Source organism: Hyunsoonleella rubra, from assembly GCF_042684665.1.
Lineage (GTDB): Bacteria > Bacteroidota > Bacteroidia > Flavobacteriales > Flavobacteriaceae > Jejuia > Jejuia rubra.
Genome location: NZ_JBHULY010000026.1, coordinates 57,672 through 115,342 on the forward strand (window position 1 = coordinate 57,672; position 57,671 = coordinate 115,342).

The 57,671-nt window shown below is 38.5% G+C and carries 42 protein-coding genes and 1 tRNA gene (2 of these 43 cut by a window edge); 16 read left to right on the forward strand and 27 right to left on the reverse strand.

Annotated elements, in window-relative coordinates; translation table 11 throughout:
* A protein-coding gene (locus tag ACFSR8_RS11770; RefSeq protein WP_380292259.1) for an endo-1,4-beta-xylanase crosses the window boundary here: on the reverse strand, positions 1-13 show its 5' portion. The gene continues 1,235 nt to the left of window position 1, outside the view; only the first 13 of its 1,248 coding nucleotides appear in the window; its start codon is at positions 11-13; its stop codon lies beyond the left edge, outside the window.
* A gap of 106 nt (positions 14-119) precedes the next feature.
* Positions 120-2,369, reverse strand: coding sequence for a beta-glucosidase BglX (gene bglX / locus ACFSR8_RS11775; RefSeq protein WP_380292261.1), 2,250 nt, complete (start codon positions 2,367-2,369; stop codon positions 120-122).
* A 537-nt stretch (positions 2,370-2,906) separates the two neighbouring features.
* On the opposite strand from bglX, the gene ACFSR8_RS11780 reads away from it, so the two are divergent.
* Positions 2,907-4,001: a glycoside hydrolase family 5 protein gene (locus ACFSR8_RS11780; protein WP_380292263.1), complete on the forward strand. Its 1,095-nt coding sequence runs from the start codon at positions 2,907-2,909 to the stop codon at positions 3,999-4,001.
* Between the two features lie 204 nt (positions 4,002-4,205).
* Here the strand turns inward: ACFSR8_RS11780 and ACFSR8_RS11785 are convergent, their stop codons facing one another.
* The 4 genes from ACFSR8_RS11785 to ACFSR8_RS11800 all read right to left on the reverse strand — a co-directional run bounded on the left by ACFSR8_RS11785 (position 4,206) and on the right by ACFSR8_RS11800 (position 16,611).
* Entirely contained in the window at positions 4,206-7,520 is a 3,315-nt protein-coding gene (locus ACFSR8_RS11785) for an FG-GAP-like repeat-containing protein (protein WP_380292265.1), read from the reverse strand.
* A 109-nt stretch (positions 7,521-7,629) separates the two neighbouring features.
* Complete coding sequence (locus tag ACFSR8_RS11790; protein WP_380292266.1) at positions 7,630-9,174, reverse strand: RagB/SusD family nutrient uptake outer membrane protein; 1,545 nt, start codon at positions 9,172-9,174, stop codon at positions 7,630-7,632.
* A gap of 18 nt (positions 9,175-9,192) precedes the next feature.
* Positions 9,193-12,255: a SusC/RagA family TonB-linked outer membrane protein gene (locus ACFSR8_RS11795; protein ID WP_380292268.1), complete on the reverse strand. Its 3,063-nt coding sequence runs from the start codon at positions 12,253-12,255 to the stop codon at positions 9,193-9,195.
* A 243-nt stretch (positions 12,256-12,498) separates the two neighbouring features.
* On the reverse strand, positions 12,499-16,611 hold the full coding sequence (locus ACFSR8_RS11800; RefSeq protein WP_380292270.1) for a hybrid sensor histidine kinase/response regulator transcription factor: 4,113 nt from the start codon (positions 16,609-16,611) through the stop codon (positions 12,499-12,501).
* A gap of 179 nt (positions 16,612-16,790) precedes the next feature.
* Here ACFSR8_RS11800 and ACFSR8_RS11805 point away from each other — a divergent pair, with 179 nt between their 5' ends.
* Together ACFSR8_RS11805 and ACFSR8_RS11810 are read left to right on the forward strand one after the other, a co-directional pair.
* Complete coding sequence (locus ACFSR8_RS11805) at positions 16,791-17,690, forward strand: hypothetical protein (protein WP_380292272.1); 900 nt, start codon at positions 16,791-16,793, stop codon at positions 17,688-17,690.
* Positions 17,691-17,721: 31 nt separating this feature from the next.
* Positions 17,722-20,379: a glycoside hydrolase family 3 C-terminal domain-containing protein gene (locus ACFSR8_RS11810; protein ID WP_380292274.1), complete on the forward strand. Its 2,658-nt coding sequence runs from the start codon at positions 17,722-17,724 to the stop codon at positions 20,377-20,379.
* A 281-nt stretch (positions 20,380-20,660) separates the two neighbouring features.
* On the opposite strand, the gene ACFSR8_RS11815 is transcribed toward ACFSR8_RS11810, so the two are convergent.
* The 15 genes from ACFSR8_RS11815 to mraZ all read right to left on the reverse strand — a co-directional run bounded on the left by ACFSR8_RS11815 (position 20,661) and on the right by mraZ (position 37,110).
* A tRNA-Arg gene (locus ACFSR8_RS11815) sits at positions 20,661-20,734 on the reverse strand.
* A gap of 33 nt (positions 20,735-20,767) precedes the next feature.
* On the reverse strand, positions 20,768-21,220 hold the full coding sequence (locus ACFSR8_RS11820) for a GatB/YqeY domain-containing protein (RefSeq protein ID WP_380292276.1): 453 nt from the start codon (positions 21,218-21,220) through the stop codon (positions 20,768-20,770).
* A 165-nt stretch (positions 21,221-21,385) separates the two neighbouring features.
* Positions 21,386-23,338, reverse strand: a complete 1,953-nt coding sequence (ftsZ, locus tag ACFSR8_RS11825) for a cell division protein FtsZ (protein ID WP_380292278.1) — start codon at positions 23,336-23,338, stop codon at positions 21,386-21,388.
* 57 nt (positions 23,339-23,395) lie between these two features.
* Positions 23,396-24,718, reverse strand: a complete 1,323-nt coding sequence (ftsA, locus tag ACFSR8_RS11830) for a cell division protein FtsA (protein WP_380292280.1) — start codon at positions 24,716-24,718, stop codon at positions 23,396-23,398.
* Between the two features lie 3 nt (positions 24,719-24,721).
* Positions 24,722-25,414, reverse strand: a complete 693-nt coding sequence (locus ACFSR8_RS11835; RefSeq protein WP_380292282.1) for a cell division protein FtsQ/DivIB — start codon at positions 25,412-25,414, stop codon at positions 24,722-24,724.
* Positions 25,415-25,430: 16 nt separating this feature from the next.
* Positions 25,431-26,783 (reverse strand): UDP-N-acetylmuramate--L-alanine ligase, encoded by a 1,353-nt coding sequence (gene murC / locus ACFSR8_RS11840; protein WP_380292284.1) that lies wholly within the window; start codon positions 26,781-26,783, stop codon positions 25,431-25,433.
* Entirely contained in the window at positions 26,780-27,883 is a 1,104-nt protein-coding gene (gene murG, locus ACFSR8_RS11845; protein WP_380292286.1) for an undecaprenyldiphospho-muramoylpentapeptide beta-N-acetylglucosaminyltransferase, read from the reverse strand. The genes murC and murG overlap by 4 nt, the downstream gene beginning before the upstream one ends.
* 98 nt (positions 27,884-27,981) lie before the next feature.
* On the reverse strand, positions 27,982-29,151 hold the full coding sequence (locus tag ACFSR8_RS11850) for an FtsW/RodA/SpoVE family cell cycle protein (protein ID WP_380292288.1): 1,170 nt from the start codon (positions 29,149-29,151) through the stop codon (positions 27,982-27,984).
* 77 nt (positions 29,152-29,228) lie between these two features.
* Positions 29,229-30,617: a UDP-N-acetylmuramoyl-L-alanine--D-glutamate ligase gene (gene murD, locus ACFSR8_RS11855; protein WP_380292290.1), complete on the reverse strand. Its 1,389-nt coding sequence runs from the start codon at positions 30,615-30,617 to the stop codon at positions 29,229-29,231.
* 28 nt (positions 30,618-30,645) lie between these two features.
* On the reverse strand, positions 30,646-31,887 hold the full coding sequence (gene mraY, locus ACFSR8_RS11860) for a phospho-N-acetylmuramoyl-pentapeptide-transferase (RefSeq protein WP_186558164.1): 1,242 nt from the start codon (positions 31,885-31,887) through the stop codon (positions 30,646-30,648).
* A 76-nt stretch (positions 31,888-31,963) separates the two neighbouring features.
* Positions 31,964-33,427, reverse strand: coding sequence for a UDP-N-acetylmuramoyl-L-alanyl-D-glutamate--2,6-diaminopimelate ligase (locus ACFSR8_RS11865; RefSeq protein ID WP_380292293.1), 1,464 nt, complete (start codon positions 33,425-33,427; stop codon positions 31,964-31,966).
* On the reverse strand, positions 33,424-35,379 hold the full coding sequence (locus tag ACFSR8_RS11870; protein WP_380292472.1) for a penicillin-binding protein: 1,956 nt from the start codon (positions 35,377-35,379) through the stop codon (positions 33,424-33,426). Before ACFSR8_RS11870 ends, ACFSR8_RS11865 begins: the two co-directional genes overlap by 4 nt.
* Positions 35,380-35,441: 62 nt before the next feature.
* Positions 35,442-35,759, reverse strand: a complete 318-nt coding sequence (locus tag ACFSR8_RS11875) for an FtsL-like putative cell division protein (protein ID WP_380292295.1) — start codon at positions 35,757-35,759, stop codon at positions 35,442-35,444.
* A gap of 3 nt (positions 35,760-35,762) precedes the next feature.
* Positions 35,763-36,656, reverse strand: coding sequence for a 16S rRNA (cytosine(1402)-N(4))-methyltransferase RsmH (rsmH, locus tag ACFSR8_RS11880; RefSeq protein ID WP_380292297.1), 894 nt, complete (start codon positions 36,654-36,656; stop codon positions 35,763-35,765).
* The gene (mraZ, locus tag ACFSR8_RS11885) at positions 36,646-37,110 is read right to left on the reverse strand and encodes a division/cell wall cluster transcriptional repressor MraZ (protein ID WP_380292299.1); all 465 of its coding nucleotides are present in this window, start codon (positions 37,108-37,110) and stop codon (positions 36,646-36,648) included. Before mraZ ends, rsmH begins: the two co-directional genes overlap by 11 nt.
* Before the next feature lie 301 nt (positions 37,111-37,411).
* Between mraZ and ACFSR8_RS11890 the strand changes: the two genes are divergently transcribed.
* The 6 genes from ACFSR8_RS11890 to dcm all read left to right on the forward strand — a co-directional run bounded on the left by ACFSR8_RS11890 (position 37,412) and on the right by dcm (position 42,711).
* The gene (locus ACFSR8_RS11890) at positions 37,412-38,176 is read left to right on the forward strand and encodes an alpha/beta fold hydrolase (RefSeq protein WP_380292301.1); all 765 of its coding nucleotides are present in this window, start codon (positions 37,412-37,414) and stop codon (positions 38,174-38,176) included.
* 89 nt (positions 38,177-38,265) lie between these two features.
* The gene (gene yihA / locus ACFSR8_RS11895) at positions 38,266-38,862 is read left to right on the forward strand and encodes a ribosome biogenesis GTP-binding protein YihA/YsxC (RefSeq protein ID WP_380292303.1); all 597 of its coding nucleotides are present in this window, start codon (positions 38,266-38,268) and stop codon (positions 38,860-38,862) included.
* A gap of 88 nt (positions 38,863-38,950) precedes the next feature.
* Entirely contained in the window at positions 38,951-39,283 is a 333-nt protein-coding gene (locus tag ACFSR8_RS11900) for a helix-turn-helix domain-containing protein (protein ID WP_380292305.1), read from the forward strand.
* Positions 39,276-40,316 (forward strand): DNA cytosine methyltransferase, encoded by a 1,041-nt coding sequence (locus ACFSR8_RS11905; RefSeq protein ID WP_380292307.1) that lies wholly within the window; start codon positions 39,276-39,278, stop codon positions 40,314-40,316. Before ACFSR8_RS11900 ends, ACFSR8_RS11905 begins: the two co-directional genes overlap by 8 nt.
* The gene (locus tag ACFSR8_RS11910; RefSeq protein WP_380292309.1) at positions 40,313-41,752 is read left to right on the forward strand and encodes a protein NO VEIN domain-containing protein; all 1,440 of its coding nucleotides are present in this window, start codon (positions 40,313-40,315) and stop codon (positions 41,750-41,752) included. Before ACFSR8_RS11905 ends, ACFSR8_RS11910 begins: the two co-directional genes overlap by 4 nt.
* Positions 41,722-42,711: a DNA cytosine methyltransferase gene (gene dcm, locus ACFSR8_RS11915; protein ID WP_380292311.1), complete on the forward strand. Its 990-nt coding sequence runs from the start codon at positions 41,722-41,724 to the stop codon at positions 42,709-42,711. The genes ACFSR8_RS11910 and dcm overlap by 31 nt, the downstream gene beginning before the upstream one ends.
* A 45-nt stretch (positions 42,712-42,756) precedes the next feature.
* On the opposite strand, the gene ACFSR8_RS11920 is transcribed toward dcm, so the two are convergent.
* Positions 42,757-43,851 (reverse strand): ABC transporter permease, encoded by a 1,095-nt coding sequence (locus ACFSR8_RS11920; RefSeq protein ID WP_380292313.1) that lies wholly within the window; start codon positions 43,849-43,851, stop codon positions 42,757-42,759.
* Between the two features lie 6 nt (positions 43,852-43,857).
* Complete coding sequence (locus ACFSR8_RS11925) at positions 43,858-45,993, reverse strand: carboxy terminal-processing peptidase (RefSeq protein ID WP_380292474.1); 2,136 nt, start codon at positions 45,991-45,993, stop codon at positions 43,858-43,860.
* Between the two features lie 334 nt (positions 45,994-46,327).
* On the opposite strand from ACFSR8_RS11925, the gene surE reads away from it, so the two are divergent.
* From surE to ACFSR8_RS11960, 7 genes are all read left to right on the forward strand, one after another.
* Positions 46,328-47,107: a 5'/3'-nucleotidase SurE gene (surE, locus tag ACFSR8_RS11930; RefSeq protein WP_380292314.1), complete on the forward strand. Its 780-nt coding sequence runs from the start codon at positions 46,328-46,330 to the stop codon at positions 47,105-47,107.
* A gap of 15 nt (positions 47,108-47,122) precedes the next feature.
* On the forward strand, positions 47,123-47,404 hold the full coding sequence (locus tag ACFSR8_RS11935) for a hypothetical protein (protein WP_380292316.1): 282 nt from the start codon (positions 47,123-47,125) through the stop codon (positions 47,402-47,404).
* An 81-nt stretch (positions 47,405-47,485) separates the two neighbouring features.
* Entirely contained in the window at positions 47,486-47,719 is a 234-nt protein-coding gene (locus ACFSR8_RS11940; protein WP_380292318.1) for a hypothetical protein, read from the forward strand.
* Complete coding sequence (locus ACFSR8_RS11945) at positions 47,688-48,002, forward strand: type II toxin-antitoxin system RelE/ParE family toxin (RefSeq protein ID WP_380292320.1); 315 nt, start codon at positions 47,688-47,690, stop codon at positions 48,000-48,002. Before ACFSR8_RS11940 ends, ACFSR8_RS11945 begins: the two co-directional genes overlap by 32 nt.
* Before the next feature lie 49 nt (positions 48,003-48,051).
* Positions 48,052-49,164, forward strand: coding sequence for a lipid-A-disaccharide synthase (gene lpxB / locus ACFSR8_RS11950; protein WP_380292322.1), 1,113 nt, complete (start codon positions 48,052-48,054; stop codon positions 49,162-49,164).
* Between the two features lie 7 nt (positions 49,165-49,171).
* Positions 49,172-49,720, forward strand: a complete 549-nt coding sequence (locus tag ACFSR8_RS11955) for a C40 family peptidase (RefSeq protein ID WP_380292324.1) — start codon at positions 49,172-49,174, stop codon at positions 49,718-49,720.
* 112 nt (positions 49,721-49,832) lie between these two features.
* Positions 49,833-51,872, forward strand: coding sequence for a ComEC/Rec2 family competence protein (locus ACFSR8_RS11960; protein ID WP_380292326.1), 2,040 nt, complete (start codon positions 49,833-49,835; stop codon positions 51,870-51,872).
* A 9-nt stretch (positions 51,873-51,881) separates the two neighbouring features.
* Here the strand turns inward: ACFSR8_RS11960 and ACFSR8_RS11965 are convergent, their stop codons facing one another.
* The 4 genes from ACFSR8_RS11965 to ACFSR8_RS11980 form a co-directional block, all read right to left on the reverse strand.
* Positions 51,882-52,430 (reverse strand): thioredoxin family protein, encoded by a 549-nt coding sequence (locus ACFSR8_RS11965; protein ID WP_380292328.1) that lies wholly within the window; start codon positions 52,428-52,430, stop codon positions 51,882-51,884.
* A gap of 87 nt (positions 52,431-52,517) precedes the next feature.
* A complete protein-coding gene (locus tag ACFSR8_RS11970; RefSeq protein WP_380292330.1) occupies positions 52,518-54,284 on the reverse strand; it encodes a peptide MFS transporter in 1,767 nt (588 codons plus the stop codon).
* A 10-nt stretch (positions 54,285-54,294) separates the two neighbouring features.
* Positions 54,295-55,683, reverse strand: a complete 1,389-nt coding sequence (locus ACFSR8_RS11975; protein ID WP_380292332.1) for a peptide MFS transporter — start codon at positions 55,681-55,683, stop codon at positions 54,295-54,297.
* Positions 55,684-55,704: 21 nt separating this feature from the next.
* Positions 55,705-57,671: the 3' portion of a S9 family peptidase gene (locus ACFSR8_RS11980; protein WP_380292334.1), read on the reverse strand. The gene runs 268 nt beyond the window's last position; only the last 1,967 of its 2,235 coding nucleotides appear in the window; its start codon lies beyond the right edge, outside the window; it ends in the stop codon at positions 55,705-55,707.

The window sequence follows — 57,671 nt, forward strand, 5'->3', positions numbered from 1 at the left end:
TGTCTTGAGGCACACTATCGTCATCGGTGGAGCAAGCAAGAGTTGCAATTGTTATTGCAAAAAGCAAAACAACCTTATAAAAAGTTATTATATTTTTCATAGCATTGGATCTACAGCAATTATTTTAACTCAAATTTGTCTTCCAACCCTTTTTCTGAACTCCCACCTACCATAACATTAATGGTTCCAGGTTCAACTAAATAAGCGCCATTATTATCGTAGAAACCTAATTCTGCATTGTTTAAGGTAAATGTTACGGTTTTTGTTTGCCCTTTTTTTAACTCCACTAATTCAAAACCTTTTAATTCCTTAACAGGTCTTACAATACTCGCCACAGGGTCATTAATATACAATTGCACTACTTCCTTTCCATCCAACTCACCAACATTTGTGACGTCCACACTCAGCTCCACAGTTTCTCCTTTATTATACTCAGATTTACTTAGTTTTAAGTTCTTATAGTCAAAATTCGTATAACTCAACCCAAAACCAAAAGGAAAAAGAGGGCAATTTTCTACATCTATATAATGTGACCAGAATACGTTGTCCTGCGAGTTAATGGGCCTACCCGTGCTTAGGTGATTATAATAAATTGGACATTGCCCCACATTTCTTGGGAAAGACATCGGTAATTTACCGCTTGGATTATAATCGCCATATAATACTTGCGCCACTGCATTTCCTGCCTGTGTGCCTAGTTGCCAAGCTTCCACTATGGCAGGTATATGTTCTGCAGCCCATGGCAAAGCTAAAGGACGACCGTTATTCAATACTAAAACGATATTTTTATTCACCTCAAAAATAGCCTCTAACAATTGCTGTTGGTTTCCTGGTAAACCCAATTCTGTTCTACTTCTGCCTTCACCACTCTGAAAACCTACTTCCCCTAAAACCATCACCACAACGTCAGCATCTTTTGCAGCGTTTTTTGCAGCTTCAAATCCAGAGAAATCATCGGTATTTATCTTGACTTCTTGAACAAATAACTGTGCACCAATTGACACATCGGTTCCTTTTTCGTAAACAAGTTCGTTATTTTTATATTGCTGCATACCCTCTAAAACAGATACGGCAGTATTATCATCAGCAGCGATTCTCCAACTGCCTAAAGGACTATTTTTATCGGCGGCCAACGCTCCAATTAATGCTATTTTTTGTCCTGATTTTTTTAAAGGCAATAGGTTATCGTTGTTTTTTAATAACACAATAGATTTTTTGGCCATATCTAAAACGGCTTCGTTAATCGCTTGGTTACCAATTGTAGCTTTTTCTCTGGCTTCATCACAATATTTGTAAGGATCATCAAATAGACCCAGTTCAAATTTTACTCGAAGTATTCTTCTAACGGCATCATCAATAAGTGCTTCCTTTACGGTTCCATTCTCAACTAACCCCACTAATTCTTTCACATATAAGTGCGATTCCATATCCATATCGGATCCTGCAGTAACGGCCTTGGCAGAAGCATCTGCACCATCCAATGCGTAACCATGCGTTACCATTTCAGAAATTGAAGCCCAATCTGAAACTACATATCCATCAAAACCCCAGTCGCCTTTCAAAATATCTCTTTGTAAAAAAACATGCCCGGTGGCAGGGATACCGTTCAGTGTATTGAAAGAATTCATAAGTGTGCGAACTCCAGCATCTACGGCAGCTTTAAAAGGAGGCAAAACAGTATTATATAATTTTGACCTACTCATATCAACGGTATTATACTCCCTACCCGCTTCTGCGTAACCATAGGCGGCAAAATGTTTAGCACAAGAGGCAATGGTACTGGCATCATCTAAGTTTTCACCTTGAAATCCTGTAACTCTGGCCGTAGCAATTTTACTTCCTAAATAGGTATCTTCTCCCGCACCTTCCATCACACGCCCCCACCTGGCGTCATTGGCGACATCAACGTTAGGCCCAAAAGTCCAGTTTAAACCTGATGCCGAAGCTTCCTGAGCCGCAACACTAGCAGATTTTTTTATAGCTTCCAAATCCCAGCTGGCAGCCTCTGCTAGCGGAATTGGACTTAGTGTCTTATAACCATGAATCACATCAAAACCAAAAATAATTGGAATGCCCAAACGGCTTTCTTCTACAGCTATTTTTTGTACCGCCCTCACCTCTTTTACGCCTCTTACACTTAGCATGGAGCCCACCCAACCCTTTTTTAGGTGCTCGTACTTTTCTTCTTCCGACCCTGATTCTGGCAATGGCCCCGTAAAATCCCAGGATCCGTTATATTGATTCATTTGCCCTACTTTCTCGTCTAAGGTCATTTGGTTCATCAAAAGCGTTATACGCTCTTCAATAGGTTTACTTTGGTCCAAATGCGACTTTGATTGCGCATAGCTTCCAGTTATAACTACTATCATAAGAAATTTTAAAGTGTGCTTTAAAAATTGGTCCATTTCATTTTTTAAATTTAAATAATTCATTCTTTTTCATCGCATGTATAACTTTCAGTCATAACATCATATTGGTAAACGTCGAAATTAATTGTATTCTCAAAAAAATCACCACCTCATATAACGCAACTTATATAACAAATGATGCGTATCAACATTTCACATGCAAAATATAATCTAAAACAACTTAGACAGTAGTGTTGAGAAAAAAACAGTAACCAATTAAAACGCTTAAGCCGATCGGTACTAATTCTTCTAAAGCTAATGTTTATTGCTCACAAATGGTTCCTCTAACCAACAAAAATATTCCTATATGTAAGTTACGTGTCACCACTCAGCACTCTTATTTTAAAAATATGCGCCATTTCTAGCACTATTTACATCATTACAGATGATACCCACTCTTTTGTTTAACTAACTTTGTGATGCAAAAACAATGCTATGAAGTTCTATTTTATTGTCTTTTTTGTTTTTCCAATTATACTTTCTTGTGAAAAACCTAGGATGAATATAACCATTGTGCCTGAACAAGAGGAAACGACGCCTGAAACAAATGACGGTTTTGCGAGTGAATTTGATGATGGGGAGATGAGAAATATATCCTCTTTTGAAATCGTTTCGGAAATGAAAATAGGCTGGAATTTAGGAAACAGCCTTGATGCTGAAGGCCCCACCGAAACCCATTGGGGCAACCCAGTTACCACAAAGGCTATGATTGATGCAATTGCAAACAGGGGGTTTAAAACCATAAGAATACCTGTTACATGGCGCTTTCACCAAGGGCCTAGTCCAAATTATACCGTTAGCAAAGCGTGGTTAGATCGCGTAGAAGAGGTCGTTAATTATGCAAGAGCCAATAATATGTATGTTATCCTCAACACACATCATGAAGATACTTGGATCATTCCTACCTATACCAAAGCTAACGAAGTAAAAAATAGACTCTCAAAATTATGGACCCAAATTGCAACCAGATTCCGAAATTACAGTGATTATCTCATTTTTGAAACACTTAACGAACCGCGTTACGAAAACACCCCACAAGAATGGACGGGCGGCACTGCAGAAGGTAGGGATGTAGTAAACCAATACCACCAAGTATGTCTCGACGCCATAAGGACTACCGGGGGGAATAACATGTCAAGACACGTGATGATATCGACATACGCAGCCAGCACCTTCCCTGTCGCCATAAATGCCTTAAAAATACCTAATAACGATGATAAGGCTATCGTCTCTCTGCATTCTTATTTCCCTTTTCCTTTTACATTGGGCGGCACTGATACAACTTGGGGCACCAACAGTGATAAACAAGCCTTGGATGCAGAAATGGATAAAATAAAAGCTAAGTTTATCGATAATGGCATTCCTGTAGTACTTGGTGAATGGAGCTCAGGAAACTTAAACAATTTGTCTGACCGTATCACACATGCTGCATATTACGCCAATGCTGCGGCACAAAGAGGCATGCCCTGCGTTTGGTGGGACAATGGTAAAATTGGAGTCTCTAAGGACGATTTAGGCATCTTTAACAGGCGAAACCTAGCTTGGGTCTTCGATGATATAGCCGATGTTATTACAAAAGCCTACCAACAATAACAACCTTTTATGAATTTTTGGGCGTTACCCTGCGGGTCGGGCTATCCGCTACAAGTCCTCGCGTAGCCCTATCGGGACTTCGCTGTGGGCTTTCCACTACTATCCCTAACGTGGGCAAATCTGCCGGCATACTGATCTTTTTTGCATCACTAAGCCTTTTTGCTAGAAGCACTACTTGTCGTATGTATCAGGAAATGCAATACCTTAGAGTACAGCAACAAACTTCAAGAAATCATTATTTTTTGCTACTAAAATATATGGCTTGCCTTGAACCTGAATCATCGCAAGGTCTTTTACATCGCCGTCAATAAAAAGTCCCGTTTTTTCAGCACTTAAAGTTTTAAAGCCTATATCTTTTTCCCCTTTTAAAAACGTTCCATAACCGGCATCTGCCCTAGGCGTCTCAACTTCCGAAGCATATAAATTACCGCCAAGAACCATATCCTTAATGCCATCTGCATCAAAGTCATTAATCAATATTTGATTGGTAGGTGCAATTTGCGCCCATAAAGGTAAGTCGCGCCTAACAAACTTACCATTGTCGTTTTCAAAAACGGCGCTTTTGAATGAAGAAACCTGATAGTGTATCGCATTCTCAAGTTTTTTCTCATTGTAAACATCAACCAGCGTTGCTGTAGAGTACTCATTATAATTTTTAAATTTCTTTTTAATTGATGGCATTTGTTGCGAAGAGCATTCCCTACCTCTTACAGGATACTGTTTCCCTTCGTTATAATAACTTAACACGATATCATTAGTCCTGTTACCGTCAAAATCGTTTAAGTAGATATCAAAAGTAGCCTCATCCGAAGCTTTATACTTGTAATTATCCCCGAGATTTCCTCCAACTAAATCAATATCACCATCATTATCAATATCATCAGCCACTAGACTAAACCACCAACCTCTTGTTTCATCCAAGCCGAGTTTTTCAGTAGTTTCGGTAAAACGCTGTCCTTTATCATTTTTAAAAATCCTAACCTGCATCCATTCCCCCGTAACTGCGAGGTCCTCCCAACCGTCATTGTCGTAATCAAACCATTGCGCAGCAGTTACTAAACCAATTCTACTCAACTCAGGAGCAACTTTCTGAGTTATATTCCTAAATTTAGGTTGATCCACTTCACTTATATTTTCAAGAATATAACTAGAGGCTGGGTACGGATAATTTGAAGGCACAAGCCTGCCGCCCACAAATAAATCTTGATCGCCATCCTTATCAAAATCAAAAGCGTAAACTCTACTGCCACTCTCGCTAATCGGCGGTAATGCGTTGTAGCTTTTGATAAATTCACCGTTACCTTGATTTACATAAAGTCTATCCTGTAACATCGGCGATCCACTCTTAAATTCATTTCCACCGCTAACAATGTAAAGGTCATTATCGCCATCGTTATCCGCGTCAAAAATTAACGAACCAATATCTTCATGTTTTCTATCCTCAAGTAGTATCTTAAATTTTTGTTGTTCAAAAGTGCCGTCAGCTTTCTGAAAAAATAAGCCTCCTGGGTATTTTGATGCGGCGCCAACATAAAAATCATCCAAACCATCACCATTTAAATCGCCCACTGATAAACCGGGACCAAATTGGGACGTTTTATGTGGCAAAAGGATTTCCTTTTTAAAATCGTCATAGATATTTTCTTTGTGCTTATACAAAGCTAAAGTGTCCGTGTAGCTCTTAAATAAATGACTCGCAATGTTTCTATTATTTTTCTCAACGCTTCCCTCGGCCTGATTCTCATCCAGGAATATTGCAGTGTTGATTTTGACATCTGTTATTTTTTGGCTTTTTTGATTCGGCCATACCACAATCAAACTATCAATTGTATCATCTTTACCCAATCCAAAATGAAGTTTTGGCGCTACCGATGACTGAAATCCGCGACTTAGAGACACTTCCTGAACTTGATGCTTGTTGTTATGGTAAAGATGCACTTTAGCCCCTATACCATAGGTGTTTTTAGCACTACCTTTAAACGCTATTGTAACATGGTTGTTAATGCGTGCACTATGATTTTCAAATAGAGACGCATAATCATCTATATTATTTGTAACCAACTCTAAATCCCCATCATTATCCAAATCCACATAAACGGCACCATTAGAAAAGCCCTTGCCTTCAATACCCCAATCTGCACTACTTTTTGAAAATGTAAGATCTCCATTATTCTTAAAAATATAATTATCGATAGGTTCTGTTGGGATGTTAAGGCTTTTGATCAACAAACTATCCTTATGTTTTTTTTCACCTCGAAGGCTCTCAAAATAGTCTTTATTGTTTATCTCTCTACGTGTACCGTTAGAAACAAACAGGTCTTTATAGCCGTCATTATCAAAATCGGCCAACAGCGGTGCCCAACTCCAATCTGTAGAAGAAACGCCTGCTAAACGCGAAATATCCTTAAATTTTGGAATCCCTTGATGATTAAGCCCCGTATTAAGCTGAAGCGTATTTTGCATATATTGGTACTGAAACCCAACGCGCTCTATATTTGCAAAAAGCTCAGGATTCATACTTGCCATATTCGCTTTGGAGCGTCTGTTTGAGGCGGCATCCATATCCATTTGGATAATATCCACATGGCCATCGTTATTAAAATCCGCTATATCGACTCCCATACCATAAAAGGAGGTATGCGCGGTGGCACTCTTGATTTCGTTCTTGAAGGTGCCATCTTTTTGGTTGATGTATAAGCAATCTGGCGTTCCAAAATCGTTGGAAATATAAAGATCGATCCAGCCATCATTGTTTATATCAGAGGCGGTCACACTTAAGGAAAGGCTATATAACCTAACACCTGCACTGTTTGTAATTTTAGTGAATTTTCCACCATCATTTCTATACAAATTATCCGTTTCTAAATCTGTTACCCTATCCATGCGCATCTTGTAATGATAGCTGTTGTATTCGAATGGAGTAATGGGATAATTAGCGACGTAAACATCAAGATCGCCATCATTATCAAAATCAAAAAATGTGGCGTCAACACTATTTCCAGCGTCATCTAAACCAAAATTAGCCGCACTTTCTATAAATGTATTATCTCCTTGATTGATAAAAAGCTGGTTTTTTTTGTTTCCTGAAAGACCCGAGGCTAAACAATATATGTCCATTAAGCCATCACCATTAACATCTGCCATGGTTGTACCCGTGTACCATCGTCTGTCTCCGGAAAGGCCAGATTCTAGAGTAATATCTTTGAACTTGAGGCCTCCTTGATTGAGATAAAGTTTATTATCCACCATATTGCCCGTGAAAAACAAATCTGTAAGTCCATCATTATTAATATCCCCTGCAGAGACACCTCCACCCATGTATATATATGGATAAGTGAAGTAATTGATGGTGTCATTCTCAACTAATTGATTTTTAAAAGCTATTCCCGTATCCTTTGATAAAAGCTTAGTAAAAACCTTTTCCTTAACAGCATTATTTAAGTTTTGCTCATTAGTATCATTTTCTCTACAACCAAGTGCAGTTGACACAAAAAGCAGTATCAAAATTGCTCGCAACATAATCTTCACTTTAATAACTTTTCTTAAGGTGTTTAAATTAAAGACAAATGAGCGAAAAGAAAAACTTTCGCCCATTTTTGAACTAAATTAAACTAAACAAATAACTCTTTCAATATCCTGTATTCTGATCCTCTCCGCTTATTTCTGGGTTGGCGTCAATTTCATTCTGCGGTATTGGCATAACTCGGTGTACTGAAGGGTCATAATTTCTGGTGCCTCGCAGTGATGGATCTGGATTATCAAAGTTCTCATCCGGGAATACGGACAGTTCCTGATCGTCCAAATCCCATCTTACCAAATCATCAAAACGCACTTGCTCTCCACACAGTTCAACAAACCTTTCATGTACAATAGCATTAAAAATTTGTTCTTTTGTATTTACTGGAAAACCTCGCGCATCCATAGTTGCCGAGCCATATCTTGGCATGCCTGCTCTATCTCTTATCTGATTTAGGAAATCTACAGCTCCTGCATTATTATTTAGGTTCATTTCAACTTCTGCTTGCATTAGTACAACATCTGCATATCTCAATATTCTTACATTTACACCACTGTTTTCAGAAACATTTTGATTATCGTATAATTGTGAAAACTTATACCAAACTGGTCCCCCGACACATCCGGGACACGGGAATTGAAAGGCATCACCAGGACCATACGTATTTTCTTCATCCACAAGAATGGCAACATCCAATCTAGGGTCGTCCTCTTCAAATTCTTCAATAATTTTAGTAGAGGGCCTTGCATTAGCCCAACCTGTGTAATCTTGAGATCGGAACGTTACTTCTGATGTGCCTACACCTGTTTGCGCCCATCGCTCTGTTTCAGTACCTACCTCTCCATTATACCCCACTTCAAACATAGACTCATCATTATACTCTCCAGTTTCACTAAAGTTATCACGATACTGCTCTAAGGGAAGCAAACTATGATTTACTACATTACTAAAGGCTTCCTTAGCTTCTGGATACATCTCCCTATGCAAATACACTTTTCCCAGCATTGCAAAAGCAGCTTCTTTGGTCACTCGCCCTACGTCGGTTCTACCTTTTGGCAACGTTAAACTGGTGGACAATTGTAAATCTGTTATGATTAGGTTATACACCTGATCAGCTGTAGCTCTTGGTTGAGATGACAATGTATTTACAGCATCAGATTTTATTGGAACGCCACCAAAACGCTTTACCAGATAATAATAATATAGTGCCCTTAAAAAATAGGCCTGCCCTAAAGCATTATCAACATCTTCATCTGAAAAATCCGAAGTTGCTGCATTAGCCCTCATTCTGTCTTCATTGAGTATAACAAAATTAGACGCGCCAATACCATTAAAACAAGCCGTCCAATACAATGCTATATTATCAAGGGTTGCATTAAACTCAAATCTATTATAAGGTGCAAAGTTAGGGTCTCCACTAGAGACCACCTCATCAGACATTGCGTCTGGAAAAATATAACCCACCCGTTGATATAAGGTCTGGAATTGGTTATAACTTGCATTTACCGCCGCTTCAACTTGACTTCGAGACTCAAAGAAAATCTCAGGGTTTAATGCGTTAGTATTCTCTACAGCGACATAGTCTTCACATGCCACAAGTAAAACTAAAGAGAATAGCGTTGCGCACTTTAAACAATAATTACTAATTTTTTTCATCTTAACAATTCTATTGATTTAAAATTCTATTTGAATGCCGCTCAACACGGTAATTGGTCTTGGTTGCGCACTTCTATCAATTCCTAATCCATCTACAAGACCTTGGGCGTTATAAAAAGGTGCAATTTCCGGATCGAGACCTGTGTAATCAGTAAAAGTTAACAAATTCTGACCTTGTACATAAATCCTTAGCTTTTTAATTATACCATTGCCCGATTTATTTATCCAATTACCGGGAAGGTTATAACCAATGGTAACGTTTCTCAATCTTAGGTAGGAAGCATCTTCAACATAACGGGATGAAATTTCGTTATTAACGTTTGAACCAAACCTAAATCTAGGAATGTCCGTGACATCTCCTTCATTTTGCCATCTGCGCATTACACGCGTACCGTAATTCAATCCGTTATCTAGCCCTTCTAAATAGTAAATATTACTATTGAAGGCATCAACACCTTGTACGCCATTGAACAACACATTAAAATCCCAACCTTTATATTCTGCTCTAAGATTAATAGCATATGTAAAATCAGGATTGGGATCTCCAATCACTGCCCTGTCCTCTAAGTCAATTTTTCCATCTTCATTAATATCTACATATCTAACATCACCTGGTTGCACTGGTACGGCTGTATCGTTGTTATTAGGCAAATATGCATCTACCTCATCTTGTGTAGAATATACACCATCTGCTACCAAACCAAAAAAGTGAAAAGGTGCTTCATTAACCGCTAACCTATTAAGAGGTGCAGCAAACGGAGGATTAAGTCTTGCTCTTTCTACTGGTTCATTATTAACGCCGTCTAACCTTGTCACAGTGCTTTGGTTTGTTGTTACATTGGCCCAAAAATTCCATTTAAACTCTCCCTCATAATCATTGTAACCCAACGTAACTTCAAAACCATCAACTTCTACAATTCCAATATTACGCGTTACAGAAACACCTGTTAAATTATTACCAAGGACTCCAGAACTAGGCTCTGTGTCTACTGGAACTAAAAGATCTTCACTTTTGTTTTTATAATAATCAACACCTATTTGGATCTGGTCGTTTAATAGGCCAAGATTAAAACCATAATTTTGCTTAATTTGAGTTTCCCATAAGATATCGGGGTTTGGCAAATTATTGGGAGTAATCCCCGTAACTGTCTCATTTCCTATAACATAAGGTTGGTTTACCCCTAGCGTAGATGTGAATGGATTTAAGGTGTTTCCTGTTCTGTTATTTCCAGTTTCGCCGTAACTTGCTCTTAGCTTTAAACTATTGATCCAATCTACCTTAAAAAAGGACTCTTTGGTTACATCCCAACCTAAAGATCCAGAAAAAAACCATTGGGACGCATTTCCGGGTGCAAAACGGGAAAATGTATCTCTTCGTCCAGAAAAACTTATAGAATACCTATTATCAAACTCATAACCGCCAAGAAACAGTATAGAATTCAAATTATCTTCCAATAATAAGGATGTAGCCCTAGCGTTAGGAGAAAACACCTCGGTAAGGTTTGGCGATTCTATATTATTATCAGAAATAGATGCCGATTCTGTTTTAATTTGCATTCGCTCTGAAACAGCAGAAATATTGACAGAGTGTTTGTCAAAATCCCTATCATAAGCCAAAGTATTAGTAAGTACCGTCTGAACAACTGTTCGTCTGGTCTTGGAAATAAAATTTATGGGGTTTTCAAATCTACCTCCCGATTCTGCGAAACTTCTATTCTGTGCATCCACGAGCGTTAAATTAGCATTAAGCCCAAACTGAGTCCTGAAAGTAAGTCCTTTGGCTAATTTAATATTGGCGTATATACTACCAATAACAGAGGAAAACCTATTTAAGTTATCATTTGTATTCTGAATACGTACTTGATTTCTTGAATCGTTTAGATCTCCTGAAGTAGTTCCGCCAAAAAGACCATTTTCGTCAATAATAGGTACATAAGGTGCCTGCCCGATAATGTTCTGCAAAGGGTCTCTTCCTTCTGCTCTTTCTGGAAAGATGGTTTCGCTTTGCGCTAAAGCTAAGGTTTGCCCAATATCCATCCAGTCTGCAATGCTGGCATCTGTATTAATATTTACTGTTGTTCTTTCAAAACCGGTATCTATATACACACCGTCCTGACTTAACCTTGAAAAACCAACATTAAATTTAGCTTTTTCACTACCCCCATTTATATTAGCACTAACGTTATACATAGGTGCTTGTCTAAAATACGCATCCTGCCAATCGGTATCCACACCATTACCATTAAACAATGGGTCATCATTTACTCTTTCTATTGGATCATCCGGCCCTCCATTTTGTCCTGCTAGTGCATTTACTTCTCTCAAGAATTGAATATACTGCGCAGTATTCATAAGGTCGTACCTTCTGTTAAACTCCTGAATTCCAGTAGAGGCCTGTACTGTAAAGGATGCCTTACCTACCTTTCCTTTTTTGGTTGTTATTAAAACCACACCATTAGTTCCTCTTGAACCATAAACGGCTAGAGAGGCTGCATCCTTTAAAATATCAACCTTCTCTACACTTGACATATCCAAACTATTGATACTATTGGTAAAAACACCATCAATAACATACAGTGGTGTACCATCTCCAAATGTGTTAACCCCGCGTATCTGTACCAGGGTTTGTGATCCTGGAGAACCTCCATTTGTAATGGTTACACCAGCAGCTCGTCCTTGCAGTGCCTGACCCAAATCGGCAGTAGGAAATTCACTAAGGTCTTCAGATTTCACTACTGAAACAGGTGTGTTTCTTTGCGTCCCGTAGGTTACAATAACCACCTCATCCAGACCGACCAAGTCTTCATCCAGAAAAACGTTTATCTCTTTTTGGCCCGAATATGTTACTTCTTTAGAAATAAATCCAACGAAAGAATACAAAATAACATCGCCATTACTAAGATTATCGAGCGTGTACGCTCCGTCAAAATCCGTAACAACACCTTTAGATTGATTTTTTACTGTAACATTAGCTCCCGGTAATGGACCTCCATTTGAAGTAACTGATCCAGTAACCGTTTGGCCAAACATCTGACCTGCAATAGCCAAAAAGAAAACAGCACATAAGTTCTTTAATTTCATGTTAGTTAGTTTAGATTAGATAGCTTTAGTTTGTGATTTTTATCTTGACAAATATCAAGTTAATGACGTCTAAAACTTTTGTTGATTGCAAGTTATATTTAGTAATTGCAATAGGAGCATTTTATTTGATGCAATAAATATTTCAAATGTTGCATTTAAACATTTTCTATAAATAGTTACGTTTTATAGCGTTTTTTAAAAAAAGGACACAGGTTCAACATGAAGTGTAAACCAAAAAAGTTTTTAGTCAATTTTCTTGCCCTTGGGTAACTCTCCAAACTGCTTTTTGTAACATACTGTAAAATATGATGCAGACAGGAAACCTACCTTATGGGCCACTTCACTTACATTTATGTTTTTATCATTTTGAAAAATCACCTTAGACCTTTCTAACCTTACCCGTCTGATAAACTGTATAGGCGACAAACCCGTTAATAATTTTATCTTTCGATAAACCTGACTCCTACTTAAACAAAGGTGAGAAGACAGTTTTTCTACGTTTAAAGCAGGGTTTTCAATATTTTCAGATATAAATCCTAGAACTTTTTGAATAAAGTCATTATCCAAATCTGCCTCCTTCTTTTCTTCATTTAAAGAAGCTATATGAGCATTTTTCTCGGTTAGTTTTTCGCTTTTTGAAAGAAGCTCCTCAAGAACCACCATTAGCTCGTTATTATCAAAAGGCTTAACTACGTAGGCATCGGCACCTCCTTTTATTGCCTTTATCCTATCTTCACTAAGGTTTTTTGCTGTAAGCATTACTACTGGTATTCTACTTAGGTTAGGGTCATTCTTAACTTTTTTACAAAACTCTATACCATCCATAATTGGCATTATCAAGTCTGAAATGATTATATCTGGGACATGCTCCATAGTTTTTAGCCATCCTTCTTGACCGTCTGATGCTACAACCAAATCGTATTCTTCTTTTAAAATTGACACGAGGTAATCTTGAAGATCCACATTATCCTCTGCAATGAGCAACTTTTTTTTCAACTCTTTTTCTGAAAGAATATCTTCAATATTATATGTTTTAGGCTTTGAGTTTTCAGGTAATGGGGCGATTCTATCTATTTGCCTTAAAGAAAATTCATCAGCTTCAAAATACTCTTTTTCATAAGGCAAGAATACCTTAAAAATAGATCCTTTCCCCAATTCGCTCTCTACCTCTATCAAACCTTTATGAAGCTTAATAAAATCTTTAACCATATCTAAACCAACGCCAGTACTACCATAGTATGACTTATTTAGCTCTCCTACTTGATAAAATCTTTCAAAAATTCTGTTGTAATCTTTTTGATCAATACCTGGGCCATTATCCTTTACACTAATCTCCACAACTGGTATAGGCATATCCTTATTTATCAAAGGCAGTACCTTTTTATTTACGGAAACAATCTTTACTCTTATCTTTCCTTTGTTGGGGGTAACTTTAAAGGCGTTTGACAACAAGTTGAATAATACCTTGTCTAATATCCCTTTATCTGCCCAAATATTAAATTCTACATTTTCGTATTTTAAATCTAATTGAATTGACCTTCTCTTGGATTCTTCATTAAAAAAACTAAGAATATTCTTCGTACTTTTTACAATATTGAATTGACTTACCTTTAATTGAAGCTTGTTGGATTGTAGCTTTCTAAAATCCATTAGCTCATTAATTAGTCTGGAAAGGCGTTCAGCATTTTTATAAATGATATGATATTTTTGTTGGACAGGTTTTGATACCTCTGAATTTTGCCCTTCTATAAGCTCCTTTATGGGGTTTATTATTAAGGTAAGTGGTGTTCTAAACTCATGTGAAATATTTGTAAAGAATTGAAGCTTTTGTTGCTGCAGTTCCACTTTTTGTTTTCTTCGCTCTCTTTCAAGTCTAAACGTGTTTCTTTCATTTACACGTTTGCGGTAATAATACATCCCAATGAAAACTAAAAAACCTAAACAAAGAACGTACGCAATGTAGGCCCATATCGTTTTCCACCATGGAGATTGTACTTGTATTTTAAGAATGGCTGAAGCATCATTCCATACATTGTCATTGTTTGAAGCTTTTAACTTAAATGTATAATCTCCCGGCTCTAGGTTAGTGTAAGTGGCGTTCATTTTGGACCCAACGTAGTTCCAATCTTCTTCAAAACCTTCTAAAAGGTAGGCATACTGGTTCTTTTCTGGCCTAGTAAAACTTATGGCGCCATAATCTATGGTAACAACACGCTGATCATGCTTTAAGGATATTATATTAGTATCACTTTTAATTGCTAATGGGCTGTCCTTATCACTTTTGTTTACCCGTTTATTAAATAATTTTACACCTTTTAGATATGGCTTAGCTAAATAAGGGTTGTAAGCTATATTTTGCGGATTTATAATATTGACACCACTCTTTGTCCCTAAGTATAGATTGTTATCATTATCTAATATTGCCGCTCGATCTGTCAAAAAGTTTTCTAGCAATCCATCATTTGTAGTGAACTGGACAACATCCTTGGTTTCTCGATTAATTTTCAGAACTCCCTGTTTACTACTAACCCACAATTCGTTCTTTACAGGTTCAAAAATGGTATTTACAAATGAAAGATCGAACCCTTCGAGTTGAAAGGACTCAAAACGTTTCTTGTTTCTTTTAAACTCAAATAAACCCCCTCCATTTGTGCCGCACCATAGCGTTCCGTCTTGTGTTTCATAGATATCTAAAATCCTATTTGAACTTGGATGACCGGCAAATTTAGATGAAATGGAGTCGTTATGGGCTGTAACCAGGTATTCACTATTGTTTTGGCTTTCGATGTGATAAAGACCTGATGATGTTCCTACCCAAATATAACCAGAACTATCGTTGTGCATTACCTTAACATCCTTGTTTACAACTTCTGAACCAGCATAAAACTCCCCACTTGGCGAATGAATTTTTCCTGTACTATAATCAAAGTAAAAAACACCCTCCAAAAAAGAACCTATCCAAACCTTACCGGTACCATCTTCAGCAAAACACCTCACTTTATTGGTTTTTAGAACTCCAGAAGTATTTACTTTATTGAAGTTTGAAAAAGTTTTACCCCCCTTTTTTAGAAAAAAAAGCCCATCTCCCCAGGTTGCCACCCAAATATTACCTCTGCTATCGATAAAAACATCTTCAATATACAGCCCTTTTTTCAGGCCCGTATATTCTGAGCTTTCATTACCGTAAACATTGGTTATAGTACCAGTACTAGTATTTAAAATATCAATTCCATTTATTTGCGCTATCCATACATTCCCTTCCTCTGTTTTAGCAAAAGCCTTTATTTCATTGGTATGAATGCTATTTCCCTCCTCCTTCCTTACGATAGACTCAAACTTATTATAGTGTTCGTCAAAAAAGCCTAAGCCATTTTCGTAATACCCCAGCCATAGCCTATTCTCATTATCTAAAAACATAGACCAAACGGAATCTGAACCAACGCCATTTCTATTCTTAACGCTATACCAATAGTGCTTTACTAATTCTCCCGCTTGATCCAAAACGAACAGACCTTCATTTTCTACGGACACAAAAACCTGGTCTAAGCCACTTATAATGTCCATGGTGGCACTATTAGGAATATCTAACTTATCAAAGGCAATAAGCGATTTTTTCAAATCAGCTTTAAATGTCCCACTTTTTAATGTTCCGACCCACAGAACCTCGCGTTTATCAACGTGCAGGCTCGTTACATGTTCCTGTAACACATCATCAACCAGATTTACCTCCTCAAACTCCCCCAATTGATGATATCGCTCCACTTTTAACCCGAGATCTGTAGCTGCGTACAAATTCCCCTTAGCAGAAAATTGCAAATCCAAAACCCCATGTCCTTCTAATCCGTAATCCTTTAACAGACCGCTCTCCAAATCCAACACCATGATACCATCATAAGTACCTACAAGAAACCTGTTTTCGTATTCAGCGAAACTCAAGACACTAACATAAGCGTTTTCTGAACTGTTAAAGTACACAGAGTTAAACCGCTTAAATGAATTCTGCTTTTCGTTATATGCACACAATCCTGCATCCGTTCCAATCCATAATTGCCCAGCGCTATCCAAAAACATAGCCGTTATAGAATTACTGTTAATACTATTGAGGTCATCTATATGATGCCCAAAATAGGTATAAGAGAAACCATTATATTTATACAAACCAGCACCATCAGTACCTATCCACAAAAAACCATGCCTGTCATGAACTATAGAAGTGATTGGGCGTTGAAATATATTTTTTTCAACCATATTGAACTCCAAAGTAGTAAAGTCTATTTGGGAATAACTATCAATCATATTTAAAATGAATATGGCTAACAGTATATTTCTATAAAATTTCAGAAAATGACTTTTCATGATTATCATAAATTTTGTTGCATTTAGAGGTGAAATAAATGTAATTTAAAACTAATTACAATAAAATATGTAGCATTTTAAACCTCAAATGTTGCAAAAACATTATTCGCAAATGCTTAAACGCCTTTAAACACAAGTAAAAGGCTATCTTGTTCTATAAATTTAAATAAACCATAACTATGAGACCGTTTTTATTAATCGTTCTAACTTTATTATTATTCTCTTGTAATAGAGAAATTGAATTTGATGCCGTACTCGTGGAAGGGCCTGCCCCTCAAAGTGTTCAGGCAAATATAGCCTTCAATAATTCAGAACCTCCATTCGAGGTAACTGTAAGTCCTACTGCAATAGGAGCCACGGCCTTTGAAGTACTATCGGGACTTCCTGGTGACAACACGCCCATTCTCATTGGCATCGAAAAAGAAGTTATGTACCTATACCCAGAATCTGACGAAACTTTTTTTGTCACAATTAGGGCTATAGCTCCAAATGGTAAAGTAACTGAGCAACTTTTTGAAGTTATACCACCTGCAGATCCCTGTACTCAAATTTTCAGTATGCCAGCCACGTGGGATAATGGCAATATAGCGTTCTCTTTTGGATTTAACGGTGTAGATCTTGCAACGGTTCAAAACCCCGATCCATCAGGCGCAAACCCTGAGGTTTCAAATGTATTACAAATTACGCAAGACGGTGGAGGAAACTTTGATGGTTTTGGTGTACAAATGAATGGCCCAATAGATTTTAGCAGTGATGGTGAAAATGATGATAAAATCGTAAGACTCAAATTTTGGTCAGATACTGAAATACCAGTGAGGCTAACCGTTCAGCAGGATCCCAACAACAACACAGAACGCGAAGCGGAAGTTAATCTTATACATACAGGAACAGGATGGGAGGAATTAAGGTTTGATTTTGCAACAGCCACTGCAGGCTTTACAGGTTCAGAAGCTTTAGGCATCCCTGATTTTACGCCTTTTACTCCTACAGGGCAATATATAAGATTTCAAATGTTTATTAGTCCTGGTGATGATGTATCCGGTACATTCTATCTTGACGATGTAGGGGTTTGCCCTTAATTTAATTCATCTCTAACAAAAAAAAGAATTAATGAATTTTCACAATCGTATTGTGCTCCTTTTTGTTTTGAGCATTATAACAGCATGCTCTAACGACAAGTCTCAAACTAATACCCAGGAAAATAAAGAAGCCCCAAATTTTGAAAAAAAGGCCAAAGAGCTTGTAGCTCTAATGACCCTAGAAGAAAAGGTTGGGCAAATGAGCTATGAATCTCCTGCCATAGAAAGACTTGGGATACCAGAATACAATTGGTGGAATGAGTGTTTGCATGGTGTTGGCCGTGCAGGAAAAGCCACGGTTTTTCCTCAAGCCATAGGTTTGGCGGCCATGTTTGACAAAAATCAAATGAGTGAAATATCTGAAATCATATCAGATGAAGCCCGTGCAAAACACCATGAATTTGCATCACGAGGCAAAAGAGGCATATATCAAGGCCTTACATATTGGACACCGAACATTAATATCTTCAGAGATCCCAGATGGGGACGGGGCATGGAAACTTATGGAGAAGATCCATATCTAGCTGGAGAACTGGCTGTAAGATTTATAAAAGGGCTTCAAGGTGACGACCCTAATTATTTAAAACTTGTAGCTACCGCAAAACATTTTGCTGTGCATAGTGGCCCTGAAGTTGATCGCCATAGGTTCAATGCGGAACCTAGTGTTCAGGATTTTTTAAACACTTATAGTCCTCATTTTGAAAAAGTTGTAAAAGAAGCCGATGTTTATTCAATAATGTGCGCTTACAATAGCTATTTTGGAGAACCCTGCTGTGGGAGCAAAAAACTAAGTAGCTTGTTACGCGATGATTGGGGCTTTGAAGGTTATATTGTTTCCGATTGTTGGGCCATCAGGGATTTTTATGATGAAGGAGCGCACGAAATTAGCGCAGATGCGAAAGAAGCGTCAGCCCTAGCTGTAAAAGCAGGAACGGATTTAAACTGCGGCAATTCATACCCTGGTTTAGTGCAGGCCGTAAAAGATGGATTAATTACAGAAGCTGAACTTGATGTTTCTTTAGAAAGGTTGGTGGTAGCCCGCCTAAAACTTGGTTTATTTGCACCGGAAGGCGCTGTTAAATATGAGAATATCCCTTATGATGTTGTAGATTCTGAAAAGCATAGGCTTGCCGCACTTGAGACTGCCCGGAAATCTATAGTACTGTTAAAGAACGATAATAATACATTGCCTCTTGATAAAAACAAGATTAAAAAAATTGCCGTAATTGGATCAAATGCAGATGATTTGGAGGTGTTGCTGGGTAATTACAATGGCTATCCTGAAGAACCAATTACACCGTTAAAAGGGTTACAAAATAAACTACCTAATGCAGAAGTGGTTTATGCAACAGGATGCAAATTAGCCGAAGGCCTCCCGGTCTTTGAGGCTATTCCGAGTACGGAATTGTACACCGATGAAACTAAAAGTACCACAGGCTTAAAAGCTGAATATTATGACAATATTGCCTTTGAAGGCACACCAAAACATACGCGAGTTGACAAAACCGTAGATTTTACATGGAGAACCATCTCTCCATTTCCAGATATAGCCTATGACGCCTACTCCGTAAGGTGGTCAGGTATACTTTCTGTTAACAAAACTGGAAATTATGCCCTGGGTGGCGAAGCTTTTTCATCCATGCAACTATTTTTAGATGATAAGCTATTAATGCAAAGAAAAGATGTCCACCATCCAAAAAAGCTATATGAATATATAAAACTACAAGCTGGAAAGAATTATAAAATTCGTTTTGAATGTATTCAAGACAACACAGAGCATTCCATAATGCGATTGCTCTGGGAATCTCCTAAGGATAATTTAGAGCAAGAAGCACTGAACATTGCAAAGGACGCTGATGCTGTTGTTTTATGCATGGGTATTAGTCCATTATTAGAAGGTGAGGAAATGAAGGTGAAGGTTGATGGGTTTTCAGGAGGAGATCGTGTTAACACCAAATTACCGAAGACACAAACAGAGTTAATCAAAAAGATTAAAGCACTCGGCAAACCTACAATATTGGTATTACTGAATGGTAGTGCGCTTTCAATTAATTGGGAAAATCAAAATATTCCAGCTATTATAGAGGCATGGTATCCGGGGCAAGCCGGAGGTACTGCGATAGCTGACGTTATTTTTGGAGATTACAACCCGGCTGGAAGATTACCAGTCACCTTCTATAAAAGTATTAACGATATACCTGCATTTAGTGATTATGATATGAAAGGTAAAACATACCGTTATTTTAAAGGAGACCCATTATATGAATTCGGTTACGGCCTTAGCTTCACCAAGTTTAAATACGGCAACTTAATAACACCGAAAAACCTTGAAGCCGGTACTGATTTTACTGTTGAAGTTGAAGTTGAAAATGTTGGAACTTTAAAAGGCGAAGAAGTGATACAATTGTATATTGAGAATCCCAATGCAGATGAATATAATCCTCATAAAACATTAGTGGCTTTTGAACGTCTTTCTTTTGAGCCTAAAGAAAAGAAAACTTTAAAGTTTAACATCAAGAAGGAGCAGTTATCTATTGTAAATAATAAAGGTGAAAAAATTATTCAACCGGGAGAATATCAAATCTCTGTTGGCGGGGCTCAACCTTCTAAAGAAAGAATAAAAAATGGAGTTGTACTTTCTGAAAAACTGATACTTAAGGGAAAAGAATTTCTACTAAATGATAATTAATCCTTTACAATTACCCGAAATACCTTTTGGCGAGGAGTGTTTAGGTTAATATTTTCCTTTCAAACTTTGCACATATTAATATTGTAGATTAATAAAAGTTCAACCTTGAAAATAATTCAAAAAAAAATGCTCAAGTAAACTTGGCATTTTTTCTTATTGAACTATTTATTCGTGACCACGGAGGGATTGCATATCCCTCAAAGCTCCGCTTTGAAAATGAAAAATTCCAGCTTACAAATTCAAACAAGCTTGATTTGACGCAGGAATTTTTCATTTATTCGTGACCACGGAGGGATTCAAACCCCCGACCGCTGGAGCCGAAATCCAGTGCTCTATTCAGCTGAGCTACGTGGCCGTTCATTCCTGCGAAAGCAAGAATCTATAATATTTAACTCGATAATTTTGCTTTTACAATGGTTGAAATAGTCTTACCGTCGGCTTGGCCGGCAAGCTCTTTGCTTACCATACCCATAACCTTTCCCATATCCTTCATGCCGTCTGCTCCAATTTGATCAATTGTAGCCACAACAACCTTTTCGATTTCATCTTCACTCAAGGCTTCTGGTAAAAATTGGCTGATTATTTCTGCTTCTGCTAATTCGGGCGCCGCCAAATCTTCTCTGCCCTGTTCAATGTAAACAGTGGCGCTGTCCTTGCGCTGTTTTACTTGTTTCTGCAATAACTTAAGCTCTTGTTCCTCCGTCAATTCATCACCAGCACCACTTTCAGTTTTGGCTAAAAGAATGGCAGATTTTACAGCTCTCAACGCAGTTAAAGCAATTTGATCCTTTGCTTTCATTGCATTTTTTAAGGCGACCATTACCTCCTGTTGTAAACTCATATCCTCTAAATTAAAAGCGATGCGAAGATAAAAAAAAGTTGAATGCCTTACATCGGAAGTTTGAAGAAAATATGTCCTAAGACGACATCAAAAAAGAATCCCGAAAGGCTTGAGGGAAACTTTTCGGGATGATAACATAATAAGGTTAAACACAGAAGGTCTTTACTAATCTACATTGTCGTGCAGAAAAGAGTTATTGCTTCTTACTTGTATATCGTCATTATCGTCTACACTGATACTTGTTCTTGACATATCGGTTTCCGAAGAATGTTTGGTTTCATCCAAATCTATCCCCTTTCTTTTATAGGCCGGTATCTTTTCTATATCGTCAATTTTTGCACTGTTGAAGCGATAGTTGAAATCTTTCATCTTTAGCCGACGCTCTGCAGCACGCTCTTTTAAAACTTCAGAAATTGGCATATCCATTGGATCCAATTCTTCAGCTTCTTCTTCAACCTGTTCTTCCTGAACGGTTTTCTTTTCAAAAACAACATCTTCATCTATTTCCTCTAAAACCTCTTCGACCACTTGTTTTTTGTTCATTGAAGACTCTGCTTCAATATAATCGTCCAGGGCATAGCGCACATCGCCCTCCTCATTGGATTCAGTTACAGTTATTAATTCGACATAATCGTTGACTGGAATCTTTTTCACCTCTTCATCTTCTAAACTATAAGTTATGGCATCTTCAGATTTCTCCTCTACTGTTTCCTCGGATAACGGCAAATCAAAAGTCAAGGTAATTTGTTGCTCATCGTCATCAATAACCTCCTCTTTCTTTTCTTCTATTGTTGCAACTGGAGTGATGACAAATTCCTCCTCCATGGTATTCGGCTTCACCTCTTCATATACCACATCAATATTTTTAATCAATTCTGATGTGGGAATCAGGTTAATATCCCTTGGAGTGGCACTTATTTTTTGTTTATCGACAAATGAATTCTCTTTTGAGCTTAATTCTTCTTCATTATCCTCTAAGTCCAAAGTATGCCTAACAACAGGAGCAGGTTCCTTCTTTTCCAACTCCACTACGGGTTCAATGATTACAGGTTCTGCCTTTTCCTTGGCCTCAACCTCATCTTCCAAAGGGTGGATTACCTTTTTGGTTTCGGTATTTGAAATTTCGTCCTGCTGATCCACATGAAAACCAGTGGCGATGATGGTTACCGAAATGGATTCCTCTAAAGCTTCATCTTCACCAACACCCATAATGATGTTGGCGCCATGACCGGCCTCATCTTGAATATGGTCATTAATTTCACCTATTTCATCAATGGTGATTTCTTGCGAACCGGAAACGATGAGCAACAGTACATTTTTTGCTCCAGTAATTTTATTATCGTTCAGTAATGGAGAATCCAAAGCCTTTCGTATAGCCTCCTGTGCCCTATTTTGTCCTGAGGCCAATGACGAGCCCATAATAGCCGTTCCACTATTGCTTAATACGGTTTTAGCATCATGGAGGTCAATATTTTGGGTATAGTAGTTGGTGATTACTTCGGCTATGCCACGAGCAGCAGTGGACAACACTTCGTCAGCCTTTGAAAAACCAGCTTTGAAACCGAGGTTACCATATACCTCGCGCAGTTTATTATTGTTGATAACGATTAATGAGTCTACAACAGCCCTTAAACGCTCAATACCCTTTTGCGATTGCTGCAAACGCATTTTGCCCTCAAACTGAAACGGCATAGTAACGATACCTACAGTAAGTATATCCTTATCCTTGGCCATTTTGGCAATGATAGGCGCCGCACCGGTACCGGTACCACCCCCCATACCGGCAGTGATAAATACCATTTTAGTATTGGTATCCAACATTTGGGAGATTTCATCAAAACTCTCCACCGCAGATTGCTCACCAACTTCGGGGTTTGCTCCTGCACCTAAACCTTCTGTCAAATTAACACCTAACTGGATTTTATTGGGGACACCACTACTTTTTAAGGCCTGTGCGTCCGTGTTGCATACATAAAAGTCCACACCTTTTATTCCTTGCTGAAACATGTGGTTAATGGCGTTGCTACCGCCTCCACCGACACCAATAACCTTTATCACATTGGATTGATTTTTAGGCATATCAAAATCAATACTTTGGAATTCGTTTTTGCTGCTCATAAATTTTTTCTTTTTTGGGGTTTTATTTTTAATTCAATGGTTAAATCCTCTACTCAATCACTCCGCGTTATCTAAAAAATCCTTAACGCGTTCGGTTAACTTGTCTAAAAAGGAACGGCGCTCCTTAACAGGTTTTTCAACTGTTTCTTGAGCGTTTTCTTCATTTGTTTCAGTTTGCTCATTCGCAACAACCTGCTCCTGCTCCTCTGCTTTATTGCGCTCTTGGCGCTTTAGGCCATCCAATACTAATCCCACAGCGGTAGCGTACAACGGACTGGTAACATCACTGTCGCTATCTCCTGCCAAATGCTCATTCGGATAGCCAATACGGGTATCCATTCCTGTGATATATTCTACTAATTGCTTTAAATGCTTTAACTGGCTACCACCACCCGTTAACACAATACCGGCAATTAACTTTTTCTTGCGTTCTTCGTGGCCATAGTTCTTAATTTCAGCATATACTTGCTCCACAATTTCGACCACACGAGCATGAATAATTCTCGACAGGTTTTTTAAGGTGATTTCCTTTGGCTCTCTTCCTCTTAAACCTGGAATAGAAACGATTTCGTTGTCCTTATTTTCACCTGGCCATGCTGAACCGAACTTTATTTTTAAAAGCTCAGCTTGTTTCTCAATGATGGAGCAACCTTCTTTGATATCTTCGGTAATCACATTACCTCCAAACGGAATAACCGCCGTGTGACGAATAATACCATCCCTAAAAATGGCCAAATCAGTAGTTCCACCCCCTATGTCAATCAAAGCTACTCCGGCTTCTTTTTCTTCTTGGCTCAAAACAGCTTCCGCGGAAGCGAGAGGCTCAAGGGTAATACCTTCTAAACTCAATCCCGCACTTTGAACACATCTTCCGATATTTCTTATGGAAGAAACCTGACCGACAACTACGTGGAAATTGGCTTCCAATCTACCTCCGTACATACCTATGGGTTCTTTGATTTCTGCCTGACCATCCACTTTAAATTCTTGAGGCAACACATGGATAATCTCCTCTCCGGGCAACATCACCAACTTATGGACTTGATTAATCAACCTATCAATATCGCCTTCATCAATCACCTGATCGGAATTGGGTCGAGTGATATAATCGCTATGTTGTAAACTTCGGATATGCTGTCCGGCAATACCAACGGTAACATCTTCAATCTTAATTTCAGCTGCAGCTTCAGCTTCTTGTACAGCCTGTTGGATGGATTGGATCGTTTGTGTAATATTGTTTACCACACCGCGGTGCACCCCCAAGCTTTTAGATTTGCCGATACCCAAAATCTCGAGTTTGCCGTAATCGTTTTTACGACCGATCATCGCCACAATTTTTGTGGTTCCTATGTCTAATCCTACCGCTAAATTATGTTCCATAGTTTATGTTTTGGTACAAACCACCTGATTCTCAAATTGTAAATTCACTTTACTGTAAGTGTCCAATGTGTTCTCTTTTAAGCTCTTTTTATAGAAAGCTTTCAAATTGCTGATCTTCTTTTCTAAAAATTTCAAATCCCCAAGGTTCACCGTAAACTTGCATTTTCGCAACCTTAAGGCCATATTGCCATTTAGACTTTGATGGATTTCCACCACATGATGTTTCAAAAATTGGTCGTCCTCAATTTTTTTCGCCACCGTATAAATGTGCTCTAAATTATTTTTTTCAACATAACCCGTAACCAAGGGAACGCGCGCGGTATAATTAGGAGACAAAGGCATATATTGACCTTCATCATCTATATAATATGATGCGTTTGTACTTACTCTCGCAACGGGTCTTTTTTGCTTAATTTCAGCCTTAAGTGCTCCATTTACAGCTACATACACCTCGGCCGATTTAATCATGGGATTAGAATTCAGGGCATTTTCTAACGTATTCAAATCTAAAGTTTCTTTAGGCACATTTTTAACGCCCTCTTGATTTTGTATTAACAATTTACTAACAGTCTCTTGGGTGATAAATAGGTTGTCTTCCCCCAAAAATGAGACCTCAGGTTTGGAAATAATTCGCTCTTCATTTCTGATTGACGAGAACGCAAAAAGACCCACGACTAGCATCAGTAACAGCACCATTTTTATATGTTTCCACTTAACTCGCAATGCTCAATCCTTGTTTAATATGTTTAACTTCTTCCCCAATATCTCCTGCTCCGATGACCAGTATCACCGTGGCATCACTTGCCTTTATAGCACTCAAAATCCTCCCTTTTTGAATCAACCTCTTGTTCGGATTATTTATTTTACCTAGCAACCATTCCGAGGTAATGCCCTCAATAGGAAGCTCCCGTGCTGGGTAAATATCCAGCAATAAAATCTCATCAAATTGCGACAGACTTTCGGCAAAACCATCTGCAAAATCTTTGGTTCGGCTAAATAAATGAGGCTGAAATATGGCCAGCACTTTTTTGGCGGGATACATCTCCCGTACGGCACTATGGACCGCATTGATTTCTTCGGGATGATGCGCATAGTCATCAATGAACACCAACTCATCCGTTTTTATTTGATAAGTAAATCGACGCTTTACTCCTTTATAAGTTGCCAATGCCGAAACTAGTTTTTGAACATCACAACCATATTCCAAAGCCATAGCAAAAGCTACCAAAGCATTTGATAAATTATGTCTTCCCGGAAGATTGAATTCAATATTTTTGATGGCCGTTTGCGGAGTTTTTACCTCGAAGATGTAGGTTCCATTTTTAATTTTGATATTTCGAATTTCATAATCGGAATCATCTTCAATACCATAGGTAATGCCTTTTAACGACAACCCGTTCTTTACAAAAAGCTTTCCGCCTTTTTTTATTTTTTTCGAAAAGTCCTCAAAGGATTTTTTCAATGCCGAGGCATCCCCATAAATATCCAAATGGTCGGCATCCATGGAAGTGATACATGCAAAATCCGGAGATAGGGTCAAGAAGGAGCGGTCAAATTCATCTGCTTCCACCACTGAAACTTCATCGCCATTTAAAATTAAGTTTGAGTTGTAATTTTCACTGATACCTCCCAAAAAGGCGGTTAATTTTACGTCGCATTCATACAGCAAATGCCCCAAAATACTAGTCGTGGTGGTTTTTCCGTGGGTTCCGGCTACCGCTAGGCAAAAGGTGTTTTCGGTAATCATTCCCAAAATTCGGGAACGTTTCATCACCGTAAAACCGTTGGAAATAAAATAGTTTAATTGTGAATGTTGTTTCGGGATGGCCGGGGTATAAATAACAAGTGTGCTTTCTTTGTTTTTAAACGCATTATCAATATTGCTTAGGTTATCTTCAAAATGAATCGAAATCCCAAGATGTTGCAAAGCATTTGTGATTTCAGTGGCCGTTTTGTCATAACCCGAAACATCCTTGCCAATAGATTTGAAATAACGCGCCAAGGCACTCATACCAATGCCCCCGATACCTACAAAAAACACGTTATTTATATGATTCAAATTCATTTCTTTAACAATAGTTCCACCTCATCCACAATATCCTTTGTGGCATTGACCAAGGCTAGTTTTTTGATATTTGCCCCTAAGGCCTTTTGCTTTTCCTGAGAACCAATTAATTGCGAAAATTTGTTTTCAAAATCTACATCCAACTCGCTTTCCTTAATCATTATGGCGGCATCTTGATTCACTATTGACAGGGCATTTTTCGTTTGATGATCTTCCGCTACGTTTGGTGACGGAATAAAAATCACTGGTTTCCCAACGATACACAATTCTGAAACCGAACTAGCCCCAGCACGGGAGATTACAATATCCGCAGCCGCATAAGCCAAATCCATTTGATTCAAAAACTCATACACCTGAACGTTATTCGTATTGCCATACAACTTGTATTGTTGATAATACAACTTGCCACACTGCCATATCACTTGGACGTTCTGGGTGTCTAGAAAATCCAGCTCCTTTTCTATGAGTTGATTAATGCGTCTGGCCCCCAAACTTCCTCCCAATACCAAAAGCGTATATTTCCCATGTTTCAGCTCAAAATGGTTTTTGGCTTCGACTATTTTATCCTCTACACTGAGCAAATCCTGACGCACAGGGTTACCCGTTATTTTGATTTTCTCCTTTGGAAAAAAACGCTCCAAACCTTCATAAGCAACACAGATTTTTTGCGCTTTTTTTGACAATAGTTTGTTGGTAATTCCTGGATAGGAGTTCTGTTCCTGAATCAAACTTGGAATTTTATTTTGGGCAGCCACATATAATAACGGACCGCTCGCAAAACCTCCGGTTCCAATGGCCACATCAGGCCTAAACGATTTAATTATTCTGCGAGCTTTCCAAAGGCTACTCATCACTTTCAATGGAAACATCAGATTTTTGAGGGTCAATCTCCTTTGGATCCCCGAAATCCAAAGCCCATTGATATCATATCCCGCCTGTGGCACTTTTTCCATCTCCATTCTGTCCTTTGCGCCCACAAACAGAAATTTCGATTCGGGGTATCGCGACTTCAATTCATTCGCAATTGCAATAGCCGGATAGATATGGCCTCCAGTACCGCCTCCTGATAAAATAATTCGATATGTTTTCGCTTTAGCCAATTATTAAAATTCCAATTTTCAAATACTAAATTCCAAAACTTCTCCTGTCTCCTGTCTCCTGTCTCCTGTCTCCTGTCTCCTGTCTCCTGTCTCCTAAATCATATCGTTTCTGATAAAATCTCCAACGGATTATCTTCCCTAATTTCCTGTTCTTTTATTTCTTCGCGTTTTGCGCTCACACTTAAAATAACACCAATAGCCAAACAGGTCATCCAAATAGAAGAACCACCCCAACTGATTAATGGCAGCGTTTGCCCCGTTACGGGGAACAGCCCAACGGAGACTCCCATATTCACCAATGCCTGAAACACAATTGGAATGCCCACTGACAGCACCAATAATTTCCCGAAAATGGTATCGGCCTTTTGTGCTACAATCACCACCCGGAACAACAGCCACAAATACAGCAACATCACAATAAAGCCTCCAATAAAACCGTACTCCTCAACGATTATGGCAAAAATGAAATCGGACTCCGATTGGGACAAAAAGTTCTTTTGTATGCTCTTCCCTGGCCCAACACCATTTACCATGCCCGAAGCGATGGCTATTTTAGCTTTTTCAATTTGAGAGCCTGCCTCCTCTTCGCCTGAAAAATGACTCTTTATTCGATTTTCCCAAGTATTTACTTTAACGTGAAGTGCGCCATCTGTATTTTTGGCTACCGCTACAAAAAGACATAGGCCCAATAAGCCAATACCAAAAATGGCACCGAGATATTTCAATGGATACCCCCCAAAATACATCAGCACCAAAGCCATACTAAAAATGATGGCCGCAGTGGAAAAGTTAAACGGCAATATTAATCCAAGCACCAAAAACATGGGCAACCAAAGCGGTAACAATGAGCTCTTAAATGTAATTACCTCTTCTTTCATTTTCGACAGATACCTTGCCACGTATATTAACAAAACGACAGATGCCAATGCTGAAGGCTGAAAGGATTTATTCACGATGGGCACGGTTATCCATCGGCTTGCAGCAGCACCATCCCGTACTTCACCTTGAAAAATAGTGATCACAAGCAACACCAAAACCACAGGAATCATCACTAAGGACAAGCCCCGAAAATAACGATATGGGATCTTGTGAATGCCGTACATAATAGAAAAACCAAGTGCCAAATGCACAAAATGGGTCACAAACGAAGAGAAGGTATTTGCACCCTTTGCCGTGCTATAAATAGGCAAAAACGATAGTATTGCCAACAATGCTACTATCGCCCAGATGAGCCTATCTCCTTTTATATTTTTAAATACACTTCCCATATTAACCCTTCCGAATTTTGGCTTTTTAGAAAACCAAAATCCACCTTCCCTTAAAAAAGGGAAGGAGCTATTATATTTTATAAATTTCTTACCGCGTTTTTAAATTGACGCCCACGGTCTTCATAATTCTCAAACAAATCAAAACTCGCACAGGCAGGCGACAACAATACGCTATCCCCGGCATCTGCAACTTTATAAGCGATTTTCACCGCCTCGCTCATGTACTGGGTTTCTATGATAATATCTACCATATTGCCAAAAGTTTCCATTAACTTTTGGTTGTCCACCCCCAAACAAATGATGGCTTTTACCTTTTCGTTTACAAAAGGAAAAAGTTCACTATAATCGTTGCCTTTGTCCACGCCCCCAACAATCCAAACAGTAGGCGCATCCATGCTCTCCAAGGCATAGTAGGTAGCATTAACATTAGTGGCCTTTGAATCGTTGATATACTGCACTTTATTAATTTTCAGAACATGTTCAAGCCTGTGTTCCACACCCTGAAAGTTCTCTAAACTCTCGCGAATGGTCTGCTTTCTGATTTTCAACAAATGCGCAACCGTTGACGCGGCCATGGCATTTTTAATGTTGTGTTTTCCTTCTAAAGTTAAGTTTGTAGTTGGCATAATAATCTGATTATTATCAATAGTTATAATTAGTTTTTCGTTTTCGTAATAAGCCCCATTTTCAATTTTCCTTTCCAATGAAAATGGCAATAATGTGGATTGAACTGGGTGGCTTTTTAAATGATTCGTGATTACTTCATCATCCGCATCATAAATCAAATAATCGTCAGAGGTTTGATTCATCGCAATTCTGAATTTGGCCCGTATATAGTTTTCAAATTGATAGTCATATCTATCCAAATGGTCTGGCGTGATATTGGTGATAACTGCAATTTTTGGCTTAAAATCAATCACATCATCCAACTGAAAACTGCTGATTTCCAGCACATAGTTTTTATAATCTTCTTCCAAAACCTGCTTTGCAAAACTGTCGCCAATATTTCCCGCCAAACCAACGTTTAGCTCATCTTTTAAAAGGTGATGTGTCAGGGTTGCCGTGGTTGTTTTCCCATTGCTACCCGTAATACCTACAATAGTTGCTTTGGTGAATTCTGAAGCAAATTCAATCTCAGAAACCACCGGAATTCCTTTTTCCCTGATTTGTTTTACTAAGGGTACTTTATCTGGAATTCCCGGACTTTTCATCACCAAATCGGCATTTAGGATTTTAGCTTCAGTATGCTGTTGCTCCTCCCATTCAATCTCATTATGTATAAGAACTTTTTTGTAAGCTTCCTTTACCTTTCCCTTATCAGAAAGGAATACCTCATAGTCTTTTGCCTTTCCCAAAAGTGCAGTACCAACTCCACTTTCACCTCCACCCAAAACCACTAAGAGGCCTCCTCCAACTCCTCCAAAGGAGGAGGGTCGCTCACTCTTATGTAATTTTTCCTCCTTCATTTTTGAGATTCCTGTTTCCACAGGAATTTTATCTGATTTTCAGTGTTACTATTGAAATGATGGCCAATAGAATACCTATAATCCAAAAACGGGTAACAATCTTACTTTCGTGATAGCCCAATTTTTGGTAGTGATGGTGCAAGGGTGACATTTTAAAAATGCGGCGCCCCTCACCATATTTTTTCTTGGTGTATTTAAACCAGCTCACCTGCATCACTACCGATAAGTTTTCTGCAAGGAAAATGCCGCACATCAATGGAATTAACCACTCCTTTCGAACCGCGATGGCGATAACCGCAATAATCCCTCCAATAGTCAAACTCCCCGTATCCCCCATAAATACTTGAGCCGGAAAAGTGTTATACCACAAAAATCCAATCAAAGCCCCAACAAACGCAGCGATATAAATGGTAATTTCCTCCACTCTAGGGATATACATAATATTGAGATAATCGGAAAAAATGATATTACCGGACACCCAAGCAAAAATGCCCAAGGTCAGTACAATGATGGCAGAAGTTCCTGCAGCCAACCCATCAATGCCATCTGTAAGGTTGGCACCGTTGGACACCGCTGTGATGATAAAAATCGTTGCAATGATGAAAATAATCCAGGTATATTTTTTCAAATCTGGACTAATCCAAGTGATTAAATCGGCATAGTCAAATTCATTTGCTTTGAAAAATGGAATCGTAGTTTTAGTAGACTTCTCTTCGTCTTGAAATAATTTGGTTATTGGTAAATCCGGATTTTCGGCCAACAAAATTTCTTGCTGTGCCTCTGGCAGTTTTTCCTTCACGGTGACATCACTACTCACATAAAGAGTGATTCCGACGATAAGACCCAAACCTATTTGCCCTAAAACCTTAAAGCGTCCTTTTAGCCCCTCTTTATCGTTTTTAAATTTTTTGATATAGTCATCCAAAAAACCGATAACCCCCATCCAAAGCGTTGTTACAATGAGTAGAATGATATAAATGTTTTCCAATTTTGCCAACAACAAAACGGGAATAAGCGTTGCCAAAATGATGATGATACCACCCATCGTTGGTGTTCCTGCTTTTTCAGCCTGCCCTTCCAAGCCTAGGTCCCTAATGGTCTCGCCCATCTGTTTTTTCTGCAAAAATTTGATGATGCGCTTTCCGTAAATTGTAGAAATCAACAATGACAAAATCATAGCCAAGGCACCTCTAAAGGTTAAAAACCCAAAAAGAGTCGCCCCAGGAAACTGGAATTGCTTTTCTAAATATTCAAATAGGTAGTATAACATTAAACCTTAAGTTTTGTGACCCTTCGACTGCACTTCGACTGCGCTCAGTGTGACACGCTCAGGGTGACAGTTACATTTACTTTTGCAATTGTTTTAAAAATTCTTCTACGGTTTTATAATCATCAAAATCGAAACGTTGACCGTTGACTTCCTGATAGGTCTCATGGCCTTTGCCCGCAATCAAAATAATATCGTTTGCCTCCGCTAATTGGCAAGCTGTTTTAATAGCTTGTTTTCTATCCACTATGGACAAGGTCTTTTTAAAATTCTGAGGCTCAACGCCTTTTTCAATATCTTCAATAATTGTTTCGGGTTTCTCGCTTCGAGGATTGTCACTGGTAAAAATCACTTTAGTACTCAACTCTGAAGCGATATGTCCCATTTTGGGGCGTTTGGTTTTATCTCGATCACCCCCACAACCCACAACAGTAATCAAGGATTCATTTTTAGTGCGTATGCTATTAATGGTTTCCAACACATTCTTTAGGGCATCGGGCGTATGGGCGTAGTCCACAATAGCTGTAATTTTTTCATCTGAAATAAAATATTGAAACCGTCCGCTTACGCTTTGCAAATCACTTATTAACCTCAGTATTTCAACCTTTTCAAGCCCTAACAATTCCGCCGTGGCGTAAATTGCTAATACGTTGTAGGCATTGAAATTTCCTATAAGCCTTGTCCAAACCTCACTCCCATCAATGGACAACAATAGTCCGCTAAACTCATTTTCGAGAATCTGTGCTTTGTAATCTGCATATCCTTTAAGTGCGTAGGTGTACTTTTTGGCCACGGTATTTTGCAACATCACCAAACCGTTTTTATCATCACCATTTGATAAGGCAAATGCTTTTGGCGACAGGCCATCGAAAAAGGATTTCTTCACATCCCGATATTCTGCAAATGTTTTATGATAATCTAAGTGGTCGTGCGACAAATTCGTGAATACACCTCCCTCAAATCGTAAACCTTCCGCTCTACCTTGATGAATGCCATGGGAGCTCACTTCCATAAAGCAATACTCCACTCCAGCATCATTCATCAGCTTCAAATATTTGTTGATAGTAACGGAATCGGGCGTGGTATGCGTGGCCTTGTATTCGGTGTCACCCACCAAAATTTTTACAGTGGACAACAATCCTACTTTATAGCCCGCATTTTTGAATAGTTGATACAGCAAAGTTGTTATGGTAGTTTTTCCATTGGTACCCGTCACACCGACAAGCTTCAAATTATCAGATGGGGAATCGTAATAATTTGAAGCCATAATTGCCAGCGCTTTGTTTGAGTAGTCAACCTCTATATAAGTTACCCCATCAACTAAAGAAGTAGGTAAAGCCTCGCAAATAATCGCAATTGCGCCCTGTTTTATAGCGACATCTATATAATCGTGCCCATCGAAAACCGTGCCTCGTACAGCGACAAATGCATCATTTTCCTCCACCTTTCGGGAATCGAAATGAATGGCATTTATTGTAACGTTGGTGCCTCCGACAACGGCGTTTAAATTCACTTTATATAATATGTCCTTCAGAATGTTCACGAAATTTCTAAAACAACTTTTTGATTCTTTTTTACTTTTTGTCCTTTTGAAATGGACTGCTTTTTCACCATTCCCGCGCCTCTTAAATCCACTTTTAGCCCCATATTTTCCAGCAATGCAACCGCATCCATCGCAGGCAAGCCAACTACATTTGGCATTATGGTTTTATGCTTTTGCGCCAGTTGATAATAGTCCTCAAATTCTTCGATAACTGCACCGTGTTTAACTTCCATTGAATCCAGTTCGTCCACAATTGGAGTATCGATAAATATTTTTTGAGCAATGCTTTTGAATACGGGTCCCGAAACATCGGCACCATAATACCCGACCGTTTTATCCGGCTCATGAATGACGACGATACAGGAATATTTAGGGTCGTCCGCTGGAAAAAATCCCGCGAATGACGAGATGTAATTCAATTTCTCCTTATCGCGATAATCCTTTTGACAGGTGCCCGTCTTTCCAGCCATTGAAAAGTTTTTGGAGTACAGCCTATGGCCTGTACCATGCTTCTTTTCCACAACGTTCTTCAATAACTGCTTTACTTTTTTTACGGTTTCTTCTGAGCAGATTCTTTTATTGATGACTTCCTTTTTGAAAGGCACTATAGTTTTATCAAACTGCTTCACCTCTTTCAAAAATTGAGGTTTTACCATTTCGCCATTATTGGCAATCGCGTTATAAAAGGTCAAGTTTTGCAAAGGCGTAAAGGACACCCCGTAGCCGAAGGCCATCCAAGGCAAGGCAATACCGCTCCATCGTCCGTTTTTAATTCTTGGGTCTGGAATAATCGCTTTCCCTTCACCCTTGATGGGAAGTCCTAAACTATCGTGTAAATTCATAGCGTAAAGCCGATCCACAAACTTTGAAGGCTTGTCTTTGTAGGCGTCGTATATGGCACGAACAATTCCGGTGTTGGACGACAATTCAAAAGCTTCGGACACAGAAATTTTCCCATAACCCCTGCGATTTGAATCCCTAACGTGCTTACCATAAAATGTGATACGTCCATTTTCAGTATCCACCACATCGCTCGTATCGATCACCTTGTCTTCCAGACCTGCAGTAACGGCCATCAACTTAAAAGTAGAACCCGGTTCGTGCGACTCCCACACCGCGTAATTTCTTCGCTCGTAATACTTCCCTTCGGAATTTCTCCCCAAGTTAACTATTGCTTTCACCTCGCCAGTTTTGGTTTCCATTACTACTGCGCAACCGTGGTCGGCCTTGTAATATTCCAATTGTTTAAGCAAAGCATGGTGGGCAATATCCTGAATATTCACATCGATGGTGGTATAAACATCATAACCGTCTTCAGGCTCAATTTGATTATGCTCAATCAATTTCCATTCGCCTCCATAGATTTGTTGTTTGGTGCTTTTCCCGTCCGTTCCACGCAAATAAGGCACCCCGAAAGCCCCATCAATTCCGGGACGGGTTAGGTGACCCTGGCCGTCAATACGTTCATAACCGATAGTCCTTTGTGCAATACCCCCCATTGGATGTTCACGTTTGGCCTTTGGCTCCACAACTAATCCTCCGATGAATGGTTTTTCGCTGAGCAACGGAAAACTGGTTACCCTCAAATAATCCGAATAGCCCAAATTTTTGGCAATTAAAAATCCACGGTTTTTGTTAGCCCGTGCTTTTCGGAGTTTCTTTTGATAATAACCCGAAGAATGCTTACCGAAGAAATCGGAAAGCGAATCACACAAGGCCACCAAGTTGCCCTCAAACGTGCTCGCTTTTGGCGTCATTAAATCCAGGCGAATATTATATTTTGGAATCGTGGTTGCCAACAAATTTCCGTTAGCCGAATAAACATTCCCACGATTGGCTGGCACTACAAAGTCCTGAACAATGCGCTTGCTGGCTTTGGCACGGTATTTTTCGCCATGCACAAATTGGACGTTGGCCAACTTCACCATCACAGCTACACCCAAAATGAACATGCACCCCGCTACGAAGTACAATCTGTTTAGTATGTTTTTTTCGGTAACTGCCACTGCTAATCCTAGTCCTGACCTTTAATTATTATTTTTTTCGGTGGAATCACAGAGGACTCCAACCCTTTTTCTTTCATTTTTAATACTACCGCCGATTCCATTTTTAACCGCATCAGCTTTGAACGCCCCTCCACAAATTCGGAACGCATTTTTTTTACCTCATTTTCCAAATTTGCAATCTCATAAACCTTTTTATCTGCACTATGCGAACTGGCAATCATCACCACCGCCAACACCGAAATAAAAATGATGATTCGCCAGTTTTTAAACGAATCATCGCTGACTAAAAAGGTTCCTTTAAGTATGTTGAAAAACTTATCTTTCATCAATTACAACTTCTCGGCTATTCTTAATTTGGCACTTCGGGCCCGATTATTATTTTTGATTTCCTCTTGCGTTGGTAGAATTAAACCGCCCACTTTTTTCAACGGCACTTCAAAATTGCCGAATACATCGCGCTCCGGTTCCCCCTCAAACAATCCATTTCTAATAAAACGTTTTACCAACCTATCCTCCAATGAGTGGTACGAAATAAAACTCAACCTCCCACCTGACTTTAAAATCTCCGGTGTTTGCAACAAAAATTCTTTCAGTACTTCAATTTCCTGGTTCACTTCAATTCGAATCGCTTGATAAATCTGCGCCAATATTTTATTCTCGTGCCGAGGCGACAAAAACTTTTTCAAAACTGCTTTTAGCTGTGCGCTCGAAACTATTTCCTCATTTTGCCGATGCGCTACAATCAATCTGGCCATGGCCGGTGCTGCCCTCAATTCCCCATATTGCAAAAGCACTTGTTTCAACTGCTCCTCTTCGTATTCATTGATGACATGGTATGCCGATAGTTCATTTTGCTGGTTCATTCGCATGTCCAACTTCGCCTCAAATCGTGTTGAAAACCCCCGTTCAGCAACATCAAACTGGTGGGACGACACACCAAAATCAGCCAATACTCCATCCACTTCTTTTACACCGTGAAACCTCAAAAACCGTTTTACGTACCTGAAATTCTCATTAATCAACGTAAAACGCTCATCATCAATAGCATTACCCAATGCATCCTGATCCTGATCAAAAGCAAATAACCTTCCTTCATTTCCCAATCGGTTAAGAATTTCGCGGCTATGGCCTCCGCCTCCAAAGGTCACATCAACGTAAACTCCATCAGGCTTTATCGCCAAACCGTCCACAGTCTCTTTAAGAAGCACAGGATTATGATACATCGTCGTTATCTTGACCCATTACCTCTTCAGCTAAATCTGCAAAATCCATCGCCGCATCATCTATAGCCTTTTCGTACAAATCTTTATCCCAGATTTCAACAATATTTATCGATGGCGATAGCACGATATCTTTAGAAATATTGGCGATTCCCATTAAATCCCTAGGAATCAACAATCTTCCATTGCTGTCTACTTCCACAATTCTCGCACCCGCGCTAAACCGACGGATAAAATCGTTGTTCTTTTTCTTGAATCGGTTAAGCTTGTTCATCTTTTGCATTAGCAATTGCCACTCTGCCATAGGGTACAATTCTAGACATTGCTGAAACACGGACCGCCTCAATACAAAACCATCGTCAAGAATTGGCATCAACTGTTTTTTCATGCCAGCAGGTATCATCAAACGTCCTTTGACATCTACTTTACAACCGTATGTTCCTATTAATGAATGCAATGAGGCGACCCTAGATTTAGAACTTTAAGTTTCAAATATATCGAAAATTTACCACCATTTACCACATCCTACCACTTTTTGTTGATAAGTTTTCGACGAAGTGCGTCTTTTGCTTTAGATTTTATATAAATTGAATATGATGAATTCTGATTTTCAATAGGTTATAAAGTGGGATAAATGTTTGTTAACATGTGTTGACATGAATCGAAAATGCAAGTTTTGCCCATAACACATTAAACCCCTTGAAATTTGAATGATTTGCCTATATTTGTTTTATTAGGAAAAGGATGAACCGAAATACATGGGGGATAGCTTAAAGAAAGAAAAAAATTACAGTTATATCGAAGTTGGCGAAGGCACGCCAATTATTGTGTTGCATGGTTTAATGGGGGGCTTGAGTAATTTTGATTCCGTAAAGAACTATTTCAGTGCCAAGGGCTACAAGGTAGTTATTCCTGAACTGCCCATCTACACGATGACGTTGCTTAAAACCAACGTTAAAAACTTTGCGAAATACCTGCATGATTTTATTGAATTTAAAGGGTTTAAGGAAGTTATTCTGCTTGGGAATTCTCTAGGAGGCCATATTGGATTATACCACACCAAATTATATCCCAAAAAAGTTAAAGGCCTTATAATCACCGGAAGTTCAGGGCTTTATGAAAGTGCCATGGGCAGTGGCTATACTAAACGTAGCGATTACGAAGTAATTAAAAAGAAGGCCCAAGATGTATTTTACGACCCCAAAGTAGCTACCAAGGAAATTGTTGACGAAGTTTATAAATCTGTTAACGATCGCAACAAACTGGTAAAAACTTTGGCCATAGCCAAAAGCGCCATCCGACATAACATGGCAAAGGATTTACCAAAAATGCAAACCCCAACTTGCATTATTTGGGGCAAGAACGACAACGTTACCCCTCCAGAGGTTGCGGAGGAATTCCATGAGCTACTACCAGACTCCGAACTGTTTTGGATCGATAAATGTGGGCACGCGGCCATGATGGAACACCCCGACACCTTTAACGAATTAATGGATGCTTGGCTCACAAAGCGCGAGCTTTAAGCGTCAAATTCCAATCCCGTCCCGATAGTTATCGGGAGCTATCGGGACCGGTACTAAATAACAACTCCAAAGCTTAAAATTCCAAAATTATGGTGATAAAGTCTGCTGAATTTGTGGTAAGCAATTCCGATGTGGCAAAATGCCCAAAGAGCAGTCTGCCCGAATATGCCTTTATCGGGCGAAGTAATGTAGGAAAGTCGTCGCTTATCAATATGCTTACAGGACGCAAAAGCTTGGCCAAAACCTCTGGAAAACCCGGAAAAACGCAACTCATCAACCACTTTTTAATCAATAAAAATTGGCACTTGGTGGATTTGCCCGGTTACGGTTACGCCAAGGTATCCAAACGGGACAAAAAGACCTTTCAAAAGTTTATCACCCAATATTTTAGTCATCGGGAACAATTAGTGACAGCCTTTGTTTTAGTGGATATCCGCCACAAACCACAGCCCATTGATTTGGATTTTATGCAATGGTTGGGCGAAAATGGCATCCCGTTTTCTATCATCTTTACCAAAGCCGACAAGTTAAAACCCAAGGCCATTGAACGGCATGTTTCCGAATACCAAAACGTAATGCTTGAATTTTGGGAAGAAATGCCCAATTATTTTGTGACTTCTTCATCGAATGGGATGGGGAAGGATGATGTTTTGAGGTATGTTGAGGGGTTGAATGGAGAAATTTAAAAAAAAGAAACGACTTGACCTAAAAATCGCAAATTATTTTTAAATTTGCACAAAACAGATCAAATCATCTTTTGATCAAATCAATACTATGGCAAGTTTCGGACATTTCATAAAAACTGAAAGAGAAAAGCGAGAATGGACACAAACTGAATTCGGTGCGAAAATCGGAATTAATACAAGTGCCATTAGTCGAATTGAAAACGGAAGTCAAAAATTCAGTAAATCAAAGCTGAAAAAATTGGCTGAACTATTTAAAACCGACTTGCAGACCGTTACGGATTTATTCTTTGCTGACAAATTTGCAAGAGAAGCCTTTAAATATAAATGTTCAGACTCCATTTTTACAGTAGCAGAAGATACAGCCAATTATTTAAGAAATACTAATTCCAAACAAGGCACATTCAACTTTAAAAATGAGTAAAAAATATAACGTAATAGACCTATTCTGTGGTTGTGGAGGTCTTTCTCAAGGATTTATCGAAGCGAATTACAATGTAATTCTAGGAATAGACCATTGGAAAGATGCAATTGAAACTTTTAACTATAACCATAAAAATTCAAAAGGAATTGTTGCTGACTTGCTAAACCTAGACCCTCAAGAAATAAAGACAAAATATGATATTGAAAGTATCGATTTAATTATAGGCGGTCCACCCTGTCAAGGTTTTTCTATTGCTGGAAAAAGAATCATTGATGATGAGCGAAACCAACTTTACAAGTCCTTTCTTCGATTTGTAGATTATTTCAAACCCAAAGCATTTGTTATGGAAAATGTTCCTAACATACTTTCAATGGGCAATGGTGCTATCAAAAATCAAATTTTAAAAGACTTTGAAGATATCGGATATAAAATAACGTATAATAAACTATTAGCATCTGATTTTGCTGTACCGCAGAATAGAAGGAGAGCTTTTTTTGTTGGCTTAAAAGATAGCTTGGAGTTTGAATTTCCGAAACCAACAACAACTGATAATAAAATCACTTCTGAAGAAGCCATTTCCGACCTGCCAAAAAATAGTTTAGAAGATGGATGTCAATATCCCATTAATCCAAAAAGTGTTTTTCAAAGAGAAATGAGAAATGGGAATAAGGTAGTTTTCAATCATCAAATCACAAACCATAGTGAAAAAACGGTTGAAATTATTGCTATGGTTCCAGATGGAGGTAATTACAAAGACTTACCAAAAGAACTTCACGAAACAAGAAAAGTAAATATCGCTTGGACTAGACTTAATAGCAAAAAGCCGAGTTTTACCATAGATACTGGTCACAGACATCATTTTCATTATGAATTTAATCGTGTTCCTACAGTTAGGGAAAGTGCTAGAATTCAATCATTCCGAGACGAATTTATTTTTTGTGGTAGTAAAACAAGTCAATATAAGCAAGTAGGTAATGCAGTACCGCCATTATTAGCTAAAGAAATAGCTTTAAAAATCAAAAAATATTTATGAGTAAGCCTTTAAAATATAAAATCCCTGACGAATACCTCTTTAGGCTTCATCACGTTAGACCTCGCTTCAAAAATGATGTTGAAGAAGTCTTGCTTTATGTTGCGACTTCTATTTCGGAAATGCCAATATTGGACAAAGAAATATTTAGAGATGACTTAAATAAAGTTTTATTTAGCTTCAAGAAAAATGCCACATCTACTCAAAAAACTATTGATAATTGGAGAACTGAAATTTCAGCATTGTTTGGTTTTATTCAAGAATCTAATGGCAAACAATATCCTGGGTTATCTGCGAAGAGGTTAGCAAATAATCAATATTTGGATGAATTTTTTAATTACTTCTTGTTTAGCTTTCAATATCCAGGAGGACATATAAAATCTCAAAATGTAATTAAGCAAATTGAGGCTGGTGTACGATTCAAGCCTTGCCAATTCATCTTACAGCTTCTTATTGAAGGAGAAAAAATATTAGGCAAACCTTTTAGTTTCACCGCAGAAGAATTAACTCAATGTGCATATTTTGATTTAAGAGTTACCCGAGATGGCAAACACCCAAAAGAAGTTGCAGAACTAATACTGTCCAACAGAAATCAAAAGATAGAATACGAACACAAGTATGAGCAACTCAAAAACTCTAGAACTGGAACTTACCCATCCAGAGGTGATGTGTATCGCTATGCTGGAGATATTCTAGATTATATGGTGTTAGCAAACTTGTTACAGCATAAAGGTATTGGCTACTATTATTACCTGAATGATGAAAATAAAGAAGCTATCAATTTTCATTTGAGAAACTCGGTTTGGTTTAATGAGTATGACCAATTTTATGATAGAGACTCAATTACAAATCCTGAAATTGGTTCTCTCGAAGAATTATGGTTTGATTTTGTTAACAGCTTTGATGAAATAGAAGAATTTAAACCACAATTAGATTCTAATGAAGTTGAAAGCATTTCCGCTTTGATTCAAGAGTATTATTCTAGAATGAGTGGAGATACTAAAGTTCCAACCAAAATTTTTGGTGACTACGGAGAAACTTTAGTATTAGCTCACGAATACCTACGAACAAAAGAAGGTTCAAACAGACAACATTTGATAAATAAAATTCCAACGCCTTTAGGAGTTGGATATGATTTACAAAGCATTGAGATTGAGAAAAAGAAGAGATATATAGAGGTTAAAACTACAAAATCGAGAAAAGCCATCAATAGCAATCGATTTAAGCTGACCCCAAACGAATGGGATACAGCTGAAACACTAGGTGACAATTACTATGTATATTATTTGGTTATTAATGACTCTGGAAAAAACATATTTGTCATTAATAATCCTGTAAAGGAATATGAACGAGGCAACATAAAAGTTGATAAAAATTTAGTAGTAGAATTTTCAAAAGAATCTGGACAATGGCAAGAGTTAATGGAAATAAGAAATTAAAGGCTGTTTCATTTTTTTGTGGTTGTGGCGGAATGGATTTAGGTCTAGTTGGTAATTTCAGTTATCTTAATAAAAATTACCCTTCTCTGCCATTCGAGGTAGTATATGCTAACGACTTTGATAAATATGCTACAGAAATTTACAATGACAATTTTGAACATAAATGCATAACTAAAGACATCAAGGATGTTTCCATGTCTGAAATTCCCGAACACGATATTCTTTTGGGCGGTTTTCCCTGCCAGTCGTTTTCAATTAGTGCACAAAATCCACCAAGATTAGGTTATAAAGACGAAAGAGGAATGCTATTCTTTGAAATGGTCAAAATTCTTGAAAAAAAACAGCCTAGATTCTTTATTGCGGAAAATGTAAAAGGAATTATGTCGGCCAACAAAAAGAAAGCATTTCCAATGATAATCAAAGAGTTTGAAAAAGCTGGTTATCACGTAAAATATCAGCTTTTTAATGCGTCAGAATATGGTGTCCCACAAAAACGAGAACGAGTTTTCATAATTGGGTTCAAGAATTATGAGGACTTTGCCTATTTTAATTTTCCAAAACCTACGACTCTGAACGGTTCAAAAATTAAATTGAAAGAGGTAATAGATAAAAAAGCTAACGAGGATGAAAAATGGTTCTTCAGCCAACGAGCGGTAGATGGAATGATGCGAGTGAGAAAAAAAATGAATAAAGGAAGGGATCAAGATTTGGAGCAACCTTGCAATACGATTAGCTCACACTTAGCTAAAGTCAGCTTGAATAGCACCGATCCAGTTTTAAAAATTGATGGCAGATATCGAAGATTTACGCCACGAGAAGCTGCAAAAATTCAGTCTTTTCCTGATAATTTTAAAATTAATATTGTCTCGGATGCTAGACAATATCGTGCTATTGGAAATGCAGTCCCACCCGTTCTAATGTGGCACATAGCTAACTCCTTATGTTCTTTGGTGAAATGAAAAGGTAGTTTACTTTCAGAAATTTTATACTAAACCAAAATGGGTTTACCCCTTCACATCCAAAGCATCCCGCAATGCATTCCCTATCAACATAAAAGCCATCACCAAACTCATAATACACAACCCGGGTATCATTGCCAAATAAGGTTTTCCAAGAATAATATAATTGTAGTGGTCCTTGATCATCGCACCCCAACTGGCCATGGGTGGTTGGGCGCCGATACCCAAAAAGCTTAGACCGCTTTCAATTAAAATGGCTGCTGCGAAATTGGCGGCAGAAATCACAATGACTGGCGCCATAATGTTGGGTAGAATATGTTTGGTAATAATTCTAAAATCGTTGTACCCCAAAGCGCGTGCCGCGGTTACGTATTGCATTTCTTTAGTACTGATAATTTGGCCCCGTACTACCCGTGCCACCTCTACCCACATAGTCAAACCCACAGCGATAAACACTTGCCAAAACCCTTTGCCCAGTGCCAAGGTAATGGCAATCACCAATAGCAGGGTTGGGATAGACCAGGTGACGTTAATAATCCACATAATCACCGCGTCCACCTTGCCTCCAAAATATCCCGCCAAACTGCCCATCAAAATCCCAATGACCAGTGAAATAAATACGGCAACAAATCCAATAAAAAATGAAATTCTGGCTCCAACCAATACTCTACTCAACAAATCACGTCCATATTTGTCCGTTCCAAATACAAAGGTTTTTTCTTTTATAAAAGCAAGCGCGTCATTGTTCGGAAAACTGCTTAATGGAATGGTTTTTTCGACACCTTTTAATCCGTCGGAGGCGTATTCCGTATATGTTAAATGATTGGCCTCAATGTTGTAATCCGAAATAGGGACCTCCGAGTCTGTATTCTTTACACCAAAAAAGAGCTTGCTTAATCCATTTTGTTCGTTTTGGACTTGTGAAGGGATGGTTAGCATGGCTATCTTAAACCCGGGCGGTTTAGAATGAATGGACAAATGCATCTGATTGGCGTACTGCGAATTATCGGGCGCAAAAGCATAAGCAAAAATGGATATCAGCCCAACCAAAACAATAAAGCAAAAACTGAAAACGCCCCAAAAGTTTCGTTTAAACTTTTGGAGCGCCAGTTGTTTTAATGAGTTTGATGTTTTACCCATTCAAGGTTAATCTTTTACTTTCGCCACCTTTTTGATACTGTAAGCCATTTTAAGGTCCTCAAGCACATGGACTGCTTCTTCAACATATACATCCTTGCTCAAGTTTTCGTACCAACGCTCCCGCTTTTCCCGCAAGCTGGTGGTATCATTTTCAAATAGTTGCTTTTCAAACTTTGTGGGAACAAATGTCAAATTAGTTTTATAATCTGAAATAGCATCAAAGCGCTTGGCCTCCTCTTCATTCAATTCCAACTGATTTTTATAAGTTTTGTAGTTCAGAGAAAACACGGTTTCGTCAATTTTACTTTTCACCCATTTCGCGTTTTCTTCAATCAACTTCAACTGGTCGTTGCCACTCATGCGCTCTTTACTTTTGCTAATGGTATTGTCGTAATCAAAATAATTATCCCAAATTTCATAATCAGCCGGGTCTATTTCATCGTATGGCAATGGGTTTTCCTTTTCCTTTTCACCTACATCGATAAAACTATAACGCCCTGGCACCTGCACATCACTTTTCACACCTTCCAATTGCACTGAACCTCCATTAATTCTGTAATACTTCTGGGTGGTAAAAGCTAAAGCACCCAAGTCGCCACTGGTATTATTTCGAACCAAGTTGTTTAAATTATATACATTTTGAACTGTTCCCTTTCCATAAGTTTGTTTGCTACCTATGACTATGGCACGTTTGTAATCCTGCATGGCGGCGGCCATAATTTCAGAAGCCGACGCGGATAGTTCATTCACCAAAATCACCAATGGGCCGTCCCACACAATCGAACGGTCCCTGTCCTTCAACACCTCTTTTGGCTGTCCCGTAGAACGTACTTGAACCACAGGTCCATCCTTGATAAACAGTCCGGCCATGTCCACAACAGCAGGCAATGAACCTCCTCCGTTATTACGCAAATCCAAAATCAAACCTTCCATACCTTCATCCTTCAAACGCTCAATTTCCTTTTTAACGTCAATAGCGGCATTCAAATTTTTATAGTCCTGAAAATCCACATAAAAACGTGGTAAGTTGATGATACCAAACTTTTTATCTCCCTTTTCCACCAAGGATGCCTTGGCGTAGGTTTCACCCAATTCTACCACATCTCTAACTATGGTAACATCCTTTATTGTACCGTCAACCTTCTTAATAGTCAACGTTACTTTTGTGCCTTTTGGGCCTTTGATATACTTAATCGCATCATTGATACGCATACCCACGATGTCAATCGGATGCTCCTCATCTTCCTGCTTCACTTTTAAAATTACATCTTCAACCTCCAACAATTGACTTCGCCAAGCGGGGCCACCGGAAATTAATTCTACAATCTTGATGTAGTCCATTCGCTTTTGAAGTCGCGCCCCGATACCTTCCAATTTCCCGGACATTTGCTGGTCAAAATCCTCCTTGCTTCGAGGTGCCAAATAATAAGTATGCGGGTCAAATTCTTCCACTATCGTATTCACGTAGGTAGAAAACCAATCTTCACGGGTCAAATCATCCACGTTGTCATTGAAGTAAATATTCAAGGATTTCAGTGTTGCTTCCCTTGCCTGTTTTTCAATTTCGACCTCAGTTTTCATCACATAGGAGGGGTCATTTTCCTTAGCCCTTTTTTCCTCTTCGTGAATATCATCATAATTGGAAAGCGTAGAAAATTTCAATTGCTTTCTCCAACGCTCCTTCATTTGTTTTTTATTTGAAACAAAATCAATGTTCTCGTAATCCGTATCAAAAGTTTCATCGATATTGTAGTCAAAAGGCTTTGCAAGCACTTCCTTGTAAATACTTTTGGCCTCATCGATACGTTGCAACATACGCTCGTGTACTACATTGAAAAATGTAATATCGAAGGCCTTTAGCTGATCGTCAATTTCGGTTTTATACTTTTGGAATTCCTTATAATCCGATTGATAAAAATACCGCTTTACCGGGTCGATACGCTCTAAATAATCCTCAAACAATTCTTCAGAAAACTGGTCATTAATTTGAATCGGATCAAAATGACCTTGTTGTAAAACATAAGTAATCACCTGGACCAATAATTTGTCCTTATCGGGGTTATCAAAAGTTTTTGAGGTGAAACTGCAGGACGCAAATGCCAGCAGTAGTACAAGTAATAGGGCTTTAAAATTCTTTTTCATCATATCCTTCATGTCTTTACTAAAGCAATTTTTATGGGCTTTGAATTTACTAAATTACTGAAAAAACCGTGCCATTGAACGGACGGGCCGCTAATTTTTTGTTAAACCAAACAAATTTAGGCGTTGCAAAGAGGTTGATTAAAAATATGTCAATTATTTTATTATGCTTCTTTTTGCGCCCTTTGTCGTAAAATTTTATACCGTAGCTATGGCTATGCTAGAAAATTTGGCATAAAAGGTCATCAAAAATCACCAATAAAAATTCTAACCACATATTTCTAAACAGCCTCTAAGAATTTGTTTATTTTAGCCTAACGCAAATCTTAACCGAATTATGGCGAAAAAACCCCTGATTTTAGTAACCAATGACGACGGTATTACCGCACCGGGAATTCGCACTTTAATTGAAGTGATGGGCACTGTTGGCGAAGTGGTAGTAGTGGCTCCGGACAGTCCACAGAGTGGCAAGGGGCACGCCATTACCGTAGATTCGACCCTATATGTTGAACAAGTAGAATCGACCACGGGAAATCATTTAGAATATACTTGTTCTGGCACACCGGCTGACTGTGTGAAACTTGCTGTTAGGGAGATTTTGGACAGGCGACCAGATATTTGCGTATCCGGTATCAATCACGGCTCCAATTCATCTATCAATGTAATTTATTCGGGAACCATGAGCGCTGCCATCGAAGCTGGTATTGAGGGGATTCCAGCCATTGGGTTTTCACTTTTGAACTATAAATGGAGTGCCAAGTTTGACGACTGTAAGACTTTTGTAAAAACCATTACCAAAAATGTGTTGAAACACGGATTGCAAAAAGGGGTTGTACTAAACGTGAACATCCCCGACCTTCCAGAGGATGAAATTAAAGGCATCAAGATTTGCCGACAGGCGCGTGCGAATTGGGTGGAGGAATTTGACAAACGTAAAAACCCATCGGGACGCGACTATTATTGGCTGACAGGTAAATTTGTTAATTTAGACGGAGGCGAGGACACCGACGAATGGGCTTTGGAGCATAATTATGTCTCGGTTGTACCCGTGCAGTTTGATTTAACGGCGCATCATTGTATTCAAAATTTAAACGATTGGAATTTGAACGATAATTAATTATCAAAAGCAAATATGAATAAAGATTTAGGAATTGGAATTGCCGTAGGTTTGGTAGCCAATGCGATTGGTTTATTTTTGGCCGCCACATTTTTAGGCAATGGTGACGATGTTGCAACAGTTATTAAGGCTGCTTACAACGAAGGATTTTTGGGAAAAATGATTAGTCTCGGCGCCATTCTTAACTTGTTGGTTTTTTTCTTTTTCATTAGAAAAAGACAGGATTATCGAGCCAGGGGCGTGCTTTTGATTACGGTGCTGATTGCCGTATTTACTTTTGTGATTAAAATGCTATAATTTACAAAGGAGTAATTCACGCACCCTTTCTTCGTGATGGGTGTATTTGCCAACTCAATGGAAATAAGCTAAATTTGAAATATGGGAGTAAATATTCAAAATGCCAAAATTGAACTCATCCAATGGCTCACGACAGTGGAAGACAGTTCTTTAATCCAAAAAATCATGGAGTTGCGGAAAAATGAGACCAAAGATTGGTGGGATAAAATATCAGAAGCCGAACAAAAATCAATCGAATTAGGAATTTCGGATGCTGAAAGCGGTAATCTGAAGCCAAACTCCGATGCGCACGACATCTATGGGAAGTGGCTTTAAAATTTATTGGACAGACCACGCTTTAAACGAATTAGCTGACACATACGAATACCTTGAAAAGCATTTTACTAAGCGCGAAATGAAAAAACTTTCGGTGGAAATCGACAAAACCCTGAAATTAATTTCAAAAAAGCCCGACTTGTTCCCATTATCTGACTCGAAGAAAATTAGAAGGGTTGTAATCAAAAAATTCAACACTATGTATTACAGAGAAAATGAAGGCAGAATTGAAATTCTTTCTTTTTTCTCTAACAGACAGAATCCCAAAAAAATAAAACTTTAAAACAGCTTAATAGATATTGCCGAAGACCTTTTCGGTTATCAAATAAAAAATGAAATACTACATACTTGCTGGAGAAGCATCGGGCGATTTGCACGGCTCCAACCTAATGAAAGCGCTACAACAGGTAGATAACAATGCTGATTTTAGGTTTTGGGGTGGCGATTTGATGGAACAAGTTGGCGGGCATTTGGTAAAACACTATAAAGAACGTGCTTTTATGGGCTTTGCCGAAGTACTGGCAAACATCCGCAAAATCTATAAAATGATTGCGTTTTGCAAGAGCGATATTGAGGTTTACAATCCTGATGTCATTATTTTTATTGACAACTCTGGTTTCAATCTTCGCATTGCGAAATGGGCCAAAGCCAATAGTTTTAGAACCAATTATTATATCTCACCTCAAGTTTGGGCATCCCGTGCCAGCAGGGTTAAAGACATCAAAAGGGATATTGATGCCATGTACGTGATTTTACCTTTCGTGAAGCCTTTTTATAAGAAGTATGACTATGAGGTCAATTTTGTGGGGCACCCTTTAATCGATGCTATTGCTAATCGGGAGCAGGCAGATGAGTTTGAATTTAGGCGAAAACATAAATTGAGCGGTAAACCGATTATCGCCCTTTTACCGGGAAGCCGTAAACAGGAAATCACTAAAATGCTTTCTGTTATGCTGAGTTTGGTGGATGATTTTACCGATTATCAATTTGTAATTGCCGGCGCTCCAAGTCAGGATTATGAGTTTTATAAGTCATTTATAAAAAATAAAAACGTCAGTTTTATTGACAATAAAACCTATGATTTACTGAGTGTTTCCTATGCCGCATTGGTCACTTCGGGCACAGCCACTTTGGAAACCGCACTGTTTAAAGTGCCACAGGTGGTTTGTTATAAAGGGAGCTCTATCTCATACCATATCGCAAAGCGGATAGTAACCTTAAAGTTTATTTCGTTAGTGAATTTGGTAATGGACAAAGAGGTTGTAACCGAATTGATTCAAAACGATTTCAACAAAAAACGACTGAAATCCGAATTGGAACGTATTTTAGAATCTGATAACCGAACTAAAATGTACAGCGACTACTATGAACTTGAAAAGAAACTTGGTGGTAAAGGCGCCAGTGAAAAAACCGCAAAATTGATTTACGAGTCCCTAAAATCATAATCCCTACATGAAAAAAACCCTGCTTTTATTGCTTCTAATAGTTGGTTTTTCAAATTGCAAGTCCTCAAAACGGCCTAAGGTAGTCACCAAAAAATCTAAAGTTGAAAAGCAGGAGTCAGCTATTTCAACCAAAACCTTTGACGGCGATAAAAAAGAAGAAAAAACAGTTTCCAAATCCTCCCAAATTATTGATTATTCCAAACAGTTTTTGGGGGTTCGTTATAAATGGGGAGGCACGACAACCTCAGGAATGGACTGTTCAGGTTTGGTTCATGAATCCTTTAAGGCCCATCAAATTTATCTGCCGAGGATTTCTCGTGACATGGCCAAAAAGGGAAAATCAATCAGACTAAAAGAAACGCTCAAAGGCGATTTACTGTTTTTTAAAACGGGAAAGTCCAGACGCAATGCCATTAATCATGTTGGCTTGGTGGTGAACATTCGAGACAATGCCATTTATTTTATACACGCCACCACGAAAAAAGGGGTCATTATTTCTTCTTTAAATGAAGATTATTGGAAATCGGCTTTCACAGAAGTGAGACGGGTATTATAAAAGCAGACAAAAAAAAGAAAAAGGTTCCTCCCCTTTTTTCAAGGGGAGGTGCCGATAGGCGGAGGGGTTTTTTAGCCACTACAAATTACAATTTTTAGTAACTTACTCCCTAATGAAACTACTCAGTTTTACCATTATTAAACTAACCATTTGCCTTGTTGTTGGCATTCTAATTGGGTACTTTCTCGGTATTGAATTATACCTCTCAATTGGTATTGTCTCCGTTTTTCTCGCGCTTTTATTGGTACTATATTTCATTGCAAAGAAAAGGTTTACCAAAACCATATGGTTTGGATTGGCCACATATCTATCGATGATTTCCATTGGAATTCTGACCGTAAACCTTCATGACGAAACCAATTTTGACCACCATTATTCTCACCATGTTGACCTTTCAAAAGACAGTTTACACACGATTTCATTCAGAATACGTGAAGTTTTGAAACCTGGCTTTTATCACAATAAATATGTGGTTGATGTATTAAAACTAAACGACCAAGAAGTCACCGGAAAAACGCTTTTGAACATTGAAAAAGACAGCACAAATTCGACTTTAAAAGTGGATGATATTTTCCTCGTTAAAACTCAATTTAAAAGCATCAATCCTCCCTTAAACCCTGGGCAATTTGATTATAGAAACTACTTGAAAAAAAAATATATCTACCATCAAATTGTCGTCGATGAGGATTTCCTTTTGAAAGCGGATTCAAAACAAATAACAATTCTCGGCATTGCAAACAGCATCAGGGATTTCATCAATTTAAAGCTAAAACAATATAATTTTGAACCGGATGAACTTGCCATCATCAACGCACTATTTTTAGGACAGCGGCAGGACATTAGTGCAGAAGTCTATTCGAATTATATCGATGCTGGTGCAGTCCATATTTTGGCGGTTTCCGGACTGCACGTTGGGATTATCCTTTTGATTTTAAGTTGGTTGCTCAAGCCTTTGGAACGCTTAAAACGTGGCAAGCTTTTTAAGGCCTCTCTTTTGGTGTTTTTGCTGTGGTGTTTTGCAATTATTGCAGGTTTGTCCCCATCGGTTACTCGGGCAGTGACCATGTTTAGCGTGGTGGCCATTGGCATGAATTTGAATCGACCTGCAAATACCTATAACACGCTGGCCATTTCAATGTTTATCATCCTACTTTTTAAACCGCTATTTATTTTTGAAGTCGGTTTTCAACTAAGTTATCTGGCAGTATTTTCCATTGTAACCATCGACCCGATATTGTACCGACTTTGGCGACCCAAAAATTGGATTTTAGATTTATATTGGCATACCCTGACCGTAACGCTTGCCGCCCAATTGGGGATTATTCCTGTTAGCCTATATTATTTCCACCAATTTCCGGGGGTATTTTTTGTATCCAATTTGGTGATTATTCCGCTATTAGGCCTCATACTTGGATGTGGCATTTTGGTGATATTCTTAGCTACCATTAATGCCTTACCGAACCTTTTGGCTTCAACATTTGGGCAAATTATTGGATGGATGAATAATTTCATTGGATGGGTGGCACAACAGGATACTTTTTTGTTTCAGGACATTCCGTTTAGCCTTTTATATGTCATTATGGCCTATGCTATTTTTATAGCCTTCTTTAAATGGGTTTTTAGAAAGAACTATGCTAACCTTCGTTTATTTTTGGTAGTCGTGATTCTTGCCCAGTGCGCATTTATCTATTTGAACCTTTCAAAACCAGACAACGCATTCATTGTTTTTCATAAAAGCAGAAACAGCTTAATTGGAAAAGTTAACGAACATAAAATCAAAGTTGACCATGATATGGATAGCCTCACTTGGTCAAAAAACAACACTATTACCAACTATCGGGTTGCGAACCAAATTAAAACGGTTGAAACAGATGGGTTAAAGGATTTTTACAATTTGAACAATCAAAAACTACTGGTGGTGGACAGCTTAGGGATTTATAATTTAAAATCAATGCAACCGGATTATGTATTGTTACGCCAATCTCCGAGAATCAATTTAAATCGTTTGATTGATTCAATACAACCCAAGCAGATCATTGCCGATGGCAGCAATTATAAATCTTATGCCGAGCGCTGGAAAGCGATTTGCAAAATGAAAAAACTCCCGTTTCACTATACTTTGGAAAAGGGAGCTTATATTATTAATTATTAATGCTTTGTTCTATCCCTTAAACTCGGGTTTAAACGCCTTATAATATTCATTGAATTTTTCTTGAGTATCCATTTCCTTGTGGTCGTCGTTTTTAAACAACTTTAGGTATAGCTCCAATTGCGTAGGTTTTTGATAACCTCGTATCGGCGCAAGCACATCGGCCTTTTCATCAAAAAACACAATAGTTGGGTAAGCATTGACTTGTAGATATCTCGACAATTGATGCGCACTGTTTCTAGTATTCGCCCTTGCCGGATTGTAATTAGGGTTTGAATAGGTTTTACCTTTATAAGTCACCACATCTTCCCCTTCGGCATTAAACTTTACGGCGTAGTAGTGCTTATTCACATAATCAACTACATCCGGATTGTGAAAGGTATTTTTATCCAACATTTTACACGGGCCACACCATTTGGTGTAGACGTCCATCATTATTTTTTTGGGACTCTTTTTTTGAAGCTCCAAAGCCTCGTCAAAGGTCACCCAATTTATCTTTTGCGCAACCCCATTGTAGGTAGCAAATAGGGCTACTACCATTATAATTACTAATTTCTTCATAACTCGATTTGTTGCAAATGTTGTGCCCAACTTACAAAAAATGCACCTAAGTCGGTGCATTTTCGTTGATTTTTAACGTTTTTTCGATTAACGAACGCCGTGCATTAGCTTTTTCAACAGCGGATGTAACAACAACGAAATCACCCCGATACCTATCGGAATGAAGGTGAAAATCAAAAAGAAGGTAGATAATCCATGTTCATTTGTAATTTTTTCAATATCGCCACCAACATAATGCGCCAGCTTATTTCCGATAGCAATCGCCAAATAATACACACCGAACATAAACGCAATCATTCTCGGCGGAATCAGCTTACTTAAATATGACAGCCCCATAGGCGATAAGCATAATTCGCCAAGGGTATGGAATAAATAAGCTAGTACAAGCCAAGCCATGCTCAAACTTGCAGTCTGTGCTCCTGCCGGAACATCTTTGGCTCCGAAAGCCAAGAATCCAAATCCTATACCCAATAGGAATAATCCCAAGAAATACTTAACCGATGCAGGTGGATTGTATTTGCTGTCCCACCATTTGGTAAATAGTGGAGCAAACATGATGATAAATAACGAATTCAAAATAGCGAACCAAGTTACGGGCACTTCTGTTTCGGTGGATTGAAACTCAATGTAGAGCTTATAAATTACAATGGCCCAAACAATTACAAAACTAGATCCGAGAATCAAATTTGAAAGCCCGATTCTATTGAATGTCTTTCTGAACAAGCTCAATAACACAAAAGTGATAATACCCAAAGGCACTACAGTTACAATCAAATCAACGATTTTAAATGTCGTCGCCGCTCCTCCCTCTAAAACCCGATTCGTATAATCACGCGTATAAATTGGCAATGACCCCGCCGCCTGCTCGAAAGCGGCCCAGAAAAATATTGTAAACAAACAGAAAATGGCAAAGGCTATCATTTTATCCCTTTCAATAGCAACATATCTTGGCATTCTGATAATCAACAATAAAATAAAAGTAATAGCCGCCAGAAGTGCAAAGAACAGCGAATCCGTCATTCCCGCTACAGTAAAATTGAAGGTCTGGATGTTTCCAATTTTACTTAAAGGGTCATTGATGATAAAAATTAGTGCAGAGATGGTAAAAATACCAATCAAAAGATAATCAATTGGAATAAAATGATTCAACTTGATTGATGCTTCATTTCGATGGACATTTGATTCTGCTCCCTCTTCCGATTTAGACTTAACGGGCTTATCCCCAATAGATCCAAATAATGGTTGCGCAAAATAAAACTGCAACATGCCCAAAAGCATAAAAATCCCAGCCAATCCAAACCCATAACTCCATCCGATTTTCTCACCTACCCATCCGCAGAGCATAATTCCGATAAACGCTCCCGCGTTAACGCCCATGTAAAATATATTATAGGCGCCATCCTTTTTTTCATCGTGGCCCTCATACATTTTTGAAATAATCGAAGTCATATTGGGCTTAAAAAACCCATTACCTAAAATCAAAAAGGCAATACCAATATATAGAAAAGTAGGAGTTTCAACAGCCATAGCGGCGTGCCCCAAAGTCATTAGCAAAGCCCCAATCACAACAGCCCTTTTGTAGCCAATTTTATTGTCGGCGAGCCATCCTCCCATTAAAGGCGTTAGGTAAACCAGCATGGCATAAGTGCCTAAAAGCGATAAAGCAGCGGAAGACGTCCATTCCCAACCCGGATTTTCATCTGTAAGTAAGCCTGTTAAAAATATCACCAAAATGGCACGCATCCCGTAATAGGAAAAACGTTCCCACATTTCGGTAAAAAACAGCACGAAAAGGCCTGCTGGGTGTCCTAGAACTTTATCTTTAAAAAATTGGTCGTTTGCGTTGTTATCCATGATTTATAGTTTAATTATCCGCTAATTCAAAGCCTTCTGCTTCATCATATTTCATTTCGCCCTCTTCATCTTCAACACCATGCGTAAGCGCTTCCAATTTATTTCTAACTAAAAGTACCAGTCCACCAAGCACCACACAGAATATGGCAATCCCCGTAAAGATAGTGTACTCACCAAGACTTTCGGACCACTCGCCCAACAACCCTGCTAGTTTGCTGCCAAACCCAGTCATCGCAAAATAAACACCCATCATAATTGAAGCATATTTCATCGGGGATAATTTTGTAATAAAGGATAATGCCACCGGAGAAAGACATAATTCACCAACGGTATGAAATAAATAGGCCAACACCAACCAATACATTGCAGAAGAACCAGTTGCCTCATATTGCGCTGTTGCAGCTGTCATAAAAAAGAAACCAGTACCCATAATGATTAGGCCAACAATCATTTTAAACAGTGAGGTTGCCACTTTTCCTTTTAATTTTCGTTTCGCCCAAAATAAGGCTACTGAAGTTCCCAAAAAGATAATGAACATGGCATTTAAGGATTGAAACCAAGTAGCTGGCACTTGCCAACCAAACAGCATTCTGTTGGTTTTTTCCATGGTATATATATTCATCAACCCTCCAGCTTGTTCAAACGACCCCCAAAACACGATAACCAACACAAAAGAAATGAGTAAAACCACTACCCTATCTTTTTCCACTTTAGTCAATGGCTTCTTCATCAATGCTTTTTCTTCTTCATTTTGTGAAGCGCCTAAAAAGTTCCCAACATGCTTTAAATGTTTTTGACCGAGGACATACTGCAAAATACCAAAAAACATGCCTACTCCAGCTAAACCAAATCCATAGTGCCAGCCATAAACTTCACCAACATATCCGACAATTAAACTGGACAAAAATGCGCCCACATTGATACCAATATAAAATATAGTAAAACCTTTATCACGCCTTATATCGCCTTGTTTATAAAGCCCCCCTACCATGGTAGAAATATTAGGCTTTAACATACCTACTCCGCAAACAATCAGTACCAATCCAGTATAAAACGCCCACATTTCCTCAACAGCCAAAATACTATGCCCTAAAAGCAACAACACACCTCCAACGAGTACAGACTTCTTTTGACCTAATAACTTATCTGCAATTATCCCTCCAGGAATCGACATTACGTAAACCATCATGGTGTACCATCCATATAAAGCCAAGGCATCACCATTAGTCCATCCCAATCCAGCATTTTCAGCATTGGTTTGTGCTACCAGGTATAACACCAAAATGGCACGCATGCCATAGTAGGAAAACCGTTCCCACATCTCTGTAAAGAACAGTACGTACAGCCCTACCGGATGCCCAAATAATTCCTTTTGTTTTGCAATTGTTGAAGTTGCCATAAAAATATGATGATTAGTGAGTTATCCTTTTAGTTTTGATTCCACCTTTCTGTCCTCTTTTTGAAGCTGGTTTAGTTTATCACCTAGGGTTTTATCTAAAAAATTAGTCATTTTTCGATATAGGTGCAACCTCGTATTACCTCCATAAATACCATGGTTTTTATCAGGGTATATAGCCCACTCAAACTGTTTATCTGCCTGAATAAGGGCTTCTACCATGCGCATGGTATGTTGTACATGTACATTATCATCTCCAGAGCCATGAATCAACAAATAATCTCCCTTTAGCAATTCTGGGTAATTGAAAGGTGAATTATCGTCATATCCGTCGGGGTTTTCTTGGGGAGTACGCATAAACCGTTCGGTATAAATTGTATCATAAAAACGCCAACTTGTAACTGGTGCTACTGCAATAGCCATTTTAAAAACGTCATTGCCTTTCAACAGGCAGTTAGTTGACATGTGTCCGCCATAACTCCAACCCCAAATACCTATCCTATCCGCATCAATAAAAGGTAACGCCCCTAATTTTTTGCCCGCACTTATTTGGTCTTCCGTTTCATACTTCACCAAATTTAAATAGGTAACTTTTTTAAACTCTGCCCCTTTAAATCCGGTACCTCTTCCATCTACGCAGGCTATAACATATCCTTTTTGCGCCAAATACTGAAACCAGTAGTCGTTATAGCTGAACCAAGAATTCGAAACTTGTTGCGAACCGGGGCCTGAGTATTGAAACATCAATAAGGGATAAACTTTAGAGGGGTCAAAATCCACAGGCTTAATCATCCACATATTCAGGTCATTGCCATTAACATTAATGGTGCTAAATTCCTTTTTGGAGGTACCGTATTCTGAAAGTTTTTCAACTAATACATCATTATCCAAAATAGGCTTGATCAAATTTCCTGAGGATGCACTGTTCAATGTATATTCCGTTGGAGTTGAGGCACTGGAATAGGTATTAATAAAATATGTAAAGTCAGCACTAAAATCAGCACTGTTGGTGCCCTCACTTTTAGAGAGCCTTTTTTTATTGCGCCCATTTAATTTGACACTGTAAACATCCCTATTTATAGAGCCGTTCTCCGTGGATTGATAAAACACCGTATTGTTATCTTCATCATAACCGTAATATTCGGTGACTTCCCAATTGCCTTTAGTCACTTGGTTGATCAAATCCCCTTTTTTAGAATAATGGTAAATGTGATTAAAACCGTCCTTCTCGCTCGTCCATAAAAAACTACTGTCATTTAAAAACGTCAAATTATCTGTGATATCGATATAGGCTTTATCGGTTTCCGAAAGCACCAGAGTAGATGTGTTCTTTGCGGTATCCAAGAACCATAGATCCAATTCATTTTGGTGACGATTCATGTACTGCGCACTCAGTATATCGGAACGGTTTGTCCATTTTATTCTAGGAATATAAAAATCCTGACACGCCTTAACCACCTTTATATCTGTCAATTGGTCTTCTTTCAAATCATAAAGATGAAGGGAAACTTTTGAATTTTTTTCTCCTGCTTTGGGATACTTAAACACCTGCTGCTGGGGATACAACTCCTTGCCATAAATGTCCATAGAAAACTCTGGCACATCGGTTTCGTCAAACCTAATAAATGCAATTTTATCACCATCAGAATTCCAATGGAACATCCGTACCACAGCAAATTCCTCCTCGTACACCCAATCCGAAATACCATTGATTATTTTGTTCTTTTCGCCATCAAAGGTGAATTGCTTTAGCTCTCCCGAAATTAAATCTTTAATGTACAAATTGTTATTTAGCTCAAAGGCGATTTTCGTACCATCCGGTGAAAATGTAGGTTCCTGTATTTTTTCGTCCGAGACTTTTTGGACTGTTTTCGTACTGAGGTCATAAACATAATACACCCCTCTTGAGGAATGCCTATAAATTTGTTCTTCCTCAGTAGCCAAAAGCAATTTGGACTCATCTCCACTAAAACTATAATCCGTAAAGTAGT

Coding starts and splice junctions, on each gene's coding strand:
- bglX (WP_380292261.1), bottom strand. CDS start 2,369: ATGATAGTAGTTATAACTGGAAGCTATGCGCAATCAAAGTCGCATTTG.
- ACFSR8_RS11780 (WP_380292263.1), top strand. CDS start 2,907: ATGAATATAACCATTGTGCCTGAACAAGAGGAAACGACGCCTGAAACA.
- ACFSR8_RS11785 (WP_380292265.1), bottom strand. CDS start 7,520: ATGTTGCGAGCAATTTTGATACTGCTTTTTGTGTCAACTGCACTTGGT.
- ACFSR8_RS11790 (WP_380292266.1), bottom strand. CDS start 9,174: ATGAAAAAAATTAGTAATTATTGTTTAAAGTGCGCAACGCTATTCTCT.
- ACFSR8_RS11795 (WP_380292268.1), bottom strand. CDS start 12,255: ATGAAATTAAAGAACTTATGTGCTGTTTTCTTTTTGGCTATTGCAGGT.
- ACFSR8_RS11800 (WP_380292270.1), bottom strand. CDS start 16,611: ATGAAAAGTCATTTTCTGAAATTTTATAGAAATATACTGTTAGCCATA.
- ACFSR8_RS11805 (WP_380292272.1), top strand. CDS start 16,791: ATGAGACCGTTTTTATTAATCGTTCTAACTTTATTATTATTCTCTTGT.
- ACFSR8_RS11810 (WP_380292274.1), top strand. CDS start 17,722: ATGAATTTTCACAATCGTATTGTGCTCCTTTTTGTTTTGAGCATTATA.
- ACFSR8_RS11820 (WP_380292276.1), bottom strand. CDS start 21,220: ATGAGTTTACAACAGGAGGTAATGGTCGCCTTAAAAAATGCAATGAAA.
- ftsZ (WP_380292278.1), bottom strand. CDS start 23,338: ATGAGCAGCAAAAACGAATTCCAAAGTATTGATTTTGATATGCCTAAA.
- ftsA (WP_380292280.1), bottom strand. CDS start 24,718: ATGGAACATAATTTAGCGGTAGGATTAGACATAGGAACCACAAAAATT.
- ACFSR8_RS11835 (WP_380292282.1), bottom strand. CDS start 25,414: ATGGTGCTGTTACTGATGCTAGTCGTGGGTCTTTTTGCGTTCTCGTCA.
- murC (WP_380292284.1), bottom strand. CDS start 26,783: ATGAATTTGAATCATATAAATAACGTGTTTTTTGTAGGTATCGGGGGC.
- ACFSR8_RS11850 (WP_380292288.1), bottom strand. CDS start 29,151: ATGGGAAGTGTATTTAAAAATATAAAAGGAGATAGGCTCATCTGGGCG.
- murD (WP_380292290.1), bottom strand. CDS start 30,617: ATGAAGGAGGAAAAATTACATAAGAGTGAGCGACCCTCCTCCTTTGGA.
- mraY (WP_186558164.1), bottom strand. CDS start 31,887: ATGTTATACTACCTATTTGAATATTTAGAAAAGCAATTCCAGTTTCCT.
- ACFSR8_RS11870 (WP_380292472.1), bottom strand. CDS start 35,379: ATGTTCATTTTGGGTGTAGCTGTGATGGTGAAGTTGGCCAACGTCCAA.
- ACFSR8_RS11875 (WP_380292295.1), bottom strand. CDS start 35,759: ATGAAAGATAAGTTTTTCAACATACTTAAAGGAACCTTTTTAGTCAGC.
- rsmH (WP_380292297.1), bottom strand. CDS start 36,656: ATGTATCATAATCCTGTGCTTCTTAAAGAGACTGTGGACGGTTTGGCG.
- ACFSR8_RS11890 (WP_380292301.1), top strand. CDS start 37,412: ATGGGGGATAGCTTAAAGAAAGAAAAAAATTACAGTTATATCGAAGTT.
- yihA (WP_380292303.1), top strand. CDS start 38,266: ATGGTGATAAAGTCTGCTGAATTTGTGGTAAGCAATTCCGATGTGGCA.
- ACFSR8_RS11900 (WP_380292305.1), top strand. CDS start 38,951: ATGGCAAGTTTCGGACATTTCATAAAAACTGAAAGAGAAAAGCGAGAA.
- ACFSR8_RS11905 (WP_380292307.1), top strand. CDS start 39,276: ATGAGTAAAAAATATAACGTAATAGACCTATTCTGTGGTTGTGGAGGT.
- ACFSR8_RS11910 (WP_380292309.1), top strand. CDS start 40,313: ATGAGTAAGCCTTTAAAATATAAAATCCCTGACGAATACCTCTTTAGG.
- dcm (WP_380292311.1), top strand. CDS start 41,722: ATGGCAAGAGTTAATGGAAATAAGAAATTAAAGGCTGTTTCATTTTTT.
- ACFSR8_RS11920 (WP_380292313.1), bottom strand. CDS start 43,851: ATGGGTAAAACATCAAACTCATTAAAACAACTGGCGCTCCAAAAGTTT.
- ACFSR8_RS11925 (WP_380292474.1), bottom strand. CDS start 45,993: ATGAAAAAGAATTTTAAAGCCCTATTACTTGTACTACTGCTGGCATTT.
- surE (WP_380292314.1), top strand. CDS start 46,328: ATGGCGAAAAAACCCCTGATTTTAGTAACCAATGACGACGGTATTACC.
- ACFSR8_RS11935 (WP_380292316.1), top strand. CDS start 47,123: ATGAATAAAGATTTAGGAATTGGAATTGCCGTAGGTTTGGTAGCCAAT.
- ACFSR8_RS11940 (WP_380292318.1), top strand. CDS start 47,486: ATGGGAGTAAATATTCAAAATGCCAAAATTGAACTCATCCAATGGCTC.
- ACFSR8_RS11945 (WP_380292320.1), top strand. CDS start 47,688: ATGCGCACGACATCTATGGGAAGTGGCTTTAAAATTTATTGGACAGAC.
- lpxB (WP_380292322.1), top strand. CDS start 48,052: ATGAAATACTACATACTTGCTGGAGAAGCATCGGGCGATTTGCACGGC.
- ACFSR8_RS11955 (WP_380292324.1), top strand. CDS start 49,172: ATGAAAAAAACCCTGCTTTTATTGCTTCTAATAGTTGGTTTTTCAAAT.
- ACFSR8_RS11960 (WP_380292326.1), top strand. CDS start 49,833: ATGAAACTACTCAGTTTTACCATTATTAAACTAACCATTTGCCTTGTT.
- ACFSR8_RS11965 (WP_380292328.1), bottom strand. CDS start 52,430: ATGAAGAAATTAGTAATTATAATGGTAGTAGCCCTATTTGCTACCTAC.
- ACFSR8_RS11970 (WP_380292330.1), bottom strand. CDS start 54,284: ATGGATAACAACGCAAACGACCAATTTTTTAAAGATAAAGTTCTAGGA.
- ACFSR8_RS11975 (WP_380292332.1), bottom strand. CDS start 55,683: ATGGCAACTTCAACAATTGCAAAACAAAAGGAATTATTTGGGCATCCG.